The following is a 57,671-nucleotide window of genomic DNA, read 5'->3' as shown; positions in this document are numbered from 1 at the left end:
GCATACTGATTTTGGCACCAAAACTGCGCATGGTTTCGATCAGTGTCTCAAATTCCTGAGCTTCTAAAAGACCTTCTGTGGGGCGCATACCAATGCCATCGTGAGATGCAGTGAAGTTAAAGTAGGCGCAGCCAATGGGAGCCGGAGGCATACTCATCATCCAAGTTTTGAGATGATCCGCTCGTCCTTGCATCAATGCATTGAGCAGTAGAGGTGGCAGACTGAAGTTGTAGATCATGTGTGCTTCATTGCGCTCCCCAAAGTAACTTAGGTTTTCGCGATTGGGCACATTGGTTTCGGTGATCAGTGCGATTCCGGGATCTATCATCTGTAGAATCTCACGGAAGGTTTGGATGAGCGCATGGGTCTCAGGCAAATGGATACAGCAGGTACCTAGGGACTTCCATAAAAATCCGACTGCATCTAAGCGAATATAGCGAGCGCCATGGTTCGCGTAGGCCAGCATGATATTGATAAATTCTAGAAATACATCTGGATTGCCGTAGTCTAAGTCAACCTGATCGGCGCTAAATGTGGTCCATACATGCTGTACCCCTTGACTTGTTTCTACTGGTGTCAGTAGCGGACTACTGCGTGGACGTACTACATCTGCTGTAGGCGTATCATCTGGCAAGCTAATAAAATAGTTACAACCGGGTAGTTCGTTTTGCTTGAATTGTTGGAACCATTCACTTTGGCTTGAAACATGATTGGCAACTAGATCAAACATCAGGTTAAAGTTGCGCCCGATGGCTTCCACATCAGCCCAATTACCTAGACTGTGATTAACTTCTAAAAAGTCAATCACAGCAAATCCATCGTCAGAACTGTAAGGAAAAAATGGCAGGATATGCACACCTGTAACAGTTTCTTCTAGGCGAGTGTTAAGAAACTGGTGAAGTGTTTGAAGGGGCGATGCATCATCACTGCAAATGCTATTACCGTAGGTGATTAGCAAAATCTTATCTTGATCCCACTTACCCAAATCTTCTTGGGAATGCGCTTTCAGCTGGTCTTTGGTCAAGTCGTATAGCCTAGGGAGTAGATCATCAATCTGCTGCTCAGTATAGACACGACTCAATAGAGGGCGAATTTTAGCTGTAAATCGCTCCAAGGTGATGGTGGCTTTAGACGTTGTCAACATGAATAATTAAGTCTTGATGTGGAGTATTTGTGGGCGGGCACTAGAGGTGCAGATGAGCAAATGCATACAAATAACCTTAGGGCTCAAGGTTAAATCCTTGCTCCCCAAAGTTTTCAAATATTCCTGATGGGTTGAATGTCTAGCGAGTTTTTGAATAATTAGATCAATTAAGGTCTATTTGGGACAGCTTAACCCAGGTGGCTAGATAATTCACTACCAGACTTTGTCTGGTTAGCTGGATTTATCAGCAAGACGAATAACTGTAAGATCTTAATTGTGCTTATGCGTACCTAGACTATCACCGGTTTTTCGGAAAGGTCTTGATCTAAGGACAAATATCGGGTGTGCTTCACATCTCTCAATAAACTCTGAAGCCTATATGAATTTGTAGAGTGTCTTGACTACTATAAGGAATTAAAAATAAGAAATTGAAAATAGTCGTTTCTGAATCTTTGATCACAATTAAATAGTGAAATCTATATCAATAATAGTTGCAAGTTTATGCATGTTGAACTCATAACGTGAAAAAAGGTATTTGGCATGCTGCCAAATACCTCAATCTCAATGAAAGAAACGGCTTTAATTGAGCATGCTCAAGGGCAGAATCAGATAGCGTTGATGGACTTTGAGCCAACCCTCCTTGCGAAAGTCTCTAAGTAGGCGTGTGACAGTGACCCGAGTCGTACCAATGGTTGTTGCTAGTTGGTGATGGGTTAAACGTATTGTTAGTTTTACGCCTTGGGTTTCTACCTGTCCAAAATCTTGAGCCAGCATAATCAGTAGCTGTCGCAGTCGATCTGCTACTAGGCGCTTACCAGACAGTGCTAACCATGCTTCCGACTGTTGTAGGCGTCGGGATAAATGGGCAAATAATCCTGCCATCAATGTAGGTGAATTTTCGAGTTCTGCCATTGGTAGAGGCAAAATATCTAACGATGTTAGAGCGGTTGCCCAGTATGGACTCACACCGGTCAAGCTGAGACCAAAGGGCATAGACGGTCCAGCTAGTCCCAGTAACGTTTCGCTACCGTCTGGATGAATAGTATGCAGTTGTACAATACCTCGACAGATGACGTAGATTTCATTATGTCGTAGAGGAATGCTATGGCCTGCCGTGAACTGAGTTAGGTTGCGTTCATGATAGAGCTGTTCGAGCAGAGCAATATAATGGTCTGATGTAGGAGGTCTTTGGGGTAGCTGGGATACTGACATAGAGAAGACTAGGCCTCTGTGAATGCTGTGTGAGCAATCGGCTTTGTAAGCAATCGGCAGCAGAGATGTATTTTAGCTAACGGCAATGCTTGAATAACTCTGCTAAATATAAAACTGGCTATTCTTTCGGACATACGCCTCAGTCGGCAAGCATAACCTTCATGTATTACATTGATGATTAAATCTATACCTTGACTGAGCAGTGTTATCTGGTTCGCTTAATTGATATTACCGACATGATTAAAGCAAAGGCTTAACGTCAGGTAATCAAAAGGTTAAGAAAATCGAAACCTTTGGACCTATATTATTTGTATTTTTCCGGAGTTCAGTTAGTTCACAAGGCTGCGCACATCGCTCACCTGTCCATTGACGGCAGCCAATGCCACCATGGCTGGGCTCATCAATAGAGTTCGTCCAGATGAGGACCCTTGGCGACCTTTGAAGTTTCTGTTGGAGGATGAGGCGCTGATCTGGCGGCCTTGAAGTTTGTCGGGATTCATGGCTAGACACATAGAGCAGCCGGGTTCGCGCCACTCAAAACCAGCTTTCACAAAGATTTTATCTAGCCCTTCGGCTTCGGCCTGCTGTTTTACCTGTTCTGAACCTGAAACGACAAAGGCCTTAATGCCTGCTGCTACATGACGTCCCTGGGCAACTTTAGCAGCTTCTCTCAAATCGCTAAGACGCCCATTGGTACAGCTGCCAATAAAGCACACATCAATTGGAGTGCCCAGCATGGGCTGACCAGGAGCCAGGTCCATATAGGTATAGGCTTCTTCGATTAAGGGTTGCTCATCGGGAGTAAATGACGTCAGTCTGGGAACAGCTTCATCGACACCAATGGCCTGATCGGGACTGATGCCCCAAGTGACTGTAGGGGCAATTTCTTGAGCATCAAAGATGACAACATCGTCGTATTGAGCATCAGCGTTGCTACGTAAGCTTTCCCACCAGTTAATGGCTTGATTAAATTCATCTCCTTGGGGTGAAAACTCTCGTCCCTTAAGATATTCGTAAGTGATTGGGTCTGGATTGACATAGCCGCAACGAGCACCACCTTCAATAGACATATTGCAGATGGTCATGCGTTCTTCCATGGACATTGCCTCGATGGTGCTACCCGCATACTCATAGGCGTAACCGGCACCACCCTTGGCTCCGAGGGTGCGAATAATGTGTAAGATAACGTCTTTGGCATAGACCCCAGGAGCAAGGGTGCCGTTGACTTCAATACGTCGTACCTTCAGTTTTTCGAGGGAAAGAGTTTGGGAGGCTAGGACGTCGCGTACTTGACTGGTACCGATACCGAATGCGATCGCACCAAAGGCTCCATGGGTAGAGGTGTGGCTATCGCCACAGGCAATGGTCATGCCAGGTTGGGTTAATCCCTGTTCGGGGGCAATCACATGGACAATGCCTTGGCCGCCGGAGCCCACATTGAAAAAGCGAATGCCGTTAGTTTGAGTGTTGCTTTCGAGGGCAACAATCATATCCTCGGCGAGATTGTCGGCAAAGGGTCTGGCCTGGTTTTCGGTGGGAACGATATGGTCTACTGTGGCCACTGTACGTTCAGGAAACATGACCTGGAGGTTGCGATCGCGCAGCATAGCAAAGGCCTGAGGACTGGTAACCTCATGAATAAGATGCAGACCAATAAAAAGCTGAGTCTGCCCAGATGGCAATGTGGTGACCGTATGCAGATCCCAAACTTTATCGAATAACGTACCCTTACTCATGCTTTGCCTCTATGTGCCCTCTGTTTACCAAAAACTATCTGCCAATAAAATAGCTAGGCTCTTTATTCTAGCCTTAGAGGTTCACATTCGATGCTGTATCCAGGTAGGTATCGAGCCACTGTCTGCGACAAACCGTCAGTGAACGTGTTTCAATTAAGATATAAGGCTTTTTTTGTACTTATAAAAAGGAGTTTGGTGATGGCTGGAGCAGTGGTTTACTTAGTGCTTTTATTTGGTGCAGCAGGTGCTGGTCTTGGTATGTACTATGGACTTAAGTCTGCGAAGATTATCTAGAATAGGCTACATTTTGCATTGATAAAAATAAGGGCAGAGAAGCATACATGCTTCTCTGCCCTTATTTTTTGTGTTTGCTATTGATAATTCGATGTTATTGCTGGTGATTGACCGGTTTATTGTTGGCCAGAACTCCGATGGCTGCAATTAGGAACCAACTCAGTACATTAATACGAGCATCAAACAGGGTGACATCAAAGAGGGCGAATAAAATGCATCCAGTAAAGGCTAAAAGATAACTCAGTAGAATCGGGTTGTAGTTAGCCAGCATTAGACGACGGATGCCAGTCAAGTAAGCGCGCCCTATTACCCAGCAAAAGAGCACCATGGTAGGAATACCTGTATCACAGGCTAAGTAGAGCCAAAGATTGTGGGGGTGAAACAGACGCTCATGGTCAGTCACGCTAAACGGTACATATTGATGACTAAACCCCCCCAGTCCCCAGCCTACTAGAGGTCGCTGGTGGATAAGATTCATCGCAATTTGCCAGGCGGCTACACGGGGGTCTTGGGTAAATAACGCCAGATCAAGAGCACGACCACCAAACCCTAACAGTAAAATCCCCATGGCCATAGTGCTGAGGATGGCTAGCCCTAGGAACCATACCCAGCGATAGCGCCTAGCCAGGTATCCAGCCACGCATAGTAAAACAACTTCAGCCAGTAGCCCGTTGCGGGAACTGGTGAAAAATATTCCCATGCCTGCCAGACCTGTTGCGGTTGCAATTGCCAGGGTCAACTGAGGCGATTGCCTTAGCTGTAACCGCAGTTTTCCCAGTAGTAACCCCAGACCCAGTCCGAATACAACGATCAAATAGTTACTCAAAATGTTGGGATGACTCAGGCCTCCATGGGCGCGATGACCAGCGAAACTGACATCAAATATCCACTGAAACATTTGCCAGTCTGTGACCTGGACCGCAATGCTAGGGAATCTGACAATGTATTCAACGAGAGCGGCGAGACTAAAGGGTAAAGATCCGAGGACTAGGGCCTGCGCAATGGTTGTAAAAAGAAGGCTAGACGGTCGAAAACGAGGCGCGGTCGCGAGTACTCCAACCAGCAAAAAATAGGGTAGAAAGTTAGCCAGTTGCAACCATGCATCGCTAGGATTTACGGCAAAACATGCACTGATTAATAGCCCTAAGGCTAACAGACCATACCCCTGTTGCCATAGGGTCTGGCGAATTGGGTAAAGCCTCTGGTAGAGGGCCGTAAGCATAAGCGCCACGAGCATAACTAAACTCAAGTAGCTAGCGAAGGGCAGCATCACCAATGCACTCACCCATAGCCAGTCATCCCAAGGAGCTGAGCGCATGATTGTCAGACATCTTTCCATGGATTGGGCTGAGTTAATATGCACCATCCCCCATTAGGACTACCCATACTGTTCTGATTAAAATGTAGAGATCCAGCCAAACTGACCAGTTCCGTACGTAATAGGCGTCAAGATTTACCCGTTCTTCGTAGGTGATGTTGTTGCGACCTGAGACCTGCCATAGACCTGTAAGCCCTGGTAGTACCTGAGTGTAGAGTTCGAACTTGTCAGCATAACGACGCACCTCATCATGGACGATGGGACGTGGCCCCACTAAACTCATTTCACCCCGTAGCACGTTCCAAAGTTGAGGCAGTTCATCCAGGCTTGTTCGTCGTAACCAACGGCCCAAGCGAGTAATGCGGGGGTCATATTTGAGTTTGCGGTCTTGGTTCCAAGTGTCACGCAGTTCTGGCTGACTGTTTAGGTACTCCTTGAGAACTTTGTCCGCATTGGGTACCATGGTGCGAAATTTCCAGGCTTTGAAGGGACGCCCCCGACGCCCGATACGGACCTGGGCATAAAAAATGGGTCCCGACGAATCGAGGTGAATGGCCAGAGCCGTCAGAACAATCAAGGGTAAACAAACGAGGCCAACGATTATGGTCAAACACTGATCAAGCAGACTTTTGGTGAGTTTGGGGCCTGGTAGTAATAGTTGTTGCCGAGATTCCAGACCGAGAACGCCGCCAAGATCGCGAGCGGCGACCCACAGACTTGCCATGCCAAAGAGGTCAGGGATAATCAGTAGATGAGGAAATGCACGACCGTATCGCTGTGCAACGTAAAGTAATCGGTCGCGATGCACCCCTGGCATGGCCATAATGGCGTAGGGTATATGGTCGCGGTTAGCCAGAGCAGGGGCTTGGGCTAAGTTACCAATCACTGGTACCCCTTCGAGGCTACCGTGTTTATTGACATCATCATCGAGCACCGCCACCGGTTTAAGGCCTAAGGCTGGCTGGCGATGCAATGTACGGATGACAAGGGCTCCGGTTTCACCAGCTCCCAATACTAAGACTGGATATCCCCACCAGGATCGTTTAGCAACTAGGGCGCGCAGTGCATATCGCCCCAGCAGCGGCACAATAATCGATAGCCCCCAGGCCATCAAAAATACTCCTCGGGAATATAGCTCTAAATCCCGAAATAGAAAGATGGCTGAGCCAAGGGTGAGATAGAGCAGTGTCGTGGTTAGGGTTAAGCGTCGCAGTTCTTCCACAGGGCCAATGCCGTGGCCTGGGTAAAGACCTGAAAGGCCATAGCCTAGTAAAAAAAGACTGAGCAGGGGCCATAATTCCCAGTAAAGTGGGGGCTCATACACTCCGTTGAACCATAGACGAATATAAACACTGGCAATACCGGCAAAACTTAAACACAGGGCATCGCTCGCGACTAACGCTGTCACCATGTAAGCAGGGTGAGCGTTGACTTGGAGGGGTGCGATCGCAGGTTTAGTCGGCTGAGAGAGCGTCATGATTATTAAATCTGGCCGAGAGCGATAACCTAACTACTCTAAGGGATTACCTTGCAAGAAGCCTGTATAGGTTTGCTCAATACAGGTACGAAATTGGTCATGAAAGCGTTGGATCGAAAATTGTTCTGCCTGGTATCTTAGATTTTCTCGGTTTAATTCATACATACCCACCTCAAAGGATTTTACGGCCTGTACCAGACTGTCAACTGTCTGTTCCGGAAATAGAATGCCGGTTTTTCCATGGATGACTGTTTCAGTGACCCCCCCTCGACCAAATGCAATCACAGGGCTTCCGGCAGCTTGAGCCTCCACTGGGGTAATCCCAAAATCTTCCTCCGCTGGAAAAATAAACCCCTTGCACCGTTGCATATGATCCGTCACCACCGCATCAGTTTGCTTGCCTAATAAGCGAATATTCGGACCCGCCATGGCCTTAATCCGTTGCCAGTCGGAGCCGTCTCCAATTATCACCAGTGGTAGACCCAACTGGTTAAATGCCTCTACCGTCAGGTCTACTCGTTTATAAGGAACAAATCTAGACACCGTTAAGTAGAAGTTGTCACGGGGATGTTGCCACTCAAATCGCGACACATCGACTGGTGGATAAATCACCGTTGCCGGTCGACGATAGGCACGCCAAATCCGCTTCGCAATAAACTGAGAATTGGCTAGAAATCGATCCACCCGATTCGCACTGACGGTATCCCATAGCCGCAGATAGTGCAAAATCAGGCGAGTGATACCTCCCTTGAGGCCACCTTCTAATCCTGCTTGTCGTAGATATTGATGTTGTAAGTCCCAGGCATAGCGAATGGGAGTATGCACATAGCTGATATGTAACTGATGAGGTGCCGTTAGTACCCCCTTAGCTACCGCATGGTTGCTGGAAATCACTACATCGTAAGCAGACAAATCAAACTGCTCAACGGCCAGGGGCATCAGGGGTAAATATTGTCGAAAGACTCGTTTTGAAAACGGCAGCCTTTGAATAAATGATGTTTGTACAGAACGATGTCCAATAAAATGCCGCTGTTCTGGCGACAAAAAATCCACCAAGCTGAATAGATCGGCTTCTGGATAAAGCTGCAAAATTTGCTCCACAACTTTCTCAGAACCAGCATGGCTAGCTAGCCATTCATGGACAACGGCAACACGCATAGCAAAATGACGACACAAATCGTCCTAAGATTCTAGAGCAGAGCCCTGCAGCATTAAGACCATTAGGGTAATTGAAATACCGTGAGCCAGATCAACATCCCCATTCTTGACCTCAAGCCTCAGTACCAAGCCATTAAAGCGGAAGTACAAGCTGCCATCAATCAGGTCTTAGACTCCGGGCAATTCATTCTAGGACCTGTGGTCCAGGCATTCGAAAACGATGTGGCCAGTTATTTGGGGGTTAAGCATGCCATTGGTGTAAATTCCGGGACCGATGCCCTCGTCATTGGTCTGCGAGCCATGGGCATCTTGCCTGGGGATGAAGTCATCACCACACCCTTTAGCTTTTTCGCAACGGCAGAATCCATCAGTACGGTGGGAGCGAAGCCAGTATTTGTCGATATTCGGCCCGATACGTTTAATATCGACCCACACCTCATTGAGGCTGCAATTACGACCAAAACCAAGGCCATAATGCCAGTGCACCTCTATGGCAATCCAGCCGCCATGGCCCAGATTATGGAGATTGCCGCTAAGCATAGTCTCAAGGTGATCGAAGACTGTGCTCAGGCATTTGGAGCGGTTTATCAAGGTGACAGCAGTGGCTCCCATGAGAACTGTAAGGAAACAACGCGCGAGCAGCTCATGGGAAGCTATGTAGGCACCATCGGCCATGTAGGAGCATTTTCATTTTTCCCTACCAAAAACCTGGGAGCTTACGGTGATGGTGGCCTCATCACCACCAATGACGATGATATTGCTGAAGCCGCTCGTATGTTACGCGTTCATGGGGCTAAAGAGCGCTACAACAATCTGATACTGGGGTATAATTCGCGTCTCGATGCGATGCAGGCAGCTATTTTACAGGTGAAACTGCACCACATAGATGAGTGGAATAATAAACGACGCTGGATAGCAGATAACTATAGTCGGTTACTGATGGATGTGGATGGGGTGATTACGCCTGCTCCATCTGCGGGGCATGTGTTTCATCAATATACGATTCGGGTGCTAGATGGGAATCGCGATCGCATCAAGCAAGTTCTCACCGAGGCCGGTATTGGATCCATGATCTATTACCCCATTCCCCAGGACAAACTGCCCATCTATGTCGACCAATATCCCGACCTAACCATTAGCAATCAACTCGCCCAAGAAGTCCTGAGTTTACCCATGTGGCCCGAACTTAGCCTGAAACAAATTGAGACCGTCGTCGACTCACTTAAAGCATGATCATTTATCCAGAATCCTAATGGCAGGAGCGAATCCATTAGGGCAGGCGTTACTGTAACCATTGTTTGGTAGATTGATGCGGTACATCCGGTAAAGAACTGTGTCTGCACCTATGACTGTCGTATGGAGACCAATCAAGTCATTGTTAAGAGCATTGATGCGTTTAACCGGGCGGCAACTTCTGCGACTGAAGCCCCTAGTGCCATTTAATGAGGCCCAATGGGCAAAGCTAGGGTTGCTAAAGACTTTAGTGCAGCGAGATATGGAGGCGCGCTATAAGGGTTCGATTTTAGGAAATCTGTGGCCATTGCTCAATCAATTGGCCCAGCTGTTGATATATACCTATGTGTTTGCCATTGTGCTGCAGGTGAAACTAAGCCTGAAAGGACTATCTGCAGATAATTCCTTTGTATTTGGCCTATGGTTATTTGCAGGATTGCTGCCGTGGATCGCATTTAGCAGTGGTTTAATTCAAGCCGCTAGCTCGGTGATTGCGCAGCCGAATCTGGTTAAAAAAGTGGTTTTCCCCCTGAGTTTACTCCCTTTGATCCCAGTACTGTCGAGTTTTTTAGAGAGTACGTTTGGGTTAATGGCCCTGCTGGTGTTTGTGGCGTTTTTGGAGAATACATTGCATCCGACATTGCTCTTGTTACCACTGGTATGGCTACCGCAGCTGTTGATAACGGCGGGGCTAGGTTACCTAACAGCAGGATTGACAGTGTTCATTCGGGATATTCCCCAAACCCTGGGAGTAATTATTAATCTATGGTTTTATGCGACTCCGCTGATCTATCCGGCAGAGATGATTCCGGCTCCGTTTCAGCAGTGGGTATTTTGGTTGAATCCGCTAGCCTCTATTGGTGAGATGTATCGGGATGTGATTTTAATTGGTGAGGTAACCCACTGGGGTGAGTGGACAGCGGCGACGGGGCTGTCGTTGATAATTTTTGGAATTGGCTTTTGGTGCTACAAAAAGCTACGTCCAGCATTTGCAGATGTGCTGTAGGGTCAGTGCAACCTTTTTTGTCCTTAAGGGGGATTTCCTCTATGGAGGTGGAGTCTCGATTGCATTGTAGAGTATACGGTGTGGCTCATTTCTGGATATATTAGGACCAGAAAGACGTCCTCTCAGTAATCCAAGGAAGCAGGGTTTTTGATGAGATTAGGTTAACTTGCTTTTTCTATGTCTGACGATATTTCAATTTCTCTGACGAACGTATCTAAGGCTTTCAAACGGTATCACCGCCCGGTGGATCGTTTGAAGGAGATTTTGCTACCGGGAAAGCAGCGGGCGGATGAGTTTTGGGCGCTGCAGAATATTAATTTAGAGATTCCTAAAGGGGAGACAATTGGAATTATTGGGCGTAATGGCTCTGGCAAGAGTACTCTCCTACAGATTATAGCGGGGACGTTACAGCCAACGACTGGCAATATTAAGGTAAATGGTCGGGTATCAGCGCTATTAGAGTTAGGCAGTGGTTTTAACCCGGAGTTTACGGGACGGCAGAATGTTTTTTTTAATGGGCGGATTTTAGGCTTAAGCCAGGATGAAATAGCAGCACGATTTGATGAGATTGCCGATTTTGCTGATATTGGGGATTTTATTGATCAACCGGTTAAGACCTATTCCAGCGGGATGTTTGTGAGGCTGGCATTTGCAGTTGCCGTACATGTGGAACCAGAAGTTTTGATTGTTGATGAGGCGTTGGCAGTCGGGGATGTGGTCTTTCAACACAAATGTATGCGCCGCATTAAGGCTTTGATGGATGCCAATGTGACTACGCTATTTGTTTCCCATGATGCCAGTGCTGTCAAAACGTTGTGTAAGTCTGCATTTATGCTGGAGGCTGGGAAATTTTATGCCAGTGGTGCCCCCAATGACGTTTTTATTGAATATATGAAGCTAGTTACTGAGATTGAGTTAAATCAATCTACTAAAGAAAGTAGTCATGCTAATGCATTGCAACAGGTTTTCCCGGCTGATAATAAAAACAGCTCTCAGGAGCTAAAAGTAAACCCCAGTCGTCGAGGTAGTGGCCGTGCGACAATCGACCGTATTCAACTTTTTCATGAGAATGGTGATTTGGCTATAGCTAGCCCAATCTTTAAGTTCAATGAGAATATTAGCTTCTTAGCAGATGTCTCTATCAATGCTCCCCTAGAAAGTTTTATTCTAGGTTTTTTCATTTGTGACAAGAATGGGAATGAGTTGTTCGGCAGCAATACGAAAGAAGAGAATGTAGCAATTGGATCACTTAATACAGGTGATAAATTCACATTTAAATTTTCCTTTAAATTGCCATTAAGAGCAGGCGGATATAGTCTGACAGTCGCAGGTGCGGAAGATTACACAACAACAACATGCGATTGGTTAGACAATGTCACAGTCTTCACTGTCGAAATGCCACGCAGCGGGAGACTAATCACTGCGTCAGTTGATATTCCTGTAGATATCGATTTAATCGTGAAGCCAAACCGGTTAGATTCCTCCCCTTCTCCAAAGCAGATATAGCAAAACAGAGATAGATTTATTCCGTTTATCAAGAAAATATGTCTAACAAAGAATTCAAAAATTATCCTGATGTTACCAACATCAATAAAAGTGATTTAAGTGCCAATAGTAGCCTAGCCAAAATGCTATCTCTTGTAGGGAGTAACAAGCGTGTAGTGGATTTCGGTTGTGCAACTGGTTATTTTGCCAAGCTTCTACGGGAGGAAGGGTGTGAAGTTGTTGGTGTCGAGTTAAACCCAGAGGCTGCTAAGGTGGCAGAAAAATATTGTAAGGAGGTAGTTGTTGCCGATCTTGACTATGTCAAAATCGAGGATGTTTTTGAAGGGCAGACGTTTGATGTCGCCACTTTTGGTGATGTCTTAGAGCATATAAAAAATCCCTGGCAACTCTTAAAAGCCGTAAGAAGGATATTAAATCCCAATGGGTTTGTAGTTGCGTCGATTCCTAATATTGCCCATGGTGCCGTTCGTTTATCTCTTCTTGAAGGGGAATTTGAGTATAGAGAGGTTGGGTTACTAGATAATACTCATTTGAGGTTTTTCACTCGTAGTTCTGTAGGTCAGTTATTTTCAGAGTCTGGATATGCTATTCAGGTAGAAGACAGTGTACATTGGCCTCTCTTTAATTCAACTCCTTATACACCAAATTTAAACAAAGACGACATACCTTCGGACTTAGTTGATAAGGTTCTTAGTGATAGAGATTCTGAGGTACTTCAGTTTATTATTCGGGCATATCCTTGGTCAATGGCTACTGAATATAATGAACTAAAAGATAAAAATGCTGTACTAAGATCCCACAGTGAGAAGATTTCATTAGAGTTTCAGAAATCACAGGCCGAACTCCAGCGAACGCAGACCGAACTCCAGCGAACGCAGACCGAACTCCAACGAATGCAGACCGAACTCCAGCGAACGCAGACCGAATTGCAACAAGCCCAAAAGAACTGGGAGCATTGTCAAAATGTTATTGAAGCTATGAAAAGTAGTAAGTTCTGGAAAATACGACAAAAATGGATAGCCTTTAAATCCTAAGACCTTTCATTCGTTTCTCCCACTTGAGGTTCATTTCTACAGTTTCATTGATTTTTGGTCATGGAAAATCACATTAAACTCGCAGAGTATTTATCACAGAGACAGATTGAACTCTTAGAAAGACAGAGGCAAATTGATAAGGATTTTGATGAGAGTTCTCAAATAAGACACTTTTGGCAACGCAAAAAAATAGAGACATCACTCTATCGTTCTAAAGATAGGAAATATCAAAAATGGCTACTTAAAAACTGTCCATCTCAATATGATCTAGATTCCCAGAGAAAAGATATTGATGAACTAAATTACAAACCAACTATAAGTCTTATAATGCCTACTTTTAAGACACCTATTGCCTATCTAAAACAAACAATTGATTCTGTAGTTAGTCAAACGTATCCTTATTGGGAATTGTGTATTGCAGATGACTGTTCGAATGATGCGGAGATAGAAAAAACTCTTTTAAGCTATGAGCAGTCTGACAACAGAATAAAAGTCTTGTTTAGGGAAGTAAATGGGCATATCTCTAATGCATCTAATAGTGCATTGACAATGGCTCAAGGTGATTTTGTTGGATTGCTCGATCATGATGATCTGTTGGCACTAAATGCTCTTTATGAGGTGGTGGTGCTGCTCAACAAGCATCCGGATGCCGATATGATTTATTCCGATGAGGATAAGGTTGAGGAAGATGGAAGCTTGTCTGCTCCATTCTTTAAGACTGACTGGGCACCGGATTCCTTGCTTTCTAGAATGTATACGTCTCACTTTGGTGTTTATCGACGCTCATTAGTTGAGAAAATTAATGGGTTTAGGCCAGGGTATGAAGGTGCCCAGGATTATGATTTTGTATTACGCCTGACTGAACTAACAGAAAAAATTTTTCATATTCCCAAAGTTCTTTATCATTGGCGAGCTCATGAAGGCTCAACAGCACGGTCTATTGCATCAAAAAGCTACGCTACAGATGCTGCATGTAGAGCGATAGAAGATGCTCTAGATAGACGTGATGAGCCTGGTCAAGTTCTCCCAATAGCAGGCGGTCATCATATCGTCAGGTATCACATTAAAGAGGCAGGAAAAGTTACGATTATCATTCCTACAAGAGACCTAGGAGACACTTTAAATACTTGTCTTTCTTCAATTTTTGATAAGACAACCTATCAAAACTATGAGGTGTTGTTGATTGATAATGGTAGTACAGAAAAAAGAGCGATTGATGTAATTGATTATTGGTTGAGTAAATACCCTAAAAAATTACGTTGTAAACAGCTAAATATCCCTTTTAATTATTCAAAAATAAATAACTATGCTGTGAGCCATAGTCATGGTGACTACTTACTATTTTTAAACAACGATACAGAAATAATAACACCTGATTGGATAGAAGCTATGGTGGAGCAAGCTCAAAGACCTTCTATTGGAGCTGTAGGGGTCAAGCTTTTGTATCCTGATAATACTATCCAACATGCTGGTGTTATGTGCTTAAGCGGTGGCGTTGCCGGGCATAGTCATAAGCACTTTAAACGCAATGACCATGGCTACTTTAATCAAATTCAAACAATAAATAATTATGCAGCAGTAACCGCTGCCTGTTTGATGTGCCGTAGGACCTGTTTTGAGGACGTGAATGGTTTTAATGAGAAGATTCAGGTAGCATTTAATGATGTTGACCTTTGCTTTAAGTTCCTTGATGCTGGTTATAGGAACATATACGTTCCCCATGTTGAGATTTATCACTATGAATCAAAGAGTAGAGGCTATGAAGACAATCCCCAAAAGAGAGAGCGATTTGCGTCTGAAGTACATTATATGAAGGATACATGGAATAGGATAATAAGCAATGATGCTTACTATAATCCTAATCTTTCACCTTGTAAGGAAGACTATTCTTTAAATATTTGAATTGTTTTTATGCCTTTTCTAGACCGTGATTACACTTTTGACGCTGACATAGATTTATTGGTTGACAAGACTTATAAACGGTTCTGCATTATTTGCCGGTAAGTAGTCCTTATGCACACAACAGACGATTAGTAACACTCCATCTAATGAACTATCGTGATCTTTGTCGACAAATCATTGACCGAAATAAGCTTGGTTTAGAAATTGGTCCTAGTCACAGGCCAATAGCGCCGAAAAAAGAAGGATTTAATGTACATATTATCGACCATCTGAGTAGAGAACAACTTTTAGAGAAGTATTCTCAGCATGATGTTTGTTTAGAGGACATTGAGGAGGTTGATTTTATTTGGTCAGGGGAGTCATTTTTAGACTTATTAAATGAAAATAAATATGAATGGATAATCGCATCTCATGTTGTGGAGCATACGCCTGATCTTATTGGCTTTCTTGAAAATTGTGCTTCAGTGCTGAAACAGGATGGCCTGTTACTTCTGCTTGTCCCTGATAAAAGATTCTGTTTTGATAAGTTTCGGCCTATTAGTGGGTTAGGAAAGGTTATTGAAAATCATCTTTCAAAGAACAGTATCCATTCTGTTGGCTCCATTGCTGAATATTTTCTAAATATTGTTTGTCAAGATAAGAAGATTGCATGGCATCCTTCAGATAAGGGTTCGTATCAGATGCTCCACTCATTGGAGGATGCTACCAGAATGATGGATGTTGCCAAATCACAGAATACTTATGTAGATGTGCATAACTGGTGTTTTGTCCCACATTCATTTCGTTTGATAATACATGACTTGTTCTCTCTTGGTTTTACCCCACTTAAAGAACACCTCTTTTATCCAACCCAGGGATGTGAGTTTTTTATAGGCTTGAGTAAGTCTGGTAAAGGAGTTAATGATGGCTCTGGATTTAGTCGCGTAAGGATGCTTGAACTTATCAATGATGAGCTATTGGAAAAACAGTTCATCCCAATAGATTTTGACAATGAAAAATATTTGATGTTGCATCCTGATGTTGCTACTGCTGGGGTAGATCCACAACAACATTATTTGTCCTATGGAATTCATGAGGGTAGAACTTATAAGTAGTCTGAATAGTCTGAGTTGATTATGTCAAACATCACATGAATCTTACGATTTGTGCACAGGCAATCTAAAATGCTAAAAACTCAAGGCTAGATTCTGAAAATGTGTCAACTATCAACCTCGATCTGTTTGGCTCCCACTTTATGGTTATAAGCATCATAGTTAAGTGGTACTTTATAGCTCTCTGTACATTTCTAACGTGAGGTTCTACCTGTTATGGAAAAGAGTCTGAATATCTTAGATGCTTACGTCAACACACTGCCCAGTCAGCAAAACGTTTTAGACATATTCGATGGTGAATGGGCTTCTAAATTTCCTGAAGGCAGTAGTTTGGTCTCTAAACCTGGTTTCGCGGCGTTATTTGAAGATGCAAGAATAGACTGGATGGCTAATACGTTGGGAGGTCTTGAAGGTAAGACTATTCTTGAGTTAGGTCCTTTAGAGGGTGGACACTCCTACATGATGAGTCAAATGGGAGCTCTTAAGATTGATTCTATTGAAGCTAACACTCGTGCATTTCTGAAATGTCTATGTGTCAAGGAAATATTTAACTTGGACAGCGTAAATTTTATGCTGGGTGACTGTAATGATTTTCTAGAGAATAATCAATATAAGTATGACTTAATTGTCGCAAGTGGAATTTTATATCACATGGTTGAACCGGTAAAGCTGTTGAGGTTGATTGCAAACTCGACTGATAAGCTAATGATCTGGACCCATTATTACGATAAGGATGTTATTGAGAATAATAGTGCACTCTCTAAAAAGTTTACGGCTCCTCAGGAAATGAATATCGATGGATTCTCGGTATCTATAGCAGAGCAATTCTATAATGAGGCACTGGATTGGCAAGGTTTTTGTGGAGGAAGTCAACCAACAAGTAGATGGTTATTACGCCAATCTATCCTTGATGTACTGGAATCATTGGGATTTGCTAGATTAAATATTAGTTTTGAAGATAAAAAGCATCCGAATGGTCCTTGTTTTGCTCTATGTGCTGAACGGATCTAGTTGAGGGCGTCTAGAATGAGGTCCATATTGTTTAGCGATCAATTAGAGCAGAGCATTTACTCTCTAATGCAGGTTAAAAGGTACAATCAACCTCATTAGAAATAGGTTATCTTTTGTATCTGTACTCGCACTGTATGGCCCAATTTCTCCATAAAATAGTCTTTCAATACTTTTGTCTATTTTTCTAATAGTAAAGTATGAGATGACAATCTCTAAGTGAAACTAGCCAACGCATACTATAGTGAAATTTGGCTTGGCGTAGAGTATGCGGGGCAGTAGTTTTTGTCTGCTTGCGTGAGCGTCTGATTTTCTCATTCATTAGTATTGTGAATGCATTGAGTATGTTGTCATGCATGAGCGCATAATTGAAAATGTATAAAATCCTTGCCTATATTACAGCTTACTGCGATAAAAATGCGCTTGATGCATGTCTTCACGGTATTAGTAATCAAAGCTATCCGGTAGATAGGGTTTTTATACTTGATAACTCACCAGAGCCGTTAATTATATCGGATGTTTCTTGTCTACCGTTAACTGTAAAAAATGCGCAAGAGAATCTTGGAATTGCCTTCGGTATTAGTGAGGCGTTAGAGTTGGCGGTTAAAGGTAAGTACGATTTTTTGTGGATGTTTGATCAAGACAGCATTCCTGCTCCGGATTGCTTGGAGAGACTGATTCTTACTTTCGATGAGAATGTCAATAAAAAATGTTTATCTATTGGCATAATTTCGCCAACACCTATCGATTCTAGAACAGGTGAAATCATTCAACCTGCGGTGTTTAAGGGGGATCATTTTGAGGGATTTCCGGTAGATAACTTTAATTCTCCCTATCAGTGTGATTCACCTATCACCTCTGGATCTTTACTCGCAGTATATACGGCTGATTCTGTTGCTCCCCCGGATATAAGATTATTTATTGATGGTGTAGATCTAGATTATGGCTTGCGACTTAAAAATGGAGACTATCAAAATATAGTTGTTCCTAATGCTATTCTTCAGCATACGTTTGGAACACCTGTTGAACTTTGTCTTTTTGGTGTGAATAAGATTTTTCAAAGATATTCTGCTCTTCGTTACTATTATATTTGCCGTAATCATACATATCTGGAATTAAGCTTTTCGAAAGGGTTTTATAAGTTTACTTGTGTTTTAAGACGCCTACAGTTTTTAGGGTCTCAATTTGTTTGGATACCTATGATAGAAACTGAGAATAAATTGCAAAAAATATGGGCATGTTTGCGAGGAACCTACTATGGACTCATGGGAGACCTAGATCAACAGTTTTCTAGTAGGTATAACGTCCTGTCATACTTTAAACAGAGTGAAATTTGATCTTAGTTTTTATGCTGTTATCCATTGAGGAGTAATGAGCTAGGTGGATCTCTTTTTTTGAATTTACTTATGTTTTAAGGTTGGTTGTTGAGTAGAATATTCTCAAAGTTGATGGATTTGTCACCTCTGATTTCTATTATTATAGTCAACTATAATGGCGCAGACGTAATTCTTGACTGTCTGCGATCCATTTATGAACGCTGCAGCAGTGTAACCTTCGAGGTTATCGTTATTGATAATGCTTCTTCTGATGGGAGTTTAGGTCAAATTCATCAAGAGTTTCCCCAGGTATCTTTGTTAACTCAAGATACAAATCTAGGCTTTGGAAAAGCTAACAACATAGGGGTTAGGTATGCCCAGGGAGAATTTCTCTTTTTTCTAAACTCTGATACCCTCATTCCGACTGATATATTGCTTAGTCTACTGACAAAGTTGACTCAATCATCCGATGTTGGAATAGTGGGTCCCCGATTGCTGAATACTGACGGTAGCTTTCAACTTTCTGTATCTAAAGAAATAAGTATTCTTGGTGAATTCCAAACGCTGCAACAAGTTCGACGATATCGTGATCAAGCTACTCGAAAGAGTTTATCCCAATTGTATAGTCATGATCAATTCGTTGATATTGTCGTAGGTGCTGCGATGTTTATGCGACGCTCGCTATTTCAGCAAGTTGGTGGATTTGATGAAACATTTTTTATGTACTTAGAAGAATCTGATTTGTGTAAGCGTGTTCGTGACCTAGGCTATACAATACTCTACACGTCAGATATTTCATTAATCCATATTGGTGGTTATTCAGTTGCTAAAGCATCTGAGACGATGGCAAAAGAGTACCGTCGCAGCCAGCGGTATTACTATAAAAAGCATCGTCCTGTATGGGAGCAATGGTTGCTAGCTGCATATTTAAGCTGCAAATCCTGGTATACCAACTATGCTCGTTAATCTGGCCTATCTACTTAAAAAACCAACAGGGACAACGACCTATGCGTTGAACCTATTACCGGCTTTAGCTGAGTTAGAACCTTATTTTTTAGCTACTCCGGCAAGTGGCTTGGAGCATTACTATCCTGTCCCTAATAATTTAACTGCCGAATTTGGTATACGGGGCCATATGCGTCGACTTCTCTGGACGCAATTTCAGCTTCCAGGGATATGCCGTACGTATAGTCGAAAATACCAGTCTAGTGACTTACTCTTTTCTCCAATTACTGAAGCTCCAATTTTTACAAACTGTCGGTTTGTCGTGACAGTTCATGATTTAACGCCGTTGCGTTTTCCAGGCTTATCTAAAGCGCTTACTTGGCTTTACAAGCATTATGTCCCGCGTATATTGAATGCGGCTGAACATATTATTTGTGACTCCCAGGCAACCGCTAATGACATTGTGGAATTTTATGGTCTGAGTGCTAAAAAAGTCACTCCTATTTTACTCGCCTACAATAACAACTATTTTCGGCCGCTGGCTCTAGAACGCCAGAATTATTTTTTGATTTTAGGACGCCATGCTCCTTATAAAAATATTGGTATGGCTATTGATGCCTTTGCTAGTTTTCTGAAAGAGAATAAGGCTGGCCAGAGTTACGAACTCTGGATTGCAGGGCCTGCTGATACCCGCTACACTCCTGATTTAAAAAGTCAGGTTGAGGCGTTGAGTTTGACGCAGCAGATAAAATTTCTGAATTATGTAGCTTATGACGAGTTACCTAAGTTACTTAATCAGGCTTTAGCATTGGTGTTTCCAAGTCTGTGGGAAGGATTTGGCTTGCCTGCTTTAGAAGCGATGGCCTGTGGTACACCAGTGATTGCGTCTAACATAGCGTCTATTCCTGAAGTGACCTCAGATGCCGCTGTGCTGATTGATCCATATCAGCCTGACAGCCTGACAGCTGCGATGACTGAGGTCGCGAATGATGCAAGATACTGTCAACATCTGAGGCAGGCTGGATTAAAACGAGCCAGTCAGTTTAGTTGGTCACAAACGGGTGAAGCTACCGTTGAACTATTAAAGGATTACCTATAGTCCTACTGAGTGATACAGTGCTTCAGGAGCTTGATATTTTATTGTTTCTAAAGTGAATATTATTGCAACTAATATCCCAGATGTTCTTGTTGTTGAGCCAAAGGTCTTTGGTGATGAACGTGGTTTCTTTTATGAAAGTTTTAATCAGCAAACATTTGCTGATAAGACTGAGCTGACGTTTGAGTTTGTTCAAGATAATCACTCCCGTTCTAAGCGGAATATTCTTCGAGGCTTGCATTATCAGGTGCAGCAGGTGCAAGGAAAATTGGTCCGGGCTGTTGTTGGTGAAATATACGATGTTGCAGTGGATATTCGTCGAAGCTCGAAGACCTTTGGTAAGTGGGTTGGTGTAGTTTTAAGTGCTGAAAATAAAAAACAATTGTGGGTGCCCCCCGGATTTGCCCATGGGTTTTATGTTTTGTCTGATTCAGCAGATGTGCTTTATAAGACCACAGATTATTATTCACCTCAGCATGAACGCAGTATTTTGTGGAACGATGCGAGTCTGGGTATTGAATGGCCTTTGGGAAATCAAGAACCTGTATTGTCGTCCAAAGATCAGCAGGGGCTAGAGTTTTCATCAGCTGAGGTGTTTGATTGATGAAAATTTTGCTGCTGGGTGCTCAAGGTCAAGTGGGCCAAGAGTTAAAACTTGTATTGCCAAGTTTGGGAACGGTAACGGCTTGGGGGCGAGCTGATTTTGATTTGGCAACCTCAGGAGGTTTGATGGCTGCCGTGGTTGAGCAGCAACCCGATTTGATTGTTAATGCGGCTGCCTACACGGCTGTTGATCGGGCGGAAAGTGAGCCTGAGCTTGCTCATCAAATCAATGCTGTTGTTCCAGAACAGTTGGCTCAAGCTGCAGAGTCCTGTGGTTCAAAGCTGATACATATTTCTACTGATTATGTATTTGATGGTAGACAAAATCGTCCTTATCAGATTGATGCTGCGACAAATCCCTTGGGAGTATATGGGCAATCAAAGTTAGCGGGAGAACAAGCGGTACAAAGGGCTACGGATCGTTATGCCATTTTGCGTACAGCTTGGGTTTACGGTGCCAAAGGGAAAGGAAACTTTGTGAAAACGATGCTACGCCTTGGTGCAGAGCGTGATGAACTGGGAGTTGTTTATGATCAAGTGGGCACACCGACTTGGGCCTATGACATTGCTCAAGCCATTGCGGCATTAGTCCCCCAATTGAATGAGCAGACATTTGGCATTTATCATTACACCAATAGTGGTGCTGTGAGCTGGTATGATTTCGCCGTTGCTATTTTTGAAGAAGCAAGGACCTTGGGTTATCCGTTGCAGCTAAGTTCTGTACGACCCATAACCAGCGAGCAATATCCTACGCCAACGGAACGTCCTGCTTATTCAGTATTGGCTGGTGATCGATTAGCTCGGGTTCTCAATCAAACGGCCCCCCACTGGCGTGCCAGTTTGCGAAAAATGCTTAAAGAATATCTGAATATTTATAAGTAGGCCAAAATTATGAAGGCGCTGATTCTGTCTGGTGGTAAAGGAACTCGACTGCGACCATTGACTCATACAGGGGCTAAGCAATTGGTCCCTGTGGTTAATAAACCAATTCTCTGGTATGGGATTGAGCAAATCGTCGCGGCTGGCATTACGGATATTGGCATTATTATTAGTCCTGATACAGGCGATGAGATTCGTCAGGTCACTGGTGATGGAGAGCGCTTTGGCTGCGCTATTACCTACATTCCGCAAAGGAGTCCAGATGGGTTGGCCCATGCCGTCAAAATTGCTCAACCCTTTTTAGGCGATTCACCCTTTTTGATGTACTTAGGCGATAACCTGATTCAAGATAGCTTAGCTAATTTTGTTGAGGAATTTTTAAAGCAATCATTAGATGCCATGATCCTGCTGAAACAGGTGCCTAATCCGACCGCTTTTGGTGTTGCTCAGCTTGATGGGCAAGGCAACGTGTTGAGGCTAGTAGAGAAGCCAAAGGATCCTCCCTCAAATTTTGCGTTGGTGGGGGTTTATTTATTTGAGTCTGTTATTCATGAAGTAATAGCAACACTCCAGCCGTCGGCAAGGGGAGAATTGGAGATTACTGATGCGATTCAAGCCTTAGTCAATACCGGTAAAACTGTGATAGCTAAGCAGCTGTTTGGTTGGTGGTTAGATACGGGTAAAAAAGATGACTTGCTAGAGGCCAATCAGATCATTTTGGATGCGACATTAACCCATGCTATTGATGGTGATGTAGATGACGCTACAAAGATTAGCGGGCGAGTCCAGATTGGTAAGAGATCCAACGTGATCAATTCGACTATTCGTGGCCCAGTTGTTATTGGTGAGGACTGTCACATTGAGAATTGTTTTATTGGTTCTTACAGTAGCATCGCTGATCGGGTGAAACTAGTCGATGTAGAAATGGATCACAGTGTAGTGCTTGAGGGCTCGATTATTGAAGAGCTGCACCAGCGAATTGTGGATAGTTTGATTGGTCGACGTGCCAAGCTGGTGCATAGTCCTCAGCGCCCTAAAGCGTCTCGCTTTATGATTGGTGATGATTGTCAAATTGAGTTGGTATAGCTGGTAACTTTTAACAGAATCGAGGAGAGTAAATTGAGAACTCAAAACGTACTCATTACAGGTGGAGCTGGTTTTATTGGTTCCAATTTTGTGCGTTCCTGGCATCAGGATATCGGAACGACAATTGTTTTAGATGCTCTCACCTACGCTGGTAATCGCGCTACTCTTTCAGATTTAGAAAGTCAGGAAAACTTTTTTCTTGTTGAGGGTGATATCTGTGACTCGGCACTGGTATCTAAACTGTTTGCAAAACATACTATTGATACTGTTATTCATTTCGCTGCTGAATCTCACGTTGATCGATCTATATCTGGTCCTGGGGCGTTTGTTCAAACTAATGTGGTGGGGACATTTACGCTACTTGAAGCATTTCGCAACCATTGGGAAACCCAGGGGAAGCCTGAATATTTTCGCTTTTTGCATGTTTCGACAGATGAAGTGTTTGGCAGTCTGAGTGTTGATGATCCACCATTTAGTGAAAAGACTTCCTATGCACCTAATAGCCCTTATTCGGCATCGAAGGCAGGTAGTGATCACTTAGTGAGGGCCTATTTCCACACCTATGGCGTGCCGACACTGATCACGAATTGTTCTAATAATTATGGACCTTATCAGTTTCCTGAAAAGCTGATTCCGCTAATGTGTTTGAATATTTTGCTGGGTAAATCCTTGCCTGTTTATGGGGATGGGCAAAATATTCGGGATTGGTTGCATGTTGAGGATCATTGTAGTGCGATCGCAACCGTCTTACAAAAAGCTGCACCAGGAGAAACCTACAATATTGGTGGCAACAATCAAGTCAAAAATATTGACATCGTTGAACAACTTTGCGACCTCATGGATGAGCTGTCAGAGGACTTACCCAAGTCACCGGCCAAAGAACTCATTACCTTCGTTCCTGATCGGCCTGGTCACGATCGCCGTTATGCCATGGATATTTCAAAAATTCAGCGCGAGCTGGATTGGGAACCGAGCTATGACTTTGCCACAGGCCTGAGGCAGACGGTGCAGTGGTATTTGTCCCATCGCGATTGGTGGCAACCGTTGTTGTCAGAGGAGTATCAAAACTACTACGCGGCTCTCTATGGTGATCGAGTGACGCTTTGATTAAGTAAACCGTCACAGTAACCATTTCACCTTAGTGGAAGCTCTATTTACAATATTCAGATAGTTATGGGCAACCTAACGATGATTATTGTTGAAAATGTGTATGCTTGGGAGACGTAGTGGCTAAAACCGCACTGATTACTGGATTGACCGGACAGGATGGGTCCTATCTTGCTGAGTTACTCCTGAGTAAAGGTTACGAAGTTTATGGCATGGTGCGTCGATCTAGCTCTAGTAGTTTTGGGCGTATTAGCCACTTTGCGAATAAGGTTCACATTATTTCTGGTGATCTGCTGGACCAATTTTCGCTGATGGATGCCATTGATCAGGCCCAGCCAGATGAGATCTATAATCTGGCATCCCAAAGCTATGTGCCTTTATCCTGGACACAACCTGCGTTGACAGCTGAGTATACTGCGATTGGTGTTTCCCGGTTGCTAGAGGCGATTCGTCGATGTAAGCCGGATACACGGTTTTATCAGGCATCGAGCAGTGAGGTATTTGGTCAGCCAGATGAATCACCCCAGACGGAACGGACAGCGTTTCGACCTCGTAATCCTTACGGTGTAGCCAAGGCTTATGCCCATTGGATGACGATTAATTATCGGCAGCAATACGATCTGTATGCCTGTTGTGGCATTACCTACACCCACGAATCGCCTCGACGGGGTGCGGAATTTGTATTTCGTAAGATTACCCGTGGTGCTGTGAAAATCAAGTTGGGATTAGCGACTGAGCTCAAGCTTGGTAACCTGGATGCTCGCCGTGACTGGTGTCATGCAGAGGATGTGGTCAATGCCATGTGGATGATGTTGCAGCAGGATCAGCCAGATGACTATATTATTGCTAGCGGTGAAACCCATACAGTAAAAGAGCTTGTGGACTGTGCTTTTTCCCATGTGGGATTAAATTGGCAGGATTATGTATCTGTTGATCCTGCTTTTTATAGACCTGATGAGCCGGTTACCCTAGCAGGAGCCATTAATAAAATTAAGCGTGATATCCAATGGCAGCCCAACTATTCCTTCTCTAGGTTAGTAGAATCGATGGTCGAGAATGAGTTGCGGGAACTATCAGCGCAGTCGGACTAAGGTGTGTGGTCATTGTCTAGACCAAGTTGGATGAGTTTGGCTGGGGGACTGGTTTAGAGCGGCCACTGAGAATTATTTCTTGGTGGCGGATGGCTGTATTGGCCACTTCCCAAGGGAAGGTAAATGATTGAAATGACTCTGGTGAGATTCGATCAATATCTAAATCGACGACAACTTTTCTAAGAATTTCAAGGAGCTGTTGTCGTAGGTTTTGCAGTTCATCGAAGTCTTGCGCTTGTTCTATTTTTTCGATGAGGTCGAGAATTTCTAGGTTGTAGCGATCGGCGCGATCTTTTTGGTTGCTGATTAGCCACTGACGACCTTGCCATAGGCTGGAACAGAGAAGAATGCTGATGGACAGTAGTAGACCGATGGGTTCGGCGTAAGTGACTAAAAAACTAGGATTGTCTTGGGTGTAGTAGGCGTGGGCACCTTCGTGTAGGGGAAACCCAAGATTTTGGCTGGCTTCTGGGGACTGAATATTGGCAGTGCGTGGGTTAATGCTAACAAGTTCGTTGCGGTGTTCGTAGAGGATGCGGGTGATGGCTTTGACGACATCAGGATTGACATTGACGTTGGCGATGAGCAATGAGCTAACAGCGACAACGGGGAGGTCTTTAGAAGGAATGGGGGACCCTCCGTCGTAGCTGCCTTTGGGGATAACGGTGGACTTGAGGTAGGGCTGTGTGAGCTGAAGAGCACCGATTTGGTCAATGGGAACTAGCTGAAAGCGGTTATTGGCAAGGAGCTTACTAATACTGCTGTTGCCGAGACCGATGATGCGAAAGACGGCGTCGACGTTGCCTGCTTGTAGTGCGTCATAGGCGTCTGTCGGAGACATGGAGTTAAATTGAAAGTCATATTTGGTCAGGCCATAGTGTTCTGTAAGGGGCCAAAACAAATTGTAGGAGCCGCTACCTTCGGGCATTAGGGCAATGCGTTTGCCTTTTAGGTCGGTTAATGTTCGGATGTTTGCGTCGTTGGCTGCGATCAGATGGAACATCTCAGGGTAGAGCTGAGCTACTGCCCGTACATTGTTCAGAACCGGGGTGTCGTTTTGCACGAGGGCAAAATCAGCGGTGTGGGTGTTGATGTCATCCATATTTTGGTTAGAGCCAGCGGATTCCATGACTTCAACCCGGATTTTGGGTTCATTGGTTTCGGTGACTTGGGCAATGGCTTGGCCAAAGGCGTAGTATTCGCCGGTGGGACCACCCGTGGCTAGACGGATGGTGTAGATGCGATTTTGGTCATAGATGAGTTTGGTAATGGATGCGATCGCAATCCCTATACTGGCAAGAACCACGAACCCTAAACCCCAACGCCCCCACTTTCCCATCGTCCTATCTCCTATGCTCCGAGGCTAATTCTGCCGATAGAAAATCAATAAACTGACGGGCGCTTCTCCCGGATCGGCCATTGTGGCGTGTGGCCCACTGTTTAGCTCGATAGTCCAAATCATCCACCGGTAGATCAAGGCCTGCCTGCTTCGCTAAGTGATGAACTATGTCTAGATAGGTGGGTTGGTCAGCGGCCTCGAAGGTGAGGGTGAGACCAAAGCGATCGCTAAAGGAGAGTTTTTCCTGGACCGTATCCCAGGATTGGAGCTCATCTGCATCACGGGGACGCGGTCGATCGGCAAAAAACTCACGCACTAAATGTCGCCGGTTTGAGGTAGCGTACACCACTATATTCTGAGGTCGTCGGGTCAGCCCGCCTTCTAGAACAACCTTGAGCGCCTTGAATGCGTTATCGTCTTCTTCAAAGGAAAGATCATCGACAAAGATAATAAATTTTTGGGGTTGCAGCTGCAGGTATTCCACGATTATGGGCAAGTCGTATAGGTCTGCTTTGGCAACCTCAATGAGACGCAGGCCACTGGCCGCATATTCGTTGAGCAACGCCTTGACCAGGGAGGATTTGCCAGAGCCTCTACTGCCATATAACAGTACGTTGAGCGCATTAAACCCTGCCAACAAATACTCAGTATTTTTTATCAATGTGGTTTTCGGTTCTTCATAAGCTGCTAGCTGTTCTAGACGAATTGGATCAGGTTCAGCAATGCCCAAGAGCTGACCCTGCTGCCAACGAAAACCATGGAACTGTCCAAACTGCCCAGAGCCTTGACTTTTGTAGTAATCCACTAATTCGGCAATGCTTGCTGACCAGTCGGTCGACAGATTGATCGGCATCGACTCTGGTAATAAGGACCAAACCACCGGTGGTTTGGCTAGTTGGCAGGCGGCTTGTACACAGTCACTAATGTGGCTAGGGGATAAGTTGTAAAGTGCTTGGAGAACTCGCAAATCGTGGCGAACGGCATCCAGTAAGGGGGTAGGCAGCTCAGCCAAGGGCAGGCGCTGAGCGTTTTGGGTAAAGGCGTTATCAGCAATCAGAATTTGCCCAATCAGGTGATCTCCCCAGCTTTTACCCGTGCTTGCCAGGGACTGAAACCATTTACCATAGGCGATCAGGCAGTGGGAGCGTTCATTGGTTAGACCTTTACTGCTGCTGAGGGCCTCTAGTAATGCTAAAAAAGTTTTACCTACTGTATCTTTGAGAACAGCCTGATAGAGTAAGAGCGAGGCTGCCTGCTGTCGGTACTGAGTGATGGTAGCCGTTGTCGCTCCCCCAAATTCCTTCATTCTCAATCCCTTCGCTCTATGTCATTAGCACTTATCATCGCATTGATCTACGGTATTCTGGCCATAGCTGGTGGCATCATGGGCTACCTCAAGGTTCGGAGTAAACCTTCGCTGATTTCGGGGATTGTTAGCGGACTTTTATTATTGATCGGAGTGCTGCGAGCAGCTCAGGGTATTGTCAGTGGTCTGTGGGTTGTCAAAATTGTGACCCTGGTATTGGTACTCGTCTTTATTATTCGTTTAGTGAAGACGAAAAAGTTTATGCCTGCGGGGCTGATGGTCATTGGTGGCGTCATCACATTAATTGGGGTATTTGCCTAGGGCTGATGAGTTATGCCTAACCCCGGCTGCTCATTAGGCATGAGGCGACCTAGATCTAGCTTGGCACCTATAAAAGGATTGTCTTTGAGGTTGAGGTGGCTATCGAGATCCAGATGGTTGGCGAGGGGCGATAGCTGGGCCAGAGCCGTATTCGATAGGGCACTGTCGGAGTAGCAACCAAACATGACGCTGAGACCACAGGCGCGGGCGGTGTGGATCATTCGATAGGCTTCGGTGAGGCCGCCGGACTTCATCAGTTTGATATTGATGCCGTCTATGTAAGGCGCTAGGGGCATGATATCGCGGCTAGTGAAGCAGCTTTCGTCGATGAAAATGGGTAGTGGAGAATGGTGTTTTAGCTCGCCTAGCTGATGATTGGCGCTCACGGGTAAGGGTTGCTCTAGATAGGTGACGTTGCGTTCTGCAAGCCAGGTGGCCATGGTTTTGGCATCCTCCAGGGTCCAGCCGCCATTGGCATCGATACTGATTTTGTCGTGGGGGCGAAATTCGGATTGTAGGGCGCTAAACATGGCTTGGTCGGTGGCGATGCCTGCGGGGCTGCCCAGTTTGATTTTGATGGAACGGAGATCGGGATAGTCGGTGTGCCAGCGGCGGATGCGTGCGATCGCATCCTCAGGGGAGCTTATTCCCACTGTGACTGCTGTTGGCCCAATGCGCTGACGGTCTAAACCCCATAGCTGCCACAGCGGTAGACCCACTTTTTGGCCGAGCCAGTCCCAGAGGGCTACATTGATGGCGGCGCGAGCGGCGGAACAGGGGGCGATTTGGTCGAGACTTTCTTCGATGATTTGGCGGTCAAGGGGATGGTAGTAGGAGATGCCTTCGGTGATGCGGTCTAGATCTTGGGTAATGTTGTCAGTGGTTTGGGTTTGATCGCCGATGGAGAAGGGGGTGGCTTCGCCGTAGCCGGTGATGTTGTCGGCGGTGATTTGGATGAAGAGGTTGGTTGATTGGGAGCGGGTGCCTCGGCTGATGGTGAGGGGGACTTTTTTGTGGAGGGTGATGGGGTGGTAGGTGATGTCCATGGGTAGGTGCTTAAGGGGTTGGAAGATTGTCGCTAATGGTGTGAGAGGCTGCTTGGGGCTCCTCTGAGCGCCCCAAACTCCCTTGGGCAGGGTGGAAAGGCCACCCTACAACCCCCTAAAAATAGTTAAGTTGTCCCGGTGTGTATGGGGGAGGGTTGGTGGAGTGCCTTTTAATTTTCTGTGACACGTCACAGAAAATTAAAAAACATAGGTTATCTACCTTCCAGTGTAAATAGTTCTTGCTTGGAAAAAGGTTTTTGAAGGAGCAAGCGATAACTGACCTTTTACGGTGTGGAGCAAATGCGGAGCAGCGTAATACCCTACCGACCACTGGTGCAAAATTGTTAGCTATTTTCCAGCAGTCCTCTTGTGCGAGGGGTGTGGGGACGTTGAGGTCCCCACGTCATGGAGGGGGTCGGGGAGGAAAGCCCTGAGCAGTCGATTTTGCTATTGACCAATTACTCGGAGCTACTCTTCGGTTCTTAATTGATGGCTCAACAATATTAGTTAGCTATTGGTTCTATCTCAGATGGAAGATTAAGCTTTGTTCTTACTACATCTAATGGCATCGCCCAAAACTCCTCTAATGGTTGAGCAATCACACAAACAGCCTGGCGTCCCAACTGTTTTCCCTTTTCTCCGTAGACCCACAATCGCTTCCACTGCCAGGGTGTAATCAATCGCGTAAACCAGCGACCGATAAAAGCAGCTCTCTCATAGGCAGGACTATAGTACTGTGCCGCAACAAAAGACCAAACGCCTAATTCTCCTGCCAGACTGGTGTCAAATCCCAACAGCACATGGAAAGCATCGTGGAGAATCGGGTATCGGATAGCCAGAAGAGAAGAGTCTGTCAGGGCGTTGCGAGTTTCTGCAGAAAGAGTGAGGGGCTGAAGGTGATTGCTGTGGAGAAACTGAGCAAGGCTTTGACCAAAACTGCCAGGAGGCTGAGACTGTAATTCAGCTAGAGAGATATCTGGTAGAGGATTTGCTAAGGCTGCAAGCCTTGCGTCTAAATCGCCGTAGGCGGGAGTACCTAATGCAGCAGCTTTGTATGCAGCGGTGTCACCAGCCTTGCCAGCAAAACCACATTGAATTGCCTTGATCAGATAGCGCAGGTGCATTATTGATTATTGCAAGATTGTTTTAGAGGCAATGCGAGTTTTCTTTTTCGCTTGCTCCGATAAGTCTTGCCCCGTTTGGAGCTGGGTGACGTTTTCTTGCAGAACTGTGGCAGCGTTTTGATCGCCCATTTGGATAGCGGTTTGGGTGGCAGACTGGAGCATAGTGATGGCTCCGGTGCGATCGCCTGCTTGGAGTTTGGTTTCAGCAATTTGGGTTTGGCGATATTTGGCTAAGGCCAGGATGTATTGCTGTACTTGTGGATCAGGCTGGGCCTGGTAAGCTGTCTGGGCAGTGACGTTGATGACGACTTTATCTGTGGATAGTGAGCTGCCGAGGGCAGGATCGTCGTACTGGATTTCGGCGTAGGCAATCGAGTGGGTGCCTTCGAGGAGTTGAGAAATATATAAGTTGGCGAGGATGACACGGGGCGTATTGGTCATCAAATCTCCCAATCGGACGATGGCTTGTTCTCCTTCGCGACGGACATCAAGCTCGATGGTTTCGGGTAGAACCTGGGCGATGGGTTTGAGTTCGGCAAGACGTACCTGAGGTTGCAGGGTGAGGACTAGATAGGCATTGGTGAGACTGACGGCCTGGGCGCGACTAAAGAGACGACTGAATTCTTGGATAGCGGTGTCAGGATTTTGGATATAAGCCAGACTGCCGTTCCCAGCATCTGCTAGTTGCTCTAGGACATCTTGATTCCAATGATTGCCAAAGCCAAGGGTGCTGACAGTAAAACTATGGCTAACAGCAAGTTTGGTGAGTTTAAGGCAGCGGTCGTTACTACCGTGCTCGTTTTCGCCATCGGTCAGTAGAAAAATTTGGGAGACAGTGCCTGTTTTGCCTTTGGCGATTTCTGTAACGCCTAGCTTTAAACCTTCGTCAATGGCGGTGCCGCCCCCAGCCCGAATACCTTCGATGGCTTGTTTGATAGCTGTGGGATCGGTGGCTAGCTGGTTCGGGACGACGACCTGGGCTTCATGGTCAAAGGAAATGATCGAGATGCGGTCTTGGGGGGACAGGTTATCGACAATTTTTTGGGCAGCGGTACGAACGGTTTTAATTGGGGTGCCGCCCATGGAGCCGCTTTGGTCGAGAATTAGACATAGGTTTAAGGGTGGGCGCGCTCCACTAGTGGCCTGTACGGAAATGGCCAAGTGTCGTTGACTACTGGTTTGAGTAGTGTCTAGGTTGCGATCGCTAATAGACCATTGCACGTTAGCTTTCATAGGTTCGTTTCCCTGCCAATGACATTATCGATATGGTTCTAGATGTTTCATCTAAATGCATCACCCTAATTTGCTGAAAAACTCCCGCTTTAATAGCAGAGTTTCTCCTATGCTCAATGTTCCCATTGGATCGGCAGGCATGCTGTGATGGCAAACATAGGTAATCCGCAGATAGGGTCCTATATAACCCCAGGCAAAATTCTTTAAGAATCCGCAGGTAGGGGCTACACAACCCCAGACAAAATTCCTGACCAGATTGGACGTTGAGATCGCGGTTTCTCTAACCCAAATTTTAACCAGTCGCCATGGGCGGATATCCCCCAAAGGTAGCTGGTCTACGACCTTGTTCACAGCGAGTTACACTATGTAGACTGTAGACGTCAATAGGTCGTGACATCACGAGCTTGTCGAATCAAAACGTTGAATGGTGAACAGCTAACACCACAGAGGGCTAACTGGGTCTATGAGTTCTAATATCAAAGCCGTACAGGCTCCTTACTATGGCGGAGATGCTGCTTTCCGCACTCCACCGCCTGATTTGGAATCCTTACTTCTCAAAGAAAGGATTGTTTATTTGGGTCTGCCACTAGTATCGTCAGATTATAAACGCCAGATTGGTGATGTCACCAAACTCATCATGGCTCAGTTGCTCTATCTAGAGTTTGATGATCCGGATAAGCCCATTTACTTCTACATTAATTCTACGGGTACATCCTGGTATACCGGTGATGCTATTGGCTTTGAATCCGAAGCATTCGCAATTTGTGACACTATGCGCTATATTCGCCCTCCAGTGCATACTATCTGCATTGGTCAAGCCATGGGGACGGCTTCCATGATCTTGGCATCAGGGACAAAGGGTTTCCGAGCAAGTTTGCCCCATGCAACGATTGTGCTAAACCAGTCTCGTACAGGGGCGCAAGGACAAGCTACTGATATTCAGATTCGTGCTAAAGAGGTGATCGCTAACCGTGAAGCTATCCTAGATATTTTGTCCCGTTGCACCGGACAAACTGTAGAAAAACTCAAGAAAGACACAGATCGTATGTTTTATCTGACCCCTACAGAAGCAAAGGATTATGGTCTGATTGATCGGGTATTGGCAAGCACTAAGGAACTGCCTAAGGCAATTCCGGCAGGCATTGGTTAGGAACGTCTTATGCAAGTACCTTACAATCTTCCTGGTAGCCGTCGGTGGGCTTGGATGGATATCTATAGCCGCATGCTCCAAGAAAGGATTTTGTTCTTGAATCAGCCCTTAACTGATGATGTGGCCAACTCATTGGTTTCGTTTCTGCTATATCTGGATTCTGATGATGCAAGTAAACCCATATATCTATACATAAACTCCCTTGGTGATCCAATGATGGCTGGGATGACAGATGCTTCAGCGGGCATGATGTCCATTACCGCAGGGCTGGCGGTTTATGACACCATAAGCTATCTCAAGGCAGAGGTAATTACCATTTGCCTGGGGCAGGCTATTGGCATGGCTGCTGTACTACTATCTTGTGGTACCAAAGGCAAACGCTCTAGTTTGCCCAACTCGTCTATGGCGCTAATGCACTCTTATAGCGGCATGCGTGGCCAAGCTACTGATATCGAGTTGAAGGCTAATGAGGTTTTGGGCAAGAAATCTTTGATAACCAAGATACTCAGCGAAAACACTGGCCAAACTGTAGAAAAAATCCATAAGGATATGGAGCGTATATTTTACCTCACGCCACAAGAGGCTATGGACTATGGCTTGATTGATCGAGTGATCGAGAAACCTTCATGAGCTTGCTTCGCTAGTTTTGAGTTGTTGTTTTAAGGAATTCTTAGCTTAGAGACGTTCTTAAGTAACCTAATTCAAAATACCCTTTGGGACGCTACTGAGGTGTCTTTAAAGCTCAAAACTCTGCTTTCTAAAACCCTAGACATTTACCCCTATTTAGACCTATGCCTATTGGTATCCCTAGTGTCCCTTATCGTCTTCCTGGTAGCACCTATGAGCAGTGGATCAGCATCTATACACGGTTGTCCCTCGAACGGATTATTTTTTTGACCGAAGACGTCAGTGATGGGATTGCTAACTCCATTGTGGCCTATATGTTGTATCTGGATTCTGAAGATCCAACGAAGCCAATCTATTTATATATCAACTCTCCAGGTGGCTCAGTTACAGCAGGGCTGGCTATTTACGATACGATGCAATACATCAAATCGGAAGTCGTTACCATTTGTGTTGGGTTGGCGGCTTCTATGGGCTCCTTTTTACTGTGTGCAGGTGCGAAGGGTAAGCGCTTAGCATTGCCTCATTCGCGCATAATGATACACCAACCCTTAGGCGGTAGCCGAGGACAAGCTACTGATATTGAAATTGAAGCCAACCATATTTTGCAGACTAAGCGTCGCTTAAATGGCTTGATGTCGGATCATACTGGTCAAACCATTGAGAAAATTGAAAAAGATACAGACCGCGATAACTTTATGTCAGCCGAAGAAGCGAAGGCCTATGGCCTGATCGATCGGGTGATTGAAGAACGCGTCTAGCCTAAAAGAACCTTTAATTCGCTGGCTTAGTTACCCAGATTCTGCGTTTTAATGGCAGAATCTGGGTTTGTTCTTCTGAGTGCAATGGGGTTAGCTGATCATTACCGCACATTAGGGTTACGGACGGGGGCCACATTTGACGATGTCAAGGCGGCTTACCGTAAGCTGGCGCGCAAGTATCACCCGGATGTTAATCCTGATGATCAACGGGCTCAGGATCGTTTTATTAGGGTGACGAAGGCCTATGAGTCATTGCTGGATGTTTTCCAGCCAGATGAAAATGGGGAGGATCAGCCTGATGAGTATGACGAGGAAGTCGACGACGAAGTAAGTCCAGTCCAGACTAATCCGGGGCTGTCGGAGCATGAGCAAAAGCTCAAGCAGGATTCCTATAAACAGCTACAGGTCTTGTTTAAGCAGAAAAAGTATCCGCGTGCGATCGCACTCGTCGAAGGACTGGCCCAGCGGATTACCCAAGACCCAGAAGTCCGTCAGTGGCAGGCCATCACTTACCAGCGCTGGGGGCGTGACCTAATCACCCAGGGCCAGTTAGGCAAAGCTCGCATTTATTTAGATAAGGCATTGAAGACTGACCCGCTGAATAAATCTCTTTGGGTTGAAATTAATCGCGACTTTCAATCCATTGAACAGAGGCTTAGATAGTTGAGACAGCTTGAATTTCGAATCTACGTGCCATTATTAAATGGTTAGGGTTCTATAGGTCTAAGTTAAAGATCATGCTCTGATGTCTTTTCGTTGTTTCGGCAAGCTCAAAATCAGCTTTACGATGTGCTAAAAATTCTAAAAGTACTCAAGCAAGGGTTTAACGTGGGTTCTGTCGCCGATTCCTTTGTTCCACAAGATTTTGATGTGCCAGCGGTATTGGAGACCGATGAATATCGCTTGCGGATGCTGACGATTAATGACGTGGTTAAAGATTTTGATGCGGTGGTCACCAGTGAGGAACATCTGCAAGGGATTTTTCCGCCACCCAGCTCTTGGCCTCAAGGATTGAACTTAGAGCAAGATTTAATTGATCTAGGCTGGCACCAAAAAGAGTTTCAGCGACGTACATCTTTTGCCTACACCATGATGAGTCTGGATGAAAGTCGCTGTCTGGGCTGTGTGTATTTTTATCCGTCGGATCGCCAGGGCTATGATGCCTATGCACTGCTATGGGCCAGACAGAGTGAATTGGCCAGTGGGTTAGAGGAGCGTTTGCTGTTAGCGGTTCGGCAATGGCTGGCTGATGTGTGGCCGTTTGAATCGGTAGGATTCCCTGGACGTGATTTGAGTTGGGATGAGTGGTTTGCCTTGCCGGAACGTTACAACTAACACGGTTCATCCATTTGTAGGGGCATTCCATGGAACGCCCCTACGGGTTTAATTCAAAATTACATTTATTATTCTTCTTGTTTCATCTGGAGGCTGAGCTGATAAATCTCTCGTTTGGATAGGCCTGTTTTTTGGGCTAGTTGGCGGCTAGCTTTGGAGGGTGAAATACCATGGTTAATCAGGGTTGCTAACTGCTGGAGTAGATCAGCTTCGGAAATAGTTTGGGGTGTGGGTGTGTGGCCTGCGATCGCAATCGTAAACTCCCCCCTCGGTTCAGTCACCTTAAAGTGTTCAATAGCCTCACCCACGGTCCCTCGCCAAAACTCCTCATAGCGCTTGGTCAGTTCCCTGGCCACGGTGACCTGTCGATCATCGCCTAGGTGAGTTTGCAAATCAGTCAGAGTTTTGAGCAAGCGGTGGGGACTTTCATAGAGCACTATGGTCCGTGGCTCCGTGGCGAACTGGGTTAGTCGCTCTGTCCGGACTTTGCCCTTCACTGGCAAAAAGCCTTCAAAGGTAAACCGATCTGATGGTAATGCTGATGCGGCAATGGCACTGATCACCGCAGCTGGTCCTGGAATTGGGCTAATAATAATGCCCGCATCAGCACAGGCACACACCAGTTCATAACCTGGATCAGAAATACCTGGCATGCCTGCATCACTGACTAACGCAATCGTTTGTCCTGTCTGCAGTTTCTCAATCAGCTGAGGAATCCGAGTCTGGGCATTGTGCTCGTGATAGCTGATTTGTGGGGTTTCAATCTGAAAATGGTGCAGCAACTTCCCCGTATGGCGTGTATCTTCCGCCGCAATTAAGTTCGCTTCTTTAAGCATGCGAACTGCTCGAAAGGTTATGTCTTCTAAGTTGCCAATAGGTGTGGCAACGAGATATAGGATGCCAGCTGTTTGGGGAGTGGTTAATGAAAAATCGGACAAGGAAAAGTTATGGATTTATAAGTGCTTAGTGTTGAGTTTAAGTGGTAAAAATCCATTGGCATCAAATAATTTCAACTGTCCAACATTCAACACTCCCTATGCGTGGACTTTTCGTTGGCCTCATGACTCTAGACTGCATTTATCAGGCACAGCGACCACCCCAGGCAAATGAAAAGCTGGTGGCTCAGGCGGCAATCATGGCGGCGGGTGGACCAGCGACAAATGCAGCAGTGGCATTTGCGACGATGGGTGGCCAGGCTACTGTCATGGCAGCGGTGGGACAGCATCCGGTAACGGCATTGTTGCGAGAGGATATGGATCAGGTAGGGGTATCGGTGGTGGATCTCGCACCACGACGACAGGAACCACCACCGATTTCCTCGATTGTGGTTTCCCTGTCCGGCGACCGGGCGGTGATCTCACGTAATGCGGTCGGACTGCAGGTGGAGCCGCAATTGGCAGATCTCAGCAGCATTGATGTGGTGCTGCTGGATGGACATCAGATGGCATTGAGTCAGCAGATTGCAGCGGCGGCTCAGCAAGCGGGGATTCCTGTGGTGGTAGATGCGGGTAGCTGGAAGCCTGGATTTGAATCGATACTGGCCTTAGCCAAGGTGGTGATTGCATCGGCAAATTTTCAGCCGCCAAATGGGACGGCATTGCCCTATTTGCAACGTTTAGGCATCCCGTATATTGCTATCACTCGAGGGGAGCGGCCCATTGTGGTCAGTGACCAGGGAACTGTGAGCGAGTTACCGATATCTGCGACGACCGTTGTCGATACGTTAGGGGCCGGGGATATTTTCCACGGGGCCTTTTGTTATGGTTGGCAGGGCAACTTTGTGGCGGCTTTAAATAAAGCGAGTCAAGTGGCAAGTCTGAGCTGTCAATATTTTGGCACCCGTGCCTGGATTGCTGAGTATTGCTAACTTAAATCACCATATGTAGATAAATTCATCGATTCTCTGCTGAAGAGATGAGTTTGGTTCGGTAGACTGTACAGGGAAACGTTGTGTCGCCCGTTGCTGCTGTATTCTAATGGCTGTGAAAATCATCGTTATGTGATGAACTAAGGGCGCAAAGCTGTATTTTGTTAATTCTTTATCGTTATTACTATGGCCTACGAAAAGGAAAAGGAAATTGCGATCGCAGCTGTGCAAGCTGCCGCTACTGTATGTGAAAAGGTTCGGGCTGAGATGGTGCCCGAAGCTATTGAGAAATCTGACAAAAGTCCGGTCACTGTCGCTGACTTTGGTGCCCAGGCGATTGTCTGCAAGATGATCAAAGATGCATTTCCTAACGATCCTATCGTCGGTGAAGAAGATGCCGATGACCTGAAAACACCTGAAATGGCCTCTCGCCTGGCTCAGGTTACCAACTACGTGAAAGTGGTCCTGCCCGATGCCACTGACGAGCAGATTCCTGGTTGGATTGACCAGGGCAATGGTGATGTTAGCCCCCGTTACTGGACCCTAGACCCCATTGATGGCACTAAAGGCTTTTTGCGTGGTGACCAGTATGCGGTGGCCCTAGCCATGGTTGAAGATGGTGATATCAAGGTGGGCGTTTTGGGTTGTCCTGCCCTTAAGCTTGGCGATCGGTCTGGCATCCTGTTCGTTGCTATTCGTGGCGGCGGTGCCATGATGATGAACATGGACGGTAGCAATCCTGAGAAAATCTCGGTTACGTCTTCCTCCGATATACCTAACTTCCGCTTTGTCGAAAGCGTGGCCCATGGGGACCAAGATCTGCATGCTCGCATTGCCCAGGCAGCAGGCATCACTACGGATTCTATTCGCATGGACAGCCAGGCTAAGTACGGTGCGGTGGCTTCTGGCAATGCCGTTCTTTACCTACGTCTGCCCTCTGCCAAGTATCCCAACTACCGTGAAAAGATTTGGGACCATGCTGCTGGTGTGCTTGTGATTGAAGAGGCCGGTGGTAAGGTAACTGACATGCATGGTAAGACGCTGGACTTTTCCAAAGAACCTCGCTTTGTTGATACCCAAGGTGTCATCGTCAGCAACGGTGAAATTCATGACAAGGTCTTAGCTGCGTTGGCTAACTAAGTTAAAACAGGTTTATCCTGCATAAACTTAAATCCCGTGCTAGACCAGGATCTAGCACGGGATTTTGTCTGATTCCCCATATCTTTATGTTGATGCCCTCAGGGTACATGGCCATAGCGTATAGGCCGACTTAAACAGATTGTGCGATCGCTATTCCTTCCAAAACTGCGAGACTAACAGACTGGACCTCTGGTCTAAATCCTATCAATCGCCCAGAAGCTGCCGCAAACTTGTCTGGCTCACCACTCACATAAAAATCAATTTCAGGCTGTGATTGAGTATTGCGTAAACCCAGCATATCCAATTCCTGAGTCATCGCAGAGACCAACGAATGAGCCGGATTAACCACTGTAATCGATGGCGGTAAAATCTGGTCCATAAGCGGTGCTAGGTGTGGATAGTGAGTACAGCCATAGACCAGCGTGTCAATATTAGCAGCCATTAAAGGCTTCAAATAGTCCGTAGCTACTGCTCGCGTGTAGGGATCATCAATGCGGCTTTGTTCAATCAAAGGCACAAAGTCGGGGCAGCCTACCTGCCAAACTTCAGTTGTGGGTGAAGCTTCTAGAATTGCCTGTTTATAAGCATTACTCTCAGCTGTTGCTACGGTCGAAATTACGCCAATGCGCTTACCCGCCTTAGCAGCTGCCCTGGCTCCTGGCAGAATAATCCCGAGAATAGGTAAGTCAAACTCAGCGCGCACGGTTTCTAATGCCAGAGCTGAACTTGTATTACAGGCCATCACTACCATTTTGACGCCCTGCCCTTGCATCCAAGTAATGATTTCGCGAACAAACCTTAGCAGCTCCGTCTGGGAGCGATTGCCATAGGGAACGCGCGCCGTATCGCCAAAATAAAGCAAAGACTCATCGGGAAGATGAGTCATAATTTCCCGTAATACGGTTAATCCTCCAACACCGCTGTCAAAAACGCCAATTTTGCCGGTTTGGATAGGCATTTGAAGGAATTTTGTCATAAGGAAGGCTGCTTGCTGCTTTAACTATTTTACGCTGATTAGAGTTTAGTAGAGTTTTTCGTTAGATTTTAGTCTCATACAAAACGTTTAAGCAATTTTACGTAACTGCGAATCTACGAGCTCATAACCTGAAGCCGTCATCATAAATGCGATCAAGGTTTGACGCCAGAGACAAATAGCTAGCCTTCATCAAACCACGTGCATATATAAGCAACATGGCTGGATTTGGAGGTGAATAAATCAGCGAATTGACTAATTTTGAGCAGCTAAGGGTGAGCCCAAAGTTTTTACTTATGGGCCCTACACAAATTGCTGATAAGAGTTCCTTTCTCTGCTGCTGAAGCGAGGCAATAACCAGCGTCAGAACCTTAGTCGGCAGTCGCTTTTGCCATGGCTTGACCGGCATCTTCATCAATGGTGCAACTGGGGTCATCGTCATCGTCTTTAAAGACAAGGCGCAGCAATGGTGGAGCCAAAAACGTTGTAAAGATAACCATGACAATAATGGCTGCATCCAGCGACTCAGACAGAACGCCACTCGCAGCACCGACACCAGCAAACACCAGACCGACTTCGCCACGAGGAATCATGCCAACACCAATTGCTAGGCGATTAATTCCATCTTGCCCAAAGACAGTAAAGCCAGTGACTACTTTACCGATGATGGCAACAATGACCAAAAATGAGGCAATGATTAGCCCTTCGCGGTTAGCTGGATTGAGAGGATTGAGGACGCTGATATCCGTATGGGCTCCAACGGTCACGAAGAATACGGGCACAAGCATGTCGGCAATTGGGCTGATTTGCTCTTCCAGCTCCTTGCGCTTAGTGGTTTCGGCCAAAATTAAACCTGCTGCAAATGCTCCCAAAATGGCTTCTAGCTGAATAGCAGCGGCAATATAAGACAGTACAAATGCAAATACTAGGGAACTGATCAACACTTGACCGCGGGTTTGCATCTGATCGACAAGACCGACAAACAGTGGACTGAGCAGGCGACCAATCAAAATCGAGCCCACTAAAAATACGGCTGCGCCAATAATCAGAAAAATAACATTGGTGATTTCGATTTCACCTGTTTTGGCAAGGCTCGCCACAACGGCCAGGACGATAATGCCTAATACATCGTCGAGAACAGCAGCGCCAATGATGATTTGTCCTTCACGGGAGCTAAGGGTTTGCAGCTCAGCTAATACTTTTGCCGTAATCCCGATACTGGTTGCGGTCAGGGCTGCTCCAGCAAATACGGCGGGAATCGTCTCTACACCAAAGAATGCAATCAGACCAACGGTTCCGGCCACAAATGGGACAACTACCCCGACGACGGCTACAACTGCTGCCTGAGGACCAACACGAATAAGCTCCTTGAGGTCCGACTCTAAGCCAATTTCAAACAGCAAAATCACGACACCAATCTCCGCCAGAACAGAGATCACTTCACTTTGGCTTTTGAACACGGCAAGCAATGATTCCGCGTCTAGATTGGCCGTGAGCTGCACAAAATCCATCAGGAATGAGTGAACGGGTTCGGCCCCTTCTGGAAAGACAATTAGGTTAAGGGCCGATACACCTACAATTACACCGCCCACCAGTTCACCCAAAACTGATGGTAAGTTGACCCGAGCACACAGCTCGCCACCAAGCTTGGCTGCTAAGTAAATAACAATCAGGCTCAGTAACACGCTGGCTAAGACAAAGGGCCCCAGCTCAGCTTCATTGACTTCAGCTAGTAAAGGTAGACTGCTTCCTGACAGCAGATTACCGATGGTGAGATCGATCATGCGAACGTAGAAACTTACTCGTCCTGTTTACTCTACATGAGTTGGTTCGATGCCTTTAGCTCATTATGAGCGGGTTTATCCCTTTCTTTAGGGAAAAAATCCTATGCTAAAGAGGTTTGGATTTTGGTAGACGCTACTACGATTTTCTGCAGTGGGCAATAATTTTTGCTTTGCTAAGTCTTAAAAAAACTTGTCTGCTATCGAATGCTGACTGAAGTTCAGTTTTATAAGATGCTGGCGGCCCTATGCAAATACCCTATGGTTTAGGGATGGCATTTGCTGACGGACTTGTCCTAACCGTGATGGGGTGATTTCGGCAATAGCCATACCAATATCTTGGCCAGCATCCGCTAGGACAATTCCCCAAGGGTCAACAATCATGGCATGGCCGTGGGACTGACGGATACTGTTGTGAAAGCCGGTTTGGGCAGGGGCAATGATATAGCAGGTATTTTCAATGGCCCTTGCTTGGAGCAATACTTGCCAATGGTCTTTACCGGTGTATGCCGTAAAGGCTGCGGGAACCGTTAGAACCTCTGCACCTAGCTGAGATAGGTGTCTATATAGTTCCGGAAAACGCACGTCGTAGCACACAGAAATGCCCAGATTACCTAAATCTTGGGTCGTACAGACCGATGGTAGTTGTTCCCCTGAAGTGACGGTGGCAGACTCCTGGTAGGTATTGCCATCGGGCAAATTTACATCAAATAAATGGACCTTTTCATAGCGAAGCAACACATTACCATTGGCATTCACTAGTAGGGCTGTGTTGTAGATTCTGCCATCGTCCGTAGGCACTGGGTAGCCACCCCCTAAGAGAGTGACCTGATAGCGCTGGGCCATAGTCTTGAGAAATTTTTCACTGGCCGTACAAATTTCAGACGCTTGGGCCAGTTTGCCAGATTCGTCTCCGAGAAAGGAAAAGTTCTCGGGTAGTGTAATATACTCGGCTCCGCGACGAACGGCGAGATCAATCAGCTCTTCTGCCTGGGTGAGATTTTTACCCAGATCAGGGACGCTGGTCATCTGCAACGCTGCAGCCAGATAGGATTTCATGTGGCACTTGCTAGTGAATTGACCTTGGCCCTATATTCTACGAGGCTAATTGCTCACTTGGAAAGCGCTGCTTGGCGAATGGATTTTATCTCGCTAGTGATTTAAGCGATCATTCTGGCCGTAATCATCACGATTTGTTATTACCCCATGGGCTGTTTAGGCGTACTGGAGAGCCGCAACTTCAACTCTATACTTGCAGAAGCGCCAGCTGCCAGACTTGATATCCCAAGCGGTTGAGATGTAATCCATCAGTAGTCAGGTCTTGGCGAAGATTACCGGTATCGTTACTAAAGCTGGGCTGTAGATCTAAGTAATCTAACTGATGGTAGTCGGTAAGTTGAGCGATCCGAGTATTCAAGGAACGCACTCGCTTGCTGGGAATATTTTCCCAACGGGTGGGGAGGATGGAATGTACGACTACACGGGCGGTAGGATGTTGTTGTCGTAGCCTTGCCATGATCTGGTGGAGGTTCGTTAAGATTTCTTGATCGCTGGCTCCATTTTTGAGGTCATTGACACCAGCCATGAGATGAATGGTGTCGGGGTTAGTGTTGGCAAATACGGATAGCCGTTGCAAAATACCGCCAGTCGTATCGCCAGAAATGCCTTGGTTGAGCCAGAATCGATCGCGTGGCAGCATTTCTGGGGGCAGCCACATGCTGAGTGAGTCGCCAATTACGACGGTGAGACGGTTATTGCCTTGACCGGCTGCGATCGCACTCGCCTCCTGTTTCAAAAGTCCTTTCCATTCTGCATAGGTCGGCTGATAGGTGGCATTAGACCATTTGCCATGGAAACTATCGGGCGATACCCGAGTATAGAGTGAGCCAGACTGTAGCGCGGCCCAGCGTTGTTCAAAAAGTTGAGGCCCACTAACTGGTTTTGGCCCAGTAACGGCAACTGGTTGACGACGGGCAACTTCCACTGCCCGAGGTGTAGTTGCAAAAGCAGTGGGCTCAGGACGACGGGCCGTTTGCTGCAGACGCAAGAGTTTCTGCCGCTGTCGTGCAGCAACCTCTCTAGAAAATTCGGGTGTGAGTGCCATGTCTCCTTGAATCGCTGGTTGAGGCACCGCCTGTTCAAGCTGACTAACCGCATCAACCGCAGCCTTGGCCATGGGTGCAATGTCAACGTCCGGATTCGGTCCATTGAGTGGTTCTGGAGCGGTCAGTTGTGCCATCAACATCAGTAGATCTGACATAAGCCCGAATTTTCCTCTTCCATGAAGAACACGATTCAAATACTTAAGACGACATATGTTGTAGAAAATCAGGATGAAACTGTGCAGAGGCTTATATATCAAAAACTGTAAAGAGTTTCGGAAATTTAAAAAGGATAGTGGGGCATGGCCCAAATTTCCCGTTTTCTAAAAAATCCCTTGACAGCACTCACCCAAATTAACGATGATGAATCTCTGTGCAAAAATCTGCTCGGATCAGGTTTGAAGCAATTTTGCTACCTGTACGGCAAGGGAGAATCAATGGCATACGCAATTATTGAAGCGAGTGGCACTCAGCTACGTGTCGAGCCCGGTCGCTTTTACGACGTTAATCGTCTAGCCGTAGACGAAGAGGCCAGCATTACTATAGATAAGGTATTGCTAGTCAACGATGGTGATGACACTAGCATTGGCCAGCCACTGGTAGATGGTGCAAGCGTCAGTGGTACCGTAGTCCGTCACTTACGGGGTAAGAAGGTCATCGTTTACAAGATGAAGCCTAAGAAAAAGACACGCAAAAAGCGCGGTCATCGTCAGGAGCTAACCCGCCTAATGATCGATTCGATCAATATCGGTGGTAAGACAATTACTGCGGAAGACGCCTCTGCTGCTGCTAGTGAAGAAGAATAAGGTGCTCAGTTTAACGGTTTATAGTTTTTAGGTAAGCACGGAGATTTAAGTCATGGCTCATAAGAAAGGTACGGGTAGTACGCGGAACGGCCGCGATTCTAATTCGAAGCGCCTAGGCGTCAAGAAGTATGGCGGCGAAGCCGTTACGGCAGGTAATATTATCATCCGTCAGCGGGGTACTAAGTATCATCCTGGAGAGAATGTTGGTCGTGGTGGTGATGACACTTTGTTTGCTTTGATTGAAGGCGTAGTTACGTTTGAGCGTAAGGGTAAGAGCCGTAAGAAAGTGAGTGTTTACCCCGTCACAGCTTAGTTTGCCAATAGAAACTACTTTGGTTTATTAGGCTTTCTACTGTTAAGTATTAAAAAAGCGCTTCTACTATAGTAGAAGCGCTTTTTTAATAGCTATTGTTTTCAAATACGGGCATTTTAGGGCATTTGCGATTACTCAATTTGGTGGACTTTTAAGAGTACCCAGGGGGGTGATGGCGTCAATTAACCAAAGTCGCATGATGTAACTGTGCTGAGGATACAAAAACAATTCAATCTCTAACAAAAGAGGTTGATTGTGTTAGTTACTCAGCCTAAAAATACATATGAGGTTAAAACAATGACTGCTCAATCTATGGCTGAATATTCTGCAACTGAAACCTACTCCAAGAATATTCTTGGTCCTGCTTTTTTTGAAATGAACGGTTTAACAGTTGCCGGTACTAGTGATGCCACTAAAATTGGTTTAGATGTTGCACCCGCTAATTCTCCTTATATCGTTGCTGATAGTGAACAGTTCTCTGTTAGCTTGACCGTCAAGTTCAACAAGAGTCCTCTGACTTCTCTACTCATGTGCTTGGGTACTGAAGTTCATGTCCGTTTTGCGTTTGAAGGTATTGGTGGTGCGGCAGCTGAGGAAGATGTAGAGGTTTACATCACTACTGTCAAAGACACCTACGAGTATGAGCTCAAGTGGACAGGTACGCCTAACAATGCTCAGCTAACTCCTGGTCTATATGGTGTTGCTGCAGTGGCTCAAGTAGGTCCTGTTAAGCATGAGTGCAGTCAGCCCATCATCGGCTATGGTTACCTAGCTGGTCGTCTACTACAGGTTTATCCTGCCTAAGTAGCAACTTCACAACGTCACTAACTTGAACCTTAACTCTAGTTAGTGGCGTTAGCAACCCAATCCCATAGTGACAATGCTGACGGATATTTTCGTCAGCTTTTTTGATGTATAAATTAGTTTGAATTTGATTTTATTTGGCTGATTTTCTCTATTTTAATTTGACTTTGTTTTTCACTTTTAACCCTTATTTATTTGCTTTTTGTGTTGATTGATCTTTGCTTATTTAATAAAGTACCCTTATGGGTAATGACTACTTTGAAAGTATTGATCATGATGTAAATGTACTGATTACTTAAGTCGAATAAAGTCTAAAAATAATTTATTTGCTAGTAGCTAATCAGTCAATAAAAATCATGAGGAAAATCCTATGACTGCTCAACCGACTAAGCAATTTTCTAGTACTGAGACCTATTCTAAGAATATTCTGGGTCCCTCCTTTTTCTCTATGCGCAATTTGGTAATTGCTAGTGCTGGTGATGAAACCAAAGATGATTTTATCGTTGCACCTGCGAATTCGCCCTATATTGTTGCTGACACCGAAGAGTTGTCTGTTAGTTTGACTGTCGAATTTAACAAGAGCCCTCTGACATCTTTGCTAATGTGTCTTGGCACTGAAGTACATGTTCGTTTTGCCTTTGAAGGTATCGGTGGTGCAGCAGCTGAGAAAGATGTGGAAGTTATGCTCACTACTGTCAAAGACAAGTATGTATATGAGCTGACGTGGACAGGTACACCTAACGGTGCTCAGCTCACTGCTGGCTTATACGGTGTCGCTGCAGTTTCTCAAGTAGGTCCTGTCAAGCATGAGTGCAGCCAGCCTATTATTGGCTACGGTTATCTAGCTGGTAAGCTGCTGCAGGTTTACCCCGCATAACTCTATAGTCTTATCCGTAATGTTGTCTGGCAGACAGCAATAGCTCATGGCGTTTGGGCTGGTGAATTTATTTCACCAGCCTTTCTTGCTTTCAAGAAATAATATTAGGGATGTTTATGTCGATATTGCTAAGCCTAGAATAGCGATTCTGCGGTTATAGAGTGCTTAATGCGCTATTCTCCGTACTATTTCTGATATCTCCCTAGAGGTTCTTTGGGCAATCTGAGAAAGAAGTTGATAAAAGAAAAATAAAGGGACGTATACTGCACAACAATTCATGATCGTCTTTAACTTTTCTCAAGATTTAGCCATGGCTTCTCAGTGTCTTTTCTACCCGTTACGCAGCGTGATCCGATGTGTAGCTAAAGCTCATCTAACGGTTGCCCCAGAGGCTTACGAGGCTGATTTGGTATGGGATGAAGCTCTTTTTGCTGAATTGACTACCACATTTTTGCAGCCCTCTGTGCAGCCCTTATTAGCGTCGTCCTATGAGTCCCGTGATGAGGCGGCTGTGGTAGAAGGTCAGCTGGCAAAATCCTTGGTCAATACGTATTGCCGGATCATGCGACAACGTCAGGATGCACGAGTTCAGCAGCTGAATGCTCTTTTATAGCTCTCTTAGAAGAGCTAAGGCTAACGGTTATGAGATGCTGGGTGGCATAATCTTTGAGGCATAACCCGTCTTCTGTTAGTAAATTGTCTAGTTCCATATCTTGATTGGCTTCCATCCGTAGATCTGGGAAGAGAGTCTTGCTGGTGTATTGGACTTAATGACTTACTTTGTCTAGAGAGCTGTAGGTAACTTGCTCTCTCAGCTTTGAACGCAAGCTATGGCTGGCTGCACTATATTTTCATGCATTAATGTAAGCAATTCTCAGAATTAGCTGAATGGCTGCGAGCCATGATTAAGCCCGACGGTTTGGCAAACCGTCGGGCTTGTCAGTAAAGCTCCTTATATGTACGGCTTTCCCACCTCCCTGGCCGAGGCTCAGGTGCATTAACGTTTCTAATATGCAGCTTTATATAAATTCATTAATGAGGCCGTCATGGCAATCACATTGCATACCTTGCATCTAAGGGATTTTTTATCTACGTTTCAGCCTTTTCCCCGTTCTGCTTTGTAATTTGGAAGGTAGCAGCAGACTTTCGCATTGTCTTCCCCATCACTTGTCATTTTGAAGCATTCACCTCGTATTGCCGATAACCCACTGAGCATTTAATCCTATGTTTGACCTTTTTAATGACCAGGCAATTGCAACCATTATGATTGCCCAACAGGAGGCAAGTCGGTTAAACCAGCAATATGTTGGCACTGAGCTGTTAGTAGTTGGGATTATTGCTCAAGGTGACAGTCTGGTATCACCGATCGTAAAGGAGGCTGGCCTGAGTCTACAGGCTGTGCAAACTGAGGTGGAGAGCCTGCTAAAGCTAGATCACGAAAAAACCTTCGGTGAAATTCCCTTCACCCCCAGTGCTAAGCACTTGCTAGAGCAGTCTGTCCAAGAAGCGCAACAGCTAGGCCAACGCTATGTAGGACCAGAGCATTTGCTATTGGCTGTCACAAGTAATGATGACAGTTCTGCTGCCAAAATATTGCAAACCTTAGGCGTTGACCTAGTCAAGTTACGGATCGCAATTATTCGTGCTGTTGGTGAGCGTTTACCGGTGTCAACTGTCGATCGACAGAATACTCACAAGGTCACAGGTAAAGCCTTGGAGGAATTTGTCACTGATCTGACACAATTAGCTATCGACGGCAAAATTGACCCGGTTGTTGGCCGAGGACAGGAGATTGAACGTGTGGTTCAAATTCTGGGTCGTCGTAACAAAAATAATCCCGTACTTATTGGTGAGCCTGGTGTCGGTAAAACAGCCATTGCGGAAGGTCTGGCCCAGCGGATTGTTGAACAAAATGTACCTGAGCTACTTTTGGATCAAAGGGTATTGAGCCTAGACATTAATACATTGATCGCTGGATCTCGTTTTCGTGGAGAGTTTGAAGAGCGACTTAAGCAGATTATTGCCGCAGTCAACAATGCTGGCAATATCATTCTGCTAATTGATGAGATCCATACTCTGGTTGGGGCCGGTGCTATTCAGGGCAGCATGGATGCCGCCAATATGCTCAAGCCTGCCTTGGCCCGAGGTGAATTACAAGTTATTGGTGCCACCACCCTTGATGAGTATCGTCAACATATTGAGAAAGATGCCGCATTAGAGCGACGTTTTCAGCCTGTGATAGTGAATCCCCCTAGTGTCGAAGAGGCCCTTGAGATTCTCCAGGGTGTTCGAGGCAGCTATGAACAATACCACAATCTAACAATTTCTGATGAGGCCCTAGTCGCTGCGGCTAAACTGTCAGATCGTTACATTGTCGACCGGTACTTGCCGGACAAGGCTATTGACTTGATTGATGAAGCTGGTTCATGTGTCCATTTGCGCCATTCTCAAAAATCTCCCGTGAAGGAACTCAAACAGTCTCTGCGCAAACTTATTGAGAAAAAAGATGCGGCAGTAAAATCTCAGAATTTTGATCTGGCCAGTGAACTACGGGATCAAGAACTGGAGCTGGAGGCCAAGCTCCAAGGGGGTAATGAGAATAGAACGACAGCAATGCGACCTGTGGTGACCGTGGAAGATATTGCCCAAGTGGTGACCTCATGGACTGGCATTCCCGCTAACCAGATTACTCAGTCTGAGTCTGCCATGTTGATGAAGCTAGAAGAAACGCTGCACCAGCGCATCATTGGACAAGAGAATGTGGTGAATGCTGTTGCTAAAGCTATTCGCCGGGCGAGGGTCGGCTTGAGAAGCTCTCAGCGCCCCATTGCCAGCTTTATCTTTTGTGGTCCTACCGGGGTAGGTAAAACTGAGCTGACTAAGGCTCTGGCTCATAGCGTGTTTGGCTCTGAGGAGGCGATTATCCGGTTGGATATGTCGGAATATATGGAGCCCCAGTCTGTTTCCAAAATGATTGGCTCACCTCCAGGCTATGTGGGGTATGGCGATGGTGGTCAGCTAACAGAAGCCGTTCGACGCAAGCCTTATACGGTGGTGCTCTTTGATGAGATTGAAAAAGCTCATCCGGATGTGTTTAATCTTCTGCTACAACTGCTAGATGATGGTCGATTGACTGACTCTCAAGGTCGTGGAGTGGACTTTACAAATACCGTGATCATTATGACCTCTAATATTGGCGCTCGGGCCATTGAACAACAAGGCAATGGTATTGGATTTGACATGATCGATGAGGATGTTAACACTGCTAACTATAATCGGACCCGTGAGCGCGTCAATGATGCGCTAAAAGTCTCTTTTCGGCCTGAATTTCTCAATCGTCTAGATGAGATTATTGTCTTCCATCAGCTTACTCGCAATGAGGTTAAGCAGATTGCCGATATCCTGTTGCAAGATGTTGCCAAACGACTAGCTGATCAGGACATTCATATTGAAGTGACTGAAGCCTTTAAAGAGAAGTTGGTGATTGAAGGCTATGATCCACGCTATGGTGCTCGTCCGTTGAGAAGAGCCATTACTCGCTTGGTTGAGGATAACCTGGCAGAAGTGATGCTAGTAGGGCAAGTCCAAGCTGGAGAGACTGCTGTTTTGGATGTGGATGAAGATGGTCAAGTGTCTATTGTAAAAAAACAAGCTTTGGCTCTAACTGGGGTTGGTGTGTCCTAAAAATCGCTGTGAGCCCAAATTATCTTATTACATGGGAATATATCCCCAGCTTATCCCGATAAGCAGTTGATCACTGGAACTCAAGAAATCCTTGCTCATGAAAGTCGTTTATGACCCAGATAAAGACATCCTACAGATTTCTCTCGTTACGACTGTGGTTGAAGAAACTACGCAGATCGCACCTGGTTTGGTGCTTGATTACGACGCAGATGGACAAGTGATTGGCTTAGAAATCAGAAAGGCGTCCACTAAGGTAGACAGCCCCTATGCCATTTCCTTCGATGTGGGCAAAGCCAATCTTAATAAGCCTCTGCCAAGTGTCAAAGAGTAAGCATTACGACTATTCCAGGCTTTTTATCGACTGTGTCGATCATAATTAGGTTATAGATGGAGGACGTTGAGGCCTTGTCCAATAACTTGCCCTGCCGTCAAGATGTTCACTTGAGTTGACCATGTCAGAGCCTGTGCGAATTTTGATGTGTGCTCCGCAGCACTACGACGTTGATTATGTAATCAATCCATGGATGGAGGGGAATATTCATCGCTCGTCGCCGGATCTTGCTCAAGACCAATGGAATCGGCTCTATAACATTCTCAAGGAGCATGCGACAGTAGAGCTGGTGAAGCCTCAGCCTGGATGGCCAGATATGGTGTTCACGGCCAATGCTGGATTAGTTCTTGGTGACACTGTTGTGCTCAGTCGCTTTTTCCATCCCGAACGGCAGGGGGAAGCACCCCATTTTCAACAGTGGTTTGTAGACCAGGGTTATACCGTACAGATATTGCCCAAAGGTCTTCCTTTTGAAGGGGCTGGAGATGCCCTCCTGGATCGTGTTGAGGAGTGCTTGTGGGCTGGGTATGGGTTTCGCTCTGAGCTGAACTCCCATGCCTATTTAGCTCAGTGGCTAGACGTTGAGGTTCTTTCTCTACGACTGATTGACCGTCGGTTTTATCACCTTGATACTTGCTTCTGTCCACTCAATAATGGTGACCTACTCTACTACCCTCCCGCCTTTGATACCTATTCCAATCACTTGATCGAGCGCCGCATCTGTTCGGAAAAACGTATTCCAGTGGATGACGTAGATGCGGTGAACTTTGCCTGTAATGCGGTGAATGTTGGTCAGATCATTGTCATGAATAGCGCCAGTGATAGTCTCAAACAGACCTTAGCAGCGCGTGGGTTTACTGTGATTGAAACCCCTCTCACCGAATTTTTGAAGGCAGGCGGTGCCGCTAAGTGTTTGACATTGAGGCTGACAGAGTTGTACCGAGACTCTCCTCGATTCTCCTCGATTCAAAGCTGTGTGATTCAGTTAGAAGGTCATTTGCTGGACTCCGGCTTAGTGAATCGAGCTTTGGATACGATTGTGTCTGGTGGCGGTAGTTTTCAAGTTTTGCGCTTTGACCTTGGTGAACAGCGCCAGGATATATCAACAGCGGAGGTTAAGGTTTCAGCTCCAGATGTGGCAGTGATTGAAAACATTCTGGGACAGCTTGTGGATTTGGGGGCCGTGGTGACCTCGGATGATGTTATCGACGCTCAGCTCGAAGCAGTAGAACAGACAGGTGTGGCACCGGATGATTTTTATGTGACTGCAATCTACCCGACGGAGGTTTCTGTGGGTGGACGGTGGATTAAGGTACAGAGTCAGCGGATGGATGGTGCCATCGCCATCACTCAAACAGCCAATGGTCCGGTAGCCTGCTGTAAGTTATTGCGGGATTTACAGCAGGGGGAATCGGTTGTTGTCGGTAGCAAAGGCATTCGCACTAAGCGCACTCCTACTACCCTCAAGCAAACGTCCACGGAGGAGTTTAGTTTTATGGGGGCTGGCGTCTCCAGTGAACGACGCGTCGAGCTCGTGGTGGAGCAAATTGCTTGGGAGTTGCGCCGCATCCGTGACCAGGGGGGCAAGGTGGTGGTCACGGCAGGACCGGTGGTGATCCATACTGGGGGGAGTGAACATCTACAACATTTGATTCGCGAAGGCTATGTGCATGGGCTGCTGGGGGGAAATGCGATCGCAGTCCACGACATTGAGCAGGCGCTGATGGGCACCTCCCTCGGCATGGATATGAAACGAGGAGTTTCGGTCCATGGTGGGCATCGCCATCATCTCAAAGCCATTAACACTATTTGTCGCTGCGGCAGTATTACCCATGCCGTGGAGCAAGGGATTTTACAAAGCGGAGTAATGTACGAATGTGTCAAAAACAAGGTACCTTTTTCTCTGGCTGGGTCGATTCGTGATGATGGCCCCCTCCCAGATACCCAAATGGATTTGCTTCAGGCTCAGGCGGATTATGCCCGCTTGATTGAAGGGGCAGATCTGATTTTGATGCTTTCGACCATGCTGCACTCCATTGGTGTGGGGAACATGACCCCGGCTGGGGTGAAAATGGTTTGTGTGGATATTAATCCAGCGGTAGTGACCAAATTGAGCGATCGTGGATCCCTGGAATCTATTGGGGTAGTGACTGATGTGGGACTGTTTTTGAGTTTGTTAGTGAACCAACTCAACAAGCTCACTGGAGAATATGCTCGAGTTTAAATGCCAGTATCTTGCTGTGGTCATAAATTTGACAATCAATAAGTCTCTAAAAAATGAGATTGTCCGCGTAGCAAGCTGCTATTCAGAAAGACACTGCCTCACTATAATAAAAAACTTAAATAACTGTTAAATTCTTTCCTAGTCTATGCCTGAGCATGGGGTCCCCAACGGAATATCGCAGCTACCTACAATTCGACCGATTGGTGTCTATGCCCTTTCAGGCCTGGCAGCAGATGATAATTGCCTCTTTTCCATTGATACGGTGAGGGGGTATCTCGTTTCTGTTAATCCCCACACCAACAACACCGTTATTCTCAACCCGCATCAGCTGGAAGATAAGGAGTGGATGGATGTAGTGGGCCTATCTCTCTGGCAGGATACCTTTTGGTTTGCTCGGGACGAAGAGGTATTTTGGTGCGATCGCACCGCCCTAAAGCCCACCTTTTTTACAAAACTCCCCTACCCCGTAGCGGGCGTAGCTGTTTGGGAAAACACCGTCTACATCAGCTGCCAGAAATCTGGCTATATCCATCTTTTTGATCGCAATACAGGCGATCTTTTAGGAAAATTCCCACAACCCGGCGTGGGTGAAGAAACCTTAGCAACCAATGAAGATGGGTTATGGGTATGTGACAAGACAGAGCAAACGGTTTATTGCCTGGACAGAACCACGGGCGATATTCAACTAAGCGCCCTGACTCCCTACAGTTCACCCACTGGTATCGCGTTCTACCAGCCTGATGCTAATCAAGAAGCTATCTGCTACATCGTCTATGCCGATGAGGAACCCTATATTCGCGATAATCCTAATGCGGAATCGCCCTATGAGCTGACATTTCGCGATCGCACCTTCATCCATCCCCTGTATCTCCAAACTAACCAGGCCGAGCACTACACCCTCTCCAACGGCTATCTGGTAGAGATGTCCTATGTGGAAGAACTGCTGCCCCTGGATGCGATTACCCTCAACAATGTGGAGTGGCGGATTGCTTTACCTGCCAGTAACCTGCGTCAGCGCATCCGCCATGTGGAACCCATTGGTCGCCCATTCACCATTGAAGAACAGAATGGGCAACAGGTAGCCGTCTTTCGATTTGACCAAATTCAGCCTTTTCAGGGAGGTCTCATCGGCTGGAAAGCTACAGTCGAAATGTACAGCCTCAAATACTGCCTTACCCCTGACGACATTGATGGAGACAAGCCCCTACCCACTGAGCTAGAGGGTTATCTTGTTGATGACGACGATCTAGCCATGGATACGGACATTATCCAACAGGCGGCTAGTGAGGGCGCAGGTACCGAAACGAATGTATTGCGGAAGATGTTGCGGATTCGCAATTACGTTTATGATCGTCTCGCCTACGGTATCCAACCCAAAATCGATACCCCTGATGTGGCTCTGGAGCGGGGCACGGGTTCCTGTGGGGAATATGTGGGTGTGCTGCTGGCTCTGGCCCGTCTAAACGGCATTGCCTGCCGTACCATTGGCCGCTATAAGTGTCCGCCCCAGCCCGAATATCGCCACCTGCCCCTGGAACCTGACTTTAACCATGTCTGGCTAGAGTTTTATGGTCCTGGTGTTGGCTGGCTACCCATGGAATCCAATGTGGACGATGTGATTGAGCGGGGTCCTTACCCGCAGAGATTTTTTATGGGGTTGGCCTGGTACCACATGGAAATTGGCAAAGGGATTCCCTTTACCAATATGACTGCCGACGACAAACCGGAAGAGTTCTCATTGCGGGATTTGGCCATCAACCACATTCGCTTTCGCATTCTCGATGAGTTGAATCCAGGGCTAGAATAATACAAGTGAACTAAGATAGAATGGCTTCTACGGGAGTCCGATTTCATAAGCATTCTAGTTAGCCTAGTGTCATGGTCCAAGTAATTGCTGCCCATAGCCTTATTTCGACAAGGGAATGAGATGTATAACGTAACAGCAATTCTGCAGCACTTGGGGAAGCTAATGATGGAAGGAGATTGGAAAAGCCAAAAAGCTGGCTAATAGTAGAGTTGTTTAATGACACGGTCTTTTTATCGGAAACTCGGTATTTCAACTACCAATTGCGAGGAGTAAAGTCGGATGTATTACTAATCTCTACGCTGTCGCCTGATTGCTGGATAACGAACAATCCTTGATTGTATGCATAGGTATCCACATCTTTGTCAATCTCAATGGCAGCAACTGCTCCATAGAGTCGATAGCCAGCATAGTGGGGAAACGCTAACTTAAATTGCTCCAGGCTACGTAGAACTTGGCGGATACTGTCTTGGGTTAATCGGGATTTGACTTCAATAACTACCGCTACATCATCGTCAACTACTAAAATATCGATTTCTAGATTGAGGTTTCCTCGAGCTGAGCGGACTCGCTGATAGACTTCTTGCACAGCCATACCCTGAGATTGAAACAGGCGCAACGCGGCAGGGGCGACTATATTTTCTACAAATCGTCCCCAACGACTACTCAGGCTATTGACGGCTTGATTGGCTTGAGTTGCGATCGCTTCAGCTTTAGCTAATCGTTTGTCAGCTTCGGCTTTGGACTCAGTCATACGCCGGTCAAACTCAGCTCTGGATTCTGCCATGCTGCGCTCAAACTCAGCTCTGGATTCTGCCACGCTGCGCTCAAACTCAGCTTTGGACTCAGCAGCTCGCTGATCGGCCTTGGCAAAGCGCCGATCAGCTTCTTCTTGCGAGCGTTGGAATAGAGCGTAGATGTCTTCGATGGTGACTGGGTCGGACATGGGTAAAGTTCAGGCAAAACCAGTGTTGGTTTCATTTTAGCTTGGCGGACATAAGCGCTGAGGCTGTTTGGGATTGCACTACGCTGGCACGGCCTTGGCAGCAATAGATTGCTTTTTCAGTTGATTAGGCATAATCGTTCTAATTTGTACTTTTTGAACTGAGTTCAAGCGCACTGCAAAAGCTATTGAGATTGCTCAGCAGGGCATTGTAGTACGGATAGGCATCGTCTCGTGTGGCTTGAAGCTGGACGTACAAAGTGAGTTCTGGCTCTGGAACCAAATGATCTGTGGGAAACTCTAGCCCTGTCTCGGGTAGGCGTATGGATGCGATAGCAGCAGCGCCCCAATTGTATTGGTCTTGCCGTTATGCCAATCCTCTAGCCCAGGGAGAATCAACTCTGCCCCTGGTAATTCTTCTAGACTCACGATCTTCCTCATTTATGTTGGGTTAAGCCTTGTTTTCCAGCAATTCTTGAATGATACGGCGGGATATGCGGAAGTTTGTTGTTTGTAATCGAGCAATAACATCTGAGAGATCGATCACCCCTTGGTTAGCAGCCTCATCTAAAATTCCAAGCGTGCCGATAATAGGAATTCCCCGCTCCATTGCTATACGTCGTCCTAAGCGCTCATCAATAATCAGTAAGTCAGCTGAAATGGTTTGAGCCAGAGTAATAGCTGCTTGTTCTCCCGGATCGAGAGCATTGAGTGTTTCATCGATCTTGGATACCGTTTGAACTGTCAACCAGGTAGGAGGATCAGCTATCCATGCCTGAACTACTAGTGGTGCATCTGGAACTAGCATTTCATCTCGCACAGCCTCAGGGATAACGAGCTGTCCAAATAAGCGGGGAAGCAATTCGATCTGGTCAATGAGCAAGAGATAGTTGATCGGCGAGGTGTCGGAAACGACGATCATGAGTTGCTATATGAATGATTTTTCCGGAGTTGGCGAAGCGTTTCACGATCGCTCTCTAAATCTGCCTCATCGTAATGCAAATAAGCGTTATGCTCCTTTAGGAAAGCATCCACGGCCCAGCGAGACGGTAAATTCAGGATACGCCCCACTTCAGCACTGGTAATTTTTTCTACTTGGTAAGATTGCACTACCAGGGCTTCTACAATTTCACGAGCCAGGTACTCAAGGTTGAAATGCTTAACTAATTCGTCAGGGAGGTTGAGGGTGACTTGCATGATTCAGGTTCCTTAGGCTTCTTCTTGTGAGCGTTGAAACAGGGCGTAGATGTCTTCGAGGGTGACCGGATCGGGCATGGGTTAAAGTTCAGCTAGAATCAGCATTGCTCCAATTTTAGCTTGGAGGGCATGAACACCGGGGCTGTTTGGGATTGCACTACGCTGGCACAGCCTTGGCAGCAATAGATTGCTTTTTCAGTTGATTAGGCGTAATCGTTCTAATTTGTACTTTTTGAACTGAGTTCAAGCGCACTGCAAAAGCTGTTGAGACTGCTCAGCAGGGCATTGTAATACGGGTAGGCATCGTCTCGTGTGGCTTGGAGATGGGCATATAAGGCTAGTTAGGATTCTGTAACCCACATTCCGCCATTAAATTGGCACATCCGATAATTAATGACGAAGCCAATGGATCACAGCCTCTAAAGAGGCATGAATTCTCAATAGTACCTAGCTATTGAGAATAGCTTTAAAATAGTTCAAGAGAACTATTAAGGCATTCAAAGTCTCTATGGAAAAGGCTTTCAGACTTAATACCTGATTGTGACAGTTGGGAGTGCGGAATGTCGGCTGTAACCAAATGGTCTTTTGGAAACTCTAGCCCTGCTGCAGTTAGGCGCATGGATGAGATCGCAATCAGCAGTGCTCCAATTGTATTAGTTTGACCTTTATGCAAATCTTCCAATCCAGGCAGAATCAACTCTTTCCCTGGTAATTCCGCCAGACTCACAATTACTTTTCCATTGATGCTTGACTACTCTCATTCTCTAATAATATCTGAATGATGCGACGAGATATACGGAAGTTCGTTGTTTGCAATCGAGCAATGGCATCTGAGAGATCGATCAACCCTTGGTTAGCAGCCTCATCTAAAATTCCAAGCGTACCAATAATGGGAATTCCTCGCTCTGCTGCTGCTCACCGTCCTAATCGCCCATCAATAATCAGTAAGTCTGCTGAAATAGTTTGAGCCAGGGTAATGACTACTTGTTCACCTGGAACAAGCGTACTCAGGGTTTGATCAATTTTGGGTACAGTTTAGACTGTTAAACCGAGCAGGCGGATCAGCTATCCATACCTGCAGTGCTGGTGGTGCATCTGGAACCAGCATTTCATCTCGCATAACCTCAGGAATGACGATTTGCCGAAACAAGCGGGGAAGAAGTTCAAGTTGGTCAATGAGAAAGAGATAATTGATCGGCGAGGTATCGGAAACGACAATCATGAGTTGTTGTGTGCATGCTTGTCCCTGAGCTGGCGAAACGTTGTGGCTTCCGGAAATTATGGCCGCGAAACGAGGGGGTAATTCCGGAAATTATGGCCATTCTCTCATTGAACAAACAGGTG

55 protein-coding genes and 1 pseudogene (1 of these 56 running past the window's edge) are annotated in these 57,671 nt (G+C 46.1%); 33 read left to right on the top strand and 23 right to left on the bottom strand.

What is annotated here, in order from left to right; translation table 11 throughout:
• The 3 genes from IXB50_RS15255 to leuC all read right to left on the bottom strand — a co-directional run.
• A protein-coding gene (locus IXB50_RS15255) for an alpha-amylase family glycosyl hydrolase (RefSeq protein WP_215609842.1) crosses the window boundary here: on the bottom strand, positions 1-1,144 show its 5' portion. The gene continues 668 nt to the left of window position 1, outside the view; the window shows 1,144 of its 1,812 coding nt (coding positions 1-1,144); the start codon lies at positions 1,142-1,144; its stop codon lies beyond the left edge, outside the window.
• A gap of 579 nt (positions 1,145-1,723) precedes the next feature.
• Complete coding sequence (locus tag IXB50_RS15250; protein ID WP_215609841.1) at positions 1,724-2,356, bottom strand: Crp/Fnr family transcriptional regulator; 633 nt, start codon at positions 2,354-2,356, stop codon at positions 1,724-1,726.
• 329 nt (positions 2,357-2,685) lie between these two features.
• The gene (leuC, locus tag IXB50_RS15245; RefSeq protein WP_215609840.1) at positions 2,686-4,092 is read right to left on the bottom strand and encodes a 3-isopropylmalate dehydratase large subunit; all 1,407 of its coding nucleotides are present in this window, start codon (positions 4,090-4,092) and stop codon (positions 2,686-2,688) included.
• A 90-nt stretch (positions 4,093-4,182) separates the two neighbouring features.
• Between leuC and petL the strand changes: the two genes are divergently transcribed.
• Positions 4,183-4,386, top strand: coding sequence for a cytochrome b6-f complex subunit PetL (gene petL, locus IXB50_RS22945; RefSeq protein WP_456319618.1), 204 nt, complete (start codon positions 4,183-4,185; stop codon positions 4,384-4,386).
• A 94-nt stretch (positions 4,387-4,480) separates the two neighbouring features.
• On the opposite strand, the gene IXB50_RS15240 is transcribed toward petL, so the two are convergent.
• From IXB50_RS15240 to IXB50_RS15230, 3 genes are read right to left on the bottom strand one after another with little or no spacing between them, the layout of a single operon-like run.
• Positions 4,481-5,704, bottom strand: coding sequence for an O-antigen ligase family protein (locus IXB50_RS15240; protein ID WP_215609839.1), 1,224 nt, complete (start codon positions 5,702-5,704; stop codon positions 4,481-4,483).
• 34 nt (positions 5,705-5,738) lie between these two features.
• Positions 5,739-7,181: an undecaprenyl-phosphate galactose phosphotransferase WbaP gene (gene wbaP / locus IXB50_RS15235; RefSeq protein WP_215609838.1), complete on the bottom strand. Its 1,443-nt coding sequence runs from the start codon at positions 7,179-7,181 to the stop codon at positions 5,739-5,741.
• A 33-nt stretch (positions 7,182-7,214) separates the two neighbouring features.
• Positions 7,215-8,339: a glycosyltransferase family 4 protein gene (locus tag IXB50_RS15230; protein WP_215609837.1), complete on the bottom strand. Its 1,125-nt coding sequence runs from the start codon at positions 8,337-8,339 to the stop codon at positions 7,215-7,217.
• Between the two features lie 81 nt (positions 8,340-8,420).
• Here IXB50_RS15230 and IXB50_RS15225 point away from each other — a divergent pair, with 81 nt between their 5' ends.
• The 15 genes from IXB50_RS15225 to IXB50_RS15155 all read left to right on the top strand — a co-directional run bounded on the left by IXB50_RS15225 (position 8,421) and on the right by IXB50_RS15155 (position 25,242).
• The gene (locus IXB50_RS15225; RefSeq protein ID WP_326520813.1) at positions 8,421-9,572 is read left to right on the top strand and encodes a DegT/DnrJ/EryC1/StrS family aminotransferase; all 1,152 of its coding nucleotides are present in this window, start codon (positions 8,421-8,423) and stop codon (positions 9,570-9,572) included.
• A gap of 157 nt (positions 9,573-9,729) precedes the next feature.
• Complete coding sequence (locus IXB50_RS15220) at positions 9,730-10,578, top strand: ABC transporter permease (protein ID WP_215609836.1); 849 nt, start codon at positions 9,730-9,732, stop codon at positions 10,576-10,578.
• Positions 10,579-10,755: 177 nt separating this feature from the next.
• Positions 10,756-12,084: an ABC transporter ATP-binding protein gene (locus IXB50_RS15215; protein ID WP_215609835.1), complete on the top strand. Its 1,329-nt coding sequence runs from the start codon at positions 10,756-10,758 to the stop codon at positions 12,082-12,084.
• Positions 12,085-12,122: 38 nt separating this feature from the next.
• On the top strand, positions 12,123-13,118 hold the full coding sequence (locus IXB50_RS15210; protein WP_215609834.1) for a class I SAM-dependent methyltransferase: 996 nt from the start codon (positions 12,123-12,125) through the stop codon (positions 13,116-13,118).
• Positions 13,119-13,178: 60 nt separating this feature from the next.
• Positions 13,179-15,020, top strand: coding sequence for a glycosyltransferase family 2 protein (locus tag IXB50_RS15205; RefSeq protein WP_215609833.1), 1,842 nt, complete (start codon positions 13,179-13,181; stop codon positions 15,018-15,020).
• Positions 15,021-15,166: 146 nt separating this feature from the next.
• Positions 15,167-16,114, top strand: a complete 948-nt coding sequence (locus IXB50_RS15200) for a class I SAM-dependent methyltransferase (protein WP_215609832.1) — start codon at positions 15,167-15,169, stop codon at positions 16,112-16,114.
• Between the two features lie 213 nt (positions 16,115-16,327).
• Positions 16,328-17,122, top strand: a complete 795-nt coding sequence (locus tag IXB50_RS15195; RefSeq protein WP_215609831.1) for a class I SAM-dependent methyltransferase — start codon at positions 16,328-16,330, stop codon at positions 17,120-17,122.
• Between the two features lie 371 nt (positions 17,123-17,493).
• Entirely contained in the window at positions 17,494-18,456 is a 963-nt protein-coding gene (locus tag IXB50_RS15190; protein WP_215609830.1) for a glycosyltransferase, read from the top strand.
• A 111-nt stretch (positions 18,457-18,567) separates the two neighbouring features.
• Positions 18,568-19,401: a glycosyltransferase family 2 protein gene (locus tag IXB50_RS15185; protein WP_215609829.1), complete on the top strand. Its 834-nt coding sequence runs from the start codon at positions 18,568-18,570 to the stop codon at positions 19,399-19,401.
• The gene (locus tag IXB50_RS15180) at positions 19,391-20,479 is read left to right on the top strand and encodes a glycosyltransferase family 4 protein (protein WP_215609828.1); all 1,089 of its coding nucleotides are present in this window, start codon (positions 19,391-19,393) and stop codon (positions 20,477-20,479) included. Before IXB50_RS15185 ends, IXB50_RS15180 begins: the two co-directional genes overlap by 11 nt.
• Before the next feature lie 52 nt (positions 20,480-20,531).
• A complete protein-coding gene (gene rfbC, locus IXB50_RS15175) occupies positions 20,532-21,080 on the top strand; it encodes a dTDP-4-dehydrorhamnose 3,5-epimerase (RefSeq protein ID WP_215609827.1) in 549 nt (182 codons plus the stop codon).
• The gene (gene rfbD / locus IXB50_RS15170) at positions 21,080-21,961 is read left to right on the top strand and encodes a dTDP-4-dehydrorhamnose reductase (RefSeq protein ID WP_215609826.1); all 882 of its coding nucleotides are present in this window, start codon (positions 21,080-21,082) and stop codon (positions 21,959-21,961) included. Before rfbC ends, rfbD begins: the two co-directional genes overlap by 1 nt.
• 9 nt (positions 21,962-21,970) lie before the next feature.
• Positions 21,971-23,044, top strand: coding sequence for a glucose-1-phosphate thymidylyltransferase (locus tag IXB50_RS15165; RefSeq protein ID WP_215609825.1), 1,074 nt, complete (start codon positions 21,971-21,973; stop codon positions 23,042-23,044).
• A 33-nt stretch (positions 23,045-23,077) separates the two neighbouring features.
• Positions 23,078-24,151, top strand: a complete 1,074-nt coding sequence (gene rfbB / locus IXB50_RS15160; protein ID WP_215609824.1) for a dTDP-glucose 4,6-dehydratase — start codon at positions 23,078-23,080, stop codon at positions 24,149-24,151.
• Positions 24,152-24,270: 119 nt separating this feature from the next.
• Entirely contained in the window at positions 24,271-25,242 is a 972-nt protein-coding gene (locus IXB50_RS15155) for a GDP-mannose 4,6-dehydratase (RefSeq protein ID WP_215609823.1), read from the top strand.
• Between the two features lie 16 nt (positions 25,243-25,258).
• Here the strand turns inward: IXB50_RS15155 and IXB50_RS15150 are convergent, their stop codons facing one another.
• A complete protein-coding gene (locus IXB50_RS15150) occupies positions 25,259-26,581 on the bottom strand; it encodes a TAXI family TRAP transporter solute-binding subunit (protein ID WP_215609822.1) in 1,323 nt (440 codons plus the stop codon).
• Positions 26,582-26,585: 4 nt separating this feature from the next.
• The gene (locus IXB50_RS15145) at positions 26,586-27,887 is read right to left on the bottom strand and encodes an ATP-binding protein (protein ID WP_215609821.1); all 1,302 of its coding nucleotides are present in this window, start codon (positions 27,885-27,887) and stop codon (positions 26,586-26,588) included.
• 18 nt (positions 27,888-27,905) lie between these two features.
• Here IXB50_RS15145 and IXB50_RS15140 point away from each other — a divergent pair, with 18 nt between their 5' ends.
• Positions 27,906-28,208 (top strand): TMEM14 family protein, encoded by a 303-nt coding sequence (locus IXB50_RS15140; protein ID WP_215609820.1) that lies wholly within the window; start codon positions 27,906-27,908, stop codon positions 28,206-28,208.
• Here the strand turns inward: IXB50_RS15140 and IXB50_RS15135 are convergent.
• The 3 genes from IXB50_RS15135 to IXB50_RS15125 form a co-directional block, all read right to left on the bottom strand.
• A complete protein-coding gene (locus IXB50_RS15135; protein WP_215609819.1) occupies positions 28,205-29,254 on the bottom strand; it encodes a dipeptide epimerase in 1,050 nt (349 codons plus the stop codon). The genes IXB50_RS15140 and IXB50_RS15135 overlap by 4 nt on opposite strands.
• Positions 29,255-29,757: 503 nt before the next feature.
• Positions 29,758-30,378, bottom strand: coding sequence for a Coq4 family protein (locus IXB50_RS15130; RefSeq protein ID WP_215609818.1), 621 nt, complete (start codon positions 30,376-30,378; stop codon positions 29,758-29,760).
• A gap of 6 nt (positions 30,379-30,384) precedes the next feature.
• Positions 30,385-31,611, bottom strand: coding sequence for a vWA domain-containing protein (locus tag IXB50_RS15125; protein WP_215609817.1), 1,227 nt, complete (start codon positions 31,609-31,611; stop codon positions 30,385-30,387).
• 463 nt (positions 31,612-32,074) lie between these two features.
• Between IXB50_RS15125 and IXB50_RS15120 the strand changes: the two genes are divergently transcribed.
• The 5 genes from IXB50_RS15120 to IXB50_RS15100 all read left to right on the top strand — a co-directional run bounded on the left by IXB50_RS15120 (position 32,075) and on the right by IXB50_RS15100 (position 35,481).
• Entirely contained in the window at positions 32,075-32,761 is a 687-nt protein-coding gene (locus IXB50_RS15120) for an ATP-dependent Clp protease proteolytic subunit (RefSeq protein ID WP_215609816.1), read from the top strand.
• A 9-nt stretch (positions 32,762-32,770) separates the two neighbouring features.
• Positions 32,771-33,391 (top strand): ATP-dependent Clp protease proteolytic subunit, encoded by a 621-nt coding sequence (locus IXB50_RS15115; protein ID WP_215609815.1) that lies wholly within the window; start codon positions 32,771-32,773, stop codon positions 33,389-33,391.
• Positions 33,392-33,552: 161 nt separating this feature from the next.
• On the top strand, positions 33,553-34,146 hold the full coding sequence (locus IXB50_RS15110) for an ATP-dependent Clp protease proteolytic subunit (RefSeq protein ID WP_215609814.1): 594 nt from the start codon (positions 33,553-33,555) through the stop codon (positions 34,144-34,146).
• A gap of 84 nt (positions 34,147-34,230) precedes the next feature.
• Positions 34,231-34,809, top strand: a complete 579-nt coding sequence (locus IXB50_RS15105; protein ID WP_215609846.1) for a J domain-containing protein — start codon at positions 34,231-34,233, stop codon at positions 34,807-34,809.
• Positions 34,810-34,902: 93 nt separating this feature from the next.
• Positions 34,903-35,481 (top strand): GNAT family N-acetyltransferase, encoded by a 579-nt coding sequence (locus IXB50_RS15100; RefSeq protein WP_246564544.1) that lies wholly within the window; start codon positions 34,903-34,905, stop codon positions 35,479-35,481.
• 68 nt (positions 35,482-35,549) lie between these two features.
• Here the strand turns inward: IXB50_RS15100 and rsmI are convergent, their stop codons facing one another.
• Positions 35,550-36,419 carry a 16S rRNA (cytidine(1402)-2'-O)-methyltransferase gene (gene rsmI, locus IXB50_RS15095; protein ID WP_215609813.1) on the bottom strand — a complete coding sequence of 290 codons (870 nt, stop codon included), beginning with the start codon at positions 36,417-36,419 and terminating at the stop codon, positions 35,550-35,552.
• 122 nt (positions 36,420-36,541) lie between these two features.
• Between rsmI and IXB50_RS15090 the strand changes: the two genes are divergently transcribed.
• Both IXB50_RS15090 and IXB50_RS15085 read left to right on the top strand, forming a co-directional pair.
• Positions 36,542-37,348 carry a PfkB family carbohydrate kinase gene (locus tag IXB50_RS15090; RefSeq protein ID WP_246564542.1) on the top strand — a complete coding sequence of 269 codons (807 nt, stop codon included), beginning with the start codon at positions 36,542-36,544 and terminating at the stop codon, positions 37,346-37,348.
• Positions 37,349-37,534: 186 nt separating this feature from the next.
• On the top strand, positions 37,535-38,488 hold the full coding sequence (locus IXB50_RS15085; RefSeq protein WP_215609811.1) for a 3'(2'),5'-bisphosphate nucleotidase: 954 nt from the start codon (positions 37,535-37,537) through the stop codon (positions 38,486-38,488).
• Between the two features lie 130 nt (positions 38,489-38,618).
• Here the strand turns inward: IXB50_RS15085 and murI are convergent, their stop codons facing one another.
• The 4 genes from murI to IXB50_RS15065 form a co-directional block, all read right to left on the bottom strand.
• Complete coding sequence (gene murI, locus IXB50_RS15080; RefSeq protein WP_215609810.1) at positions 38,619-39,464, bottom strand: glutamate racemase; 846 nt, start codon at positions 39,462-39,464, stop codon at positions 38,619-38,621.
• Positions 39,465-39,832: 368 nt separating this feature from the next.
• Positions 39,833-41,245: a cation:proton antiporter gene (locus IXB50_RS15075; protein ID WP_215609809.1), complete on the bottom strand. Its 1,413-nt coding sequence runs from the start codon at positions 41,243-41,245 to the stop codon at positions 39,833-39,835.
• A 243-nt stretch (positions 41,246-41,488) separates the two neighbouring features.
• On the bottom strand, positions 41,489-42,301 hold the full coding sequence (locus IXB50_RS15070; RefSeq protein WP_215609808.1) for a carbon-nitrogen hydrolase family protein: 813 nt from the start codon (positions 42,299-42,301) through the stop codon (positions 41,489-41,491).
• 187 nt (positions 42,302-42,488) lie between these two features.
• Complete coding sequence (locus IXB50_RS15065; RefSeq protein WP_215609807.1) at positions 42,489-43,502, bottom strand: GDSL-type esterase/lipase family protein; 1,014 nt, start codon at positions 43,500-43,502, stop codon at positions 42,489-42,491.
• Positions 43,503-43,781: 279 nt separating this feature from the next.
• Between IXB50_RS15065 and rplU the strand changes: the two genes are divergently transcribed.
• From rplU to IXB50_RS15020, 9 genes are all read left to right on the top strand, one after another.
• Entirely contained in the window at positions 43,782-44,150 is a 369-nt protein-coding gene (rplU, locus tag IXB50_RS15060) for a 50S ribosomal protein L21 (RefSeq protein WP_215609806.1), read from the top strand.
• 52 nt (positions 44,151-44,202) lie between these two features.
• Positions 44,203-44,463, top strand: coding sequence for a 50S ribosomal protein L27 (gene rpmA / locus IXB50_RS15055; protein ID WP_215609805.1), 261 nt, complete (start codon positions 44,203-44,205; stop codon positions 44,461-44,463).
• 297 nt (positions 44,464-44,760) lie between these two features.
• Positions 44,761-45,267 carry a hypothetical protein gene (locus tag IXB50_RS15050; protein WP_215609804.1) on the top strand — a complete coding sequence of 169 codons (507 nt, stop codon included), beginning with the start codon at positions 44,761-44,763 and terminating at the stop codon, positions 45,265-45,267.
• Positions 45,268-45,637: 370 nt separating this feature from the next.
• Positions 45,638-46,144: a hypothetical protein gene (locus IXB50_RS15045; RefSeq protein WP_215609803.1), complete on the top strand. Its 507-nt coding sequence runs from the start codon at positions 45,638-45,640 to the stop codon at positions 46,142-46,144.
• 277 nt (positions 46,145-46,421) lie between these two features.
• Positions 46,422-46,757: a hypothetical protein gene (locus tag IXB50_RS15040; RefSeq protein WP_215609802.1), complete on the top strand. Its 336-nt coding sequence runs from the start codon at positions 46,422-46,424 to the stop codon at positions 46,755-46,757.
• 611 nt (positions 46,758-47,368) lie between these two features.
• Entirely contained in the window at positions 47,369-49,828 is a 2,460-nt protein-coding gene (locus IXB50_RS15035; RefSeq protein WP_215609801.1) for an ATP-dependent Clp protease ATP-binding subunit, read from the top strand.
• Between the two features lie 97 nt (positions 49,829-49,925).
• Positions 49,926-50,159 carry a DUF2283 domain-containing protein gene (locus IXB50_RS15030; protein WP_215609800.1) on the top strand — a complete coding sequence of 78 codons (234 nt, stop codon included), beginning with the start codon at positions 49,926-49,928 and terminating at the stop codon, positions 50,157-50,159.
• 121 nt (positions 50,160-50,280) lie between these two features.
• Positions 50,281-52,383: a bifunctional arginine dihydrolase/ornithine cyclodeaminase gene (gene argZ, locus IXB50_RS15025; protein WP_215609799.1), complete on the top strand. Its 2,103-nt coding sequence runs from the start codon at positions 50,281-50,283 to the stop codon at positions 52,381-52,383.
• A 145-nt stretch (positions 52,384-52,528) separates the two neighbouring features.
• Positions 52,529-54,190 carry a transglutaminase domain-containing protein gene (locus IXB50_RS15020; RefSeq protein WP_215609798.1) on the top strand — a complete coding sequence of 554 codons (1,662 nt, stop codon included), beginning with the start codon at positions 52,529-52,531 and terminating at the stop codon, positions 54,188-54,190.
• A 253-nt stretch (positions 54,191-54,443) separates the two neighbouring features.
• Here IXB50_RS15020 and IXB50_RS15015 read toward each other — a convergent pair whose 3' ends face one another.
• The 7 genes and pseudogenes from IXB50_RS15015 to IXB50_RS14990 all read right to left on the bottom strand — a co-directional run bounded on the left by IXB50_RS15015 (position 54,444) and on the right by IXB50_RS14990 (position 57,549).
• Entirely contained in the window at positions 54,444-55,133 is a 690-nt protein-coding gene (locus IXB50_RS15015; protein WP_215609797.1) for a DUF3782 domain-containing protein, read from the bottom strand.
• 139 nt (positions 55,134-55,272) lie between these two features.
• Positions 55,273-55,559, bottom strand: a pseudogene (locus tag IXB50_RS22850) (hypothetical protein).
• A 22-nt stretch (positions 55,560-55,581) separates the two neighbouring features.
• Positions 55,582-56,052, bottom strand: a complete 471-nt coding sequence (locus IXB50_RS15010) for a DUF3368 domain-containing protein (RefSeq protein ID WP_215609796.1) — start codon at positions 56,050-56,052, stop codon at positions 55,582-55,584.
• Positions 56,049-56,327, bottom strand: coding sequence for a UPF0175 family protein (locus IXB50_RS15005; RefSeq protein WP_215609795.1), 279 nt, complete (start codon positions 56,325-56,327; stop codon positions 56,049-56,051). The genes IXB50_RS15010 and IXB50_RS15005 overlap by 4 nt, the downstream gene beginning before the upstream one ends.
• Positions 56,328-56,793: 466 nt before the next feature.
• Positions 56,794-57,054: a hypothetical protein gene (locus tag IXB50_RS15000; RefSeq protein ID WP_215609794.1), complete on the bottom strand. Its 261-nt coding sequence runs from the start codon at positions 57,052-57,054 to the stop codon at positions 56,794-56,796.
• Positions 57,055-57,056: 2 nt separating this feature from the next.
• Positions 57,057-57,173 (bottom strand): hypothetical protein, encoded by a 117-nt coding sequence (locus IXB50_RS22845; RefSeq protein WP_407658809.1) that lies wholly within the window; start codon positions 57,171-57,173, stop codon positions 57,057-57,059.
• Between the two features lie 172 nt (positions 57,174-57,345).
• The gene (locus tag IXB50_RS14990) at positions 57,346-57,549 is read right to left on the bottom strand and encodes a hypothetical protein (RefSeq protein ID WP_215609793.1); all 204 of its coding nucleotides are present in this window, start codon (positions 57,547-57,549) and stop codon (positions 57,346-57,348) included.
• Positions 57,550-57,671 lie beyond the last annotated feature (122 nt).

Origin of the sequence: Leptothoe spongobia TAU-MAC 1115 (genome assembly GCF_018739885.1) — a bacterium.
GTDB classification, from domain to species: Bacteria; Cyanobacteriota; Cyanobacteriia; order Phormidesmidales; family Phormidesmidaceae; genus Leptothoe; species Leptothoe spongobia.
Note: the sequence above shows the minus strand (reverse complement) of the source record. Positions and strands in the feature narration are given on the sequence as shown.

What these genes read in the sequence shown, in the direction of transcription:
- IXB50_RS15045 (WP_215609803.1), top strand. Translation starts at nt 45,638, where the DNA reads ATGACTGCTCAACCGACTAAGCAATTTTCTAGTACTGAGACCTATTCT.
- IXB50_RS15200 (WP_215609832.1), top strand. Translation starts at nt 15,167, where the DNA reads ATGAACTATCGTGATCTTTGTCGACAAATCATTGACCGAAATAAGCTT.
- IXB50_RS15035 (WP_215609801.1), top strand. Translation starts at nt 47,369, where the DNA reads ATGTTTGACCTTTTTAATGACCAGGCAATTGCAACCATTATGATTGCC.
- IXB50_RS15115 (WP_215609815.1), top strand. Translation starts at nt 32,771, where the DNA reads ATGCAAGTACCTTACAATCTTCCTGGTAGCCGTCGGTGGGCTTGGATG.
- IXB50_RS15030 (WP_215609800.1), top strand. Translation starts at nt 49,926, where the DNA reads ATGAAAGTCGTTTATGACCCAGATAAAGACATCCTACAGATTTCTCTC.
- IXB50_RS15240 (WP_215609839.1), bottom strand. Translation starts at nt 5,704, where the DNA reads ATGCGCTCAGCTCCTTGGGATGACTGGCTATGGGTGAGTGCATTGGTG.
- IXB50_RS15110 (WP_215609814.1), top strand. Translation starts at nt 33,553, where the DNA reads ATGCCTATTGGTATCCCTAGTGTCCCTTATCGTCTTCCTGGTAGCACC.
- IXB50_RS15090 (WP_246564542.1), top strand. Translation starts at nt 36,542, where the DNA reads ATGACTCTAGACTGCATTTATCAGGCACAGCGACCACCCCAGGCAAAT.
- rplU (WP_215609806.1), top strand. Translation starts at nt 43,782, where the DNA reads ATGGCATACGCAATTATTGAAGCGAGTGGCACTCAGCTACGTGTCGAG.
- IXB50_RS15020 (WP_215609798.1), top strand. Translation starts at nt 52,529, where the DNA reads ATGCCTGAGCATGGGGTCCCCAACGGAATATCGCAGCTACCTACAATT.
- IXB50_RS15145 (WP_215609821.1), bottom strand. Translation starts at nt 27,887, where the DNA reads ATGAAGGAATTTGGGGGAGCGACAACGGCTACCATCACTCAGTACCGA.
- IXB50_RS15005 (WP_215609795.1), bottom strand. Translation starts at nt 56,327, where the DNA reads ATGCAAGTCACCCTCAACCTCCCTGACGAATTAGTTAAGCATTTCAAC.
- rfbD (WP_215609826.1), top strand. Translation starts at nt 21,080, where the DNA reads ATGAAAATTTTGCTGCTGGGTGCTCAAGGTCAAGTGGGCCAAGAGTTA.
- IXB50_RS15185 (WP_215609829.1), top strand. Translation starts at nt 18,568, where the DNA reads ATGGATTTGTCACCTCTGATTTCTATTATTATAGTCAACTATAATGGC.
- IXB50_RS15085 (WP_215609811.1), top strand. Translation starts at nt 37,535, where the DNA reads ATGGCCTACGAAAAGGAAAAGGAAATTGCGATCGCAGCTGTGCAAGCT.
- IXB50_RS15120 (WP_215609816.1), top strand. Translation starts at nt 32,075, where the DNA reads ATGAGTTCTAATATCAAAGCCGTACAGGCTCCTTACTATGGCGGAGAT.
- IXB50_RS15250 (WP_215609841.1), bottom strand. Translation starts at nt 2,356, where the DNA reads ATGTCAGTATCCCAGCTACCCCAAAGACCTCCTACATCAGACCATTAT.
- IXB50_RS15125 (WP_215609817.1), bottom strand. Translation starts at nt 31,611, where the DNA reads ATGAAAGCTAACGTGCAATGGTCTATTAGCGATCGCAACCTAGACACT.
- IXB50_RS15075 (WP_215609809.1), bottom strand. Translation starts at nt 41,245, where the DNA reads ATGATCGATCTCACCATCGGTAATCTGCTGTCAGGAAGCAGTCTACCT.
- IXB50_RS15230 (WP_215609837.1), bottom strand. Translation starts at nt 8,339, where the DNA reads ATGCGTGTTGCCGTTGTCCATGAATGGCTAGCTAGCCATGCTGGTTCT.
- IXB50_RS15070 (WP_215609808.1), bottom strand. Translation starts at nt 42,301, where the DNA reads ATGAAATCCTATCTGGCTGCAGCGTTGCAGATGACCAGCGTCCCTGAT.
- murI (WP_215609810.1), bottom strand. Translation starts at nt 39,464, where the DNA reads ATGACAAAATTCCTTCAAATGCCTATCCAAACCGGCAAAATTGGCGTT.
- IXB50_RS15165 (WP_215609825.1), top strand. Translation starts at nt 21,971, where the DNA reads ATGAAGGCGCTGATTCTGTCTGGTGGTAAAGGAACTCGACTGCGACCA.
- IXB50_RS14990 (WP_215609793.1), bottom strand. Translation starts at nt 57,549, where the DNA reads ATGATTGTCGTTTCCGATACCTCGCCGATCAATTATCTCTTTCTCATT.
- IXB50_RS15135 (WP_215609819.1), bottom strand. Translation starts at nt 29,254, where the DNA reads ATGGACATCACCTACCACCCCATCACCCTCCACAAAAAAGTCCCCCTC.
- rpmA (WP_215609805.1), top strand. Translation starts at nt 44,203, where the DNA reads ATGGCTCATAAGAAAGGTACGGGTAGTACGCGGAACGGCCGCGATTCT.
- leuC (WP_215609840.1), bottom strand. Translation starts at nt 4,092, where the DNA reads ATGAGTAAGGGTACGTTATTCGATAAAGTTTGGGATCTGCATACGGTC.
- IXB50_RS15210 (WP_215609834.1), top strand. Translation starts at nt 12,123, where the DNA reads ATGTCTAACAAAGAATTCAAAAATTATCCTGATGTTACCAACATCAAT.
- IXB50_RS15065 (WP_215609807.1), bottom strand. Translation starts at nt 43,502, where the DNA reads ATGTCAGATCTACTGATGTTGATGGCACAACTGACCGCTCCAGAACCA.
- IXB50_RS15220 (WP_215609836.1), top strand. Translation starts at nt 9,730, where the DNA reads ATGCGTTTAACCGGGCGGCAACTTCTGCGACTGAAGCCCCTAGTGCCA.
- IXB50_RS15180 (WP_215609828.1), top strand. Translation starts at nt 19,391, where the DNA reads ATGCTCGTTAATCTGGCCTATCTACTTAAAAAACCAACAGGGACAACG.
- IXB50_RS15010 (WP_215609796.1), bottom strand. Translation starts at nt 56,052, where the DNA reads ATGATCGTCGTTTCCGACACCTCGCCGATCAACTATCTCTTGCTCATT.
- IXB50_RS15205 (WP_215609833.1), top strand. Translation starts at nt 13,179, where the DNA reads ATGGAAAATCACATTAAACTCGCAGAGTATTTATCACAGAGACAGATT.
- IXB50_RS15015 (WP_215609797.1), bottom strand. Translation starts at nt 55,133, where the DNA reads ATGTCCGACCCAGTCACCATCGAAGACATCTACGCTCTATTCCAACGC.
- IXB50_RS15130 (WP_215609818.1), bottom strand. Translation starts at nt 30,378, where the DNA reads ATGCACCTGCGCTATCTGATCAAGGCAATTCAATGTGGTTTTGCTGGC.
- IXB50_RS15050 (WP_215609804.1), top strand. Translation starts at nt 44,761, where the DNA reads ATGACTGCTCAATCTATGGCTGAATATTCTGCAACTGAAACCTACTCC.
- petL (WP_456319618.1), top strand. Translation starts at nt 4,183, where the DNA reads ATGCTGTATCCAGGTAGGTATCGAGCCACTGTCTGCGACAAACCGTCA.
- IXB50_RS15140 (WP_215609820.1), top strand. Translation starts at nt 27,906, where the DNA reads ATGTCATTAGCACTTATCATCGCATTGATCTACGGTATTCTGGCCATA.
- IXB50_RS15105 (WP_215609846.1), top strand. Translation starts at nt 34,231, where the DNA reads ATGGGGTTAGCTGATCATTACCGCACATTAGGGTTACGGACGGGGGCC.
- wbaP (WP_215609838.1), bottom strand. Translation starts at nt 7,181, where the DNA reads ATGACGCTCTCTCAGCCGACTAAACCTGCGATCGCACCCCTCCAAGTC.
- IXB50_RS15040 (WP_215609802.1), top strand. Translation starts at nt 46,422, where the DNA reads ATGATCGTCTTTAACTTTTCTCAAGATTTAGCCATGGCTTCTCAGTGT.
- IXB50_RS15195 (WP_215609831.1), top strand. Translation starts at nt 16,328, where the DNA reads ATGGAAAAGAGTCTGAATATCTTAGATGCTTACGTCAACACACTGCCC.
- IXB50_RS15215 (WP_215609835.1), top strand. Translation starts at nt 10,756, where the DNA reads ATGTCTGACGATATTTCAATTTCTCTGACGAACGTATCTAAGGCTTTC.
- IXB50_RS15190 (WP_215609830.1), top strand. Translation starts at nt 17,494, where the DNA reads ATGTATAAAATCCTTGCCTATATTACAGCTTACTGCGATAAAAATGCG.
- IXB50_RS15150 (WP_215609822.1), bottom strand. Translation starts at nt 26,581, where the DNA reads ATGGGAAAGTGGGGGCGTTGGGGTTTAGGGTTCGTGGTTCTTGCCAGT.
- argZ (WP_215609799.1), top strand. Translation starts at nt 50,281, where the DNA reads ATGTCAGAGCCTGTGCGAATTTTGATGTGTGCTCCGCAGCACTACGAC.